At 67.0% G+C, this 56,128-nt stretch carries 55 protein-coding genes and 2 pseudogenes (2 of these 57 running past the window's edge); 24 read left to right on the top strand and 33 right to left on the bottom strand.

Annotated elements, in window-relative coordinates; all coding sequences use genetic code 11:
• The 6 genes from R4I43_RS21750 to R4I43_RS21775 form a co-directional block, all read right to left on the bottom strand.
• Positions 1 to 11 carry the start of a PDR/VanB family oxidoreductase gene (locus R4I43_RS21750; protein WP_324267524.1) on the bottom strand. The gene continues 952 nt to the left of window position 1, outside the view, so the window shows 11 of its 963 coding nt (coding positions 1–11); it begins with the start codon at positions 9 to 11; its stop codon lies off the left edge, out of view.
• 57 nt (positions 12 to 68) lie between these two features.
• Positions 69 to 1,418, bottom strand: a complete 1,350-nt coding sequence (locus tag R4I43_RS21755) for an SCP2 sterol-binding domain-containing protein (RefSeq protein ID WP_324267525.1) — start codon at positions 1,416 to 1,418, stop codon at positions 69 to 71.
• A 399-nt stretch (positions 1,419 to 1,817) separates the two neighbouring features.
• Positions 1,818 to 2,282 (bottom strand): winged helix-turn-helix transcriptional regulator, encoded by a 465-nt coding sequence (locus tag R4I43_RS21760; protein ID WP_324267526.1) that lies wholly within the window; start codon positions 2,280 to 2,282, stop codon positions 1,818 to 1,820.
• 221 nt (positions 2,283 to 2,503) lie between these two features.
• Positions 2,504 to 2,977 (bottom strand): winged helix-turn-helix transcriptional regulator, encoded by a 474-nt coding sequence (locus R4I43_RS21765; protein ID WP_324267527.1) that lies wholly within the window; start codon positions 2,975 to 2,977, stop codon positions 2,504 to 2,506.
• A 196-nt stretch (positions 2,978 to 3,173) separates the two neighbouring features.
• Positions 3,174 to 4,640, bottom strand: coding sequence for an MFS transporter (locus R4I43_RS21770; protein WP_324267528.1), 1,467 nt, complete (start codon positions 4,638 to 4,640; stop codon positions 3,174 to 3,176).
• Positions 4,641 to 4,885: 245 nt separating this feature from the next.
• Positions 4,886 to 5,458, bottom strand: a complete 573-nt coding sequence (locus tag R4I43_RS21775; protein WP_324267529.1) for a winged helix-turn-helix transcriptional regulator — start codon at positions 5,456 to 5,458, stop codon at positions 4,886 to 4,888.
• Positions 5,459 to 5,732: 274 nt separating this feature from the next.
• Between R4I43_RS21775 and R4I43_RS21780 the strand changes: the two genes are divergently transcribed.
• The 4 genes from R4I43_RS21780 to R4I43_RS21795 are packed head-to-tail and all read left to right on the top strand — an operon-like array spanning position 5,733 to position 12,174.
• A complete protein-coding gene (locus R4I43_RS21780; RefSeq protein ID WP_324267530.1) occupies positions 5,733 to 7,148 on the top strand; it encodes an MFS transporter in 1,416 nt (471 codons plus the stop codon).
• Entirely contained in the window at positions 7,148 to 8,179 is a 1,032-nt protein-coding gene (locus R4I43_RS21785) for a LacI family DNA-binding transcriptional regulator (RefSeq protein WP_324267531.1), read from the top strand. The genes R4I43_RS21780 and R4I43_RS21785 overlap by 1 nt, the downstream gene beginning before the upstream one ends.
• 34 nt (positions 8,180 to 8,213) lie before the next feature.
• Positions 8,214 to 9,722, top strand: coding sequence for a sulfatase family protein (locus tag R4I43_RS21790; protein WP_324267532.1), 1,509 nt, complete (start codon positions 8,214 to 8,216; stop codon positions 9,720 to 9,722).
• A gap of 25 nt (positions 9,723 to 9,747) precedes the next feature.
• Complete coding sequence (locus R4I43_RS21795; RefSeq protein WP_324267533.1) at positions 9,748 to 12,174, top strand: beta-glucosidase family protein; 2,427 nt, start codon at positions 9,748 to 9,750, stop codon at positions 12,172 to 12,174.
• 290 nt (positions 12,175 to 12,464) lie between these two features.
• Here R4I43_RS21795 and R4I43_RS21800 read toward each other — a convergent pair whose 3' ends face one another.
• From R4I43_RS21800 to R4I43_RS21830, 7 genes are all read right to left on the bottom strand, one after another.
• Positions 12,465 to 13,145: a GntR family transcriptional regulator gene (locus tag R4I43_RS21800; protein ID WP_324267534.1), complete on the bottom strand. Its 681-nt coding sequence runs from the start codon at positions 13,143 to 13,145 to the stop codon at positions 12,465 to 12,467.
• 70 nt (positions 13,146 to 13,215) lie between these two features.
• A complete protein-coding gene (locus tag R4I43_RS21805; RefSeq protein ID WP_324267535.1) occupies positions 13,216 to 14,709 on the bottom strand; it encodes an FAD-dependent oxidoreductase in 1,494 nt (497 codons plus the stop codon).
• Complete coding sequence (locus R4I43_RS21810; protein WP_324267536.1) at positions 14,702 to 15,040, bottom strand: (2Fe-2S)-binding protein; 339 nt, start codon at positions 15,038 to 15,040, stop codon at positions 14,702 to 14,704. The genes R4I43_RS21805 and R4I43_RS21810 overlap by 8 nt, the downstream gene beginning before the upstream one ends.
• Positions 15,037 to 16,191, bottom strand: a complete 1,155-nt coding sequence (locus tag R4I43_RS21815) for an NAD(P)/FAD-dependent oxidoreductase (protein ID WP_324267537.1) — start codon at positions 16,189 to 16,191, stop codon at positions 15,037 to 15,039. The genes R4I43_RS21810 and R4I43_RS21815 overlap by 4 nt, the downstream gene beginning before the upstream one ends.
• Positions 16,192 to 16,245: 54 nt before the next feature.
• Positions 16,246 to 17,247, bottom strand: coding sequence for a proline racemase family protein (locus R4I43_RS21820; protein WP_324267538.1), 1,002 nt, complete (start codon positions 17,245 to 17,247; stop codon positions 16,246 to 16,248).
• 48 nt (positions 17,248 to 17,295) lie between these two features.
• A complete protein-coding gene (locus R4I43_RS21825) occupies positions 17,296 to 18,795 on the bottom strand; it encodes an aldehyde dehydrogenase (NADP(+)) (protein WP_407691288.1) in 1,500 nt (499 codons plus the stop codon).
• 132 nt (positions 18,796 to 18,927) lie between these two features.
• Positions 18,928 to 19,833 carry a dihydrodipicolinate synthase family protein gene (locus R4I43_RS21830; RefSeq protein WP_324267539.1) on the bottom strand — a complete coding sequence of 302 codons (906 nt, stop codon included), beginning with the start codon at positions 19,831 to 19,833 and terminating at the stop codon, positions 18,928 to 18,930.
• 304 nt (positions 19,834 to 20,137) lie between these two features.
• On the opposite strand from R4I43_RS21830, the gene R4I43_RS21835 reads away from it, so the two are divergent.
• A complete protein-coding gene (locus R4I43_RS21835; protein WP_324267540.1) occupies positions 20,138 to 21,604 on the top strand; it encodes an alanine/glycine:cation symporter family protein in 1,467 nt (488 codons plus the stop codon).
• Positions 21,605 to 21,848: 244 nt separating this feature from the next.
• On the opposite strand, the gene R4I43_RS21840 is transcribed toward R4I43_RS21835, so the two are convergent.
• The 6 genes from R4I43_RS21840 to R4I43_RS21865 form a co-directional block, all read right to left on the bottom strand.
• Positions 21,849 to 22,742, bottom strand: a complete 894-nt coding sequence (locus R4I43_RS21840) for a dihydrodipicolinate synthase family protein (RefSeq protein WP_324267541.1) — start codon at positions 22,740 to 22,742, stop codon at positions 21,849 to 21,851.
• Between the two features lie 104 nt (positions 22,743 to 22,846).
• Positions 22,847 to 24,364: a tripartite tricarboxylate transporter permease gene (locus R4I43_RS21845; RefSeq protein WP_324267542.1), complete on the bottom strand. Its 1,518-nt coding sequence runs from the start codon at positions 24,362 to 24,364 to the stop codon at positions 22,847 to 22,849.
• On the bottom strand, positions 24,361 to 24,867 hold the full coding sequence (locus R4I43_RS21850; RefSeq protein WP_324267543.1) for a tripartite tricarboxylate transporter TctB family protein: 507 nt from the start codon (positions 24,865 to 24,867) through the stop codon (positions 24,361 to 24,363). Before R4I43_RS21850 ends, R4I43_RS21845 begins: the two co-directional genes overlap by 4 nt.
• Positions 24,867 to 25,820, bottom strand: coding sequence for a tripartite tricarboxylate transporter substrate binding protein (locus R4I43_RS21855; RefSeq protein ID WP_324267544.1), 954 nt, complete (start codon positions 25,818 to 25,820; stop codon positions 24,867 to 24,869). Before R4I43_RS21855 ends, R4I43_RS21850 begins: the two co-directional genes overlap by 1 nt.
• A 52-nt stretch (positions 25,821 to 25,872) precedes the next feature.
• On the bottom strand, positions 25,873 to 26,574 hold the full coding sequence (locus R4I43_RS21860) for a GntR family transcriptional regulator (RefSeq protein ID WP_324267545.1): 702 nt from the start codon (positions 26,572 to 26,574) through the stop codon (positions 25,873 to 25,875).
• A gap of 611 nt (positions 26,575 to 27,185) precedes the next feature.
• Complete coding sequence (locus R4I43_RS21865) at positions 27,186 to 28,058, bottom strand: helix-turn-helix domain-containing protein (RefSeq protein ID WP_324267546.1); 873 nt, start codon at positions 28,056 to 28,058, stop codon at positions 27,186 to 27,188.
• Between the two features lie 939 nt (positions 28,059 to 28,997).
• On the opposite strand from R4I43_RS21865, the gene R4I43_RS21870 reads away from it, so the two are divergent.
• Positions 28,998 to 29,792 (top strand): SAM-dependent methyltransferase, encoded by a 795-nt coding sequence (locus R4I43_RS21870; protein WP_324267547.1) that lies wholly within the window; start codon positions 28,998 to 29,000, stop codon positions 29,790 to 29,792.
• A gap of 263 nt (positions 29,793 to 30,055) precedes the next feature.
• Here the strand turns inward: R4I43_RS21870 and R4I43_RS21875 are convergent, their stop codons facing one another.
• Positions 30,056 to 30,676, bottom strand: a complete 621-nt coding sequence (locus tag R4I43_RS21875) for a histone-like nucleoid-structuring protein Lsr2 (protein ID WP_324267548.1) — start codon at positions 30,674 to 30,676, stop codon at positions 30,056 to 30,058.
• 33 nt (positions 30,677 to 30,709) lie between these two features.
• Positions 30,710 to 31,516 carry a LysR family transcriptional regulator gene (locus R4I43_RS21880; protein WP_407691289.1) on the bottom strand — a complete coding sequence of 269 codons (807 nt, stop codon included), beginning with the start codon at positions 31,514 to 31,516 and terminating at the stop codon, positions 30,710 to 30,712.
• Between R4I43_RS21880 and R4I43_RS21885 the strand changes: the two genes are divergently transcribed.
• The 3 genes and pseudogenes from R4I43_RS21885 (at position 31,428) to R4I43_RS21895 (ending at position 34,913) form a co-directional block, all read left to right on the top strand.
• Entirely contained in the window at positions 31,428 to 32,723 is a 1,296-nt protein-coding gene (locus R4I43_RS21885) for an MBL fold metallo-hydrolase (RefSeq protein WP_324267550.1), read from the top strand. The two genes, R4I43_RS21880 and R4I43_RS21885, sit on opposite strands and share 89 nt — an antisense overlap.
• A complete protein-coding gene (locus R4I43_RS21890; RefSeq protein ID WP_324267551.1) occupies positions 32,723 to 34,051 on the top strand; it encodes an MFS transporter in 1,329 nt (442 codons plus the stop codon). The genes R4I43_RS21885 and R4I43_RS21890 overlap by 1 nt, the downstream gene beginning before the upstream one ends.
• Before the next feature lie 255 nt (positions 34,052 to 34,306).
• Positions 34,307 to 34,913: pseudogene (locus R4I43_RS21895) on the top strand (IS5 family transposase).
• A gap of 684 nt (positions 34,914 to 35,597) precedes the next feature.
• On the opposite strand, the gene R4I43_RS21900 reads toward R4I43_RS21895, so the two are convergent.
• Complete coding sequence (locus R4I43_RS21900; RefSeq protein WP_324267552.1) at positions 35,598 to 36,068, bottom strand: hypothetical protein; 471 nt, start codon at positions 36,066 to 36,068, stop codon at positions 35,598 to 35,600.
• A 725-nt stretch (positions 36,069 to 36,793) separates the two neighbouring features.
• Here R4I43_RS21900 and R4I43_RS21905 point away from each other — a divergent pair.
• Positions 36,794 to 37,978, top strand: coding sequence for a PAS domain S-box protein (locus R4I43_RS21905; RefSeq protein WP_324267553.1), 1,185 nt, complete (start codon positions 36,794 to 36,796; stop codon positions 37,976 to 37,978).
• A 163-nt stretch (positions 37,979 to 38,141) separates the two neighbouring features.
• Here the strand turns inward: R4I43_RS21905 and R4I43_RS21910 are convergent, their stop codons facing one another.
• From R4I43_RS21910 to R4I43_RS21925, 4 genes are all read right to left on the bottom strand, one after another.
• A complete protein-coding gene (locus R4I43_RS21910) occupies positions 38,142 to 38,384 on the bottom strand; it encodes a diguanylate cyclase domain-containing protein (RefSeq protein ID WP_324267554.1) in 243 nt (80 codons plus the stop codon).
• The gene (locus R4I43_RS21915; protein ID WP_324267555.1) at positions 38,371 to 38,553 is read right to left on the bottom strand and encodes a diguanylate cyclase domain-containing protein; all 183 of its coding nucleotides are present in this window, start codon (positions 38,551 to 38,553) and stop codon (positions 38,371 to 38,373) included. Before R4I43_RS21915 ends, R4I43_RS21910 begins: the two co-directional genes overlap by 14 nt.
• 80 nt (positions 38,554 to 38,633) lie before the next feature.
• Complete coding sequence (locus R4I43_RS21920; protein WP_324267556.1) at positions 38,634 to 38,828, bottom strand: hypothetical protein; 195 nt, start codon at positions 38,826 to 38,828, stop codon at positions 38,634 to 38,636.
• Between the two features lie 170 nt (positions 38,829 to 38,998).
• Positions 38,999 to 41,782 (bottom strand): sensor domain-containing protein, encoded by a 2,784-nt coding sequence (locus R4I43_RS21925; protein ID WP_324267557.1) that lies wholly within the window; start codon positions 41,780 to 41,782, stop codon positions 38,999 to 39,001.
• Positions 41,783 to 42,282: 500 nt separating this feature from the next.
• Here R4I43_RS21925 and R4I43_RS21930 point away from each other — a divergent pair, with 500 nt between their 5' ends.
• The 4 genes from R4I43_RS21930 to R4I43_RS21945 all read left to right on the top strand — a co-directional run bounded on the left by R4I43_RS21930 (position 42,283) and on the right by R4I43_RS21945 (position 45,404).
• Complete coding sequence (locus R4I43_RS21930; protein WP_324267558.1) at positions 42,283 to 43,443, top strand: beta-ketoacyl synthase N-terminal-like domain-containing protein; 1,161 nt, start codon at positions 42,283 to 42,285, stop codon at positions 43,441 to 43,443.
• Between the two features lie 298 nt (positions 43,444 to 43,741).
• Entirely contained in the window at positions 43,742 to 44,470 is a 729-nt protein-coding gene (locus tag R4I43_RS21935) for a dienelactone hydrolase family protein (RefSeq protein WP_324267559.1), read from the top strand.
• A gap of 181 nt (positions 44,471 to 44,651) precedes the next feature.
• Positions 44,652 to 44,852 carry a helix-turn-helix domain-containing protein gene (locus R4I43_RS21940; RefSeq protein ID WP_324267560.1) on the top strand — a complete coding sequence of 67 codons (201 nt, stop codon included), beginning with the start codon at positions 44,652 to 44,654 and terminating at the stop codon, positions 44,850 to 44,852.
• A gap of 210 nt (positions 44,853 to 45,062) precedes the next feature.
• Complete coding sequence (locus R4I43_RS21945; protein WP_324267561.1) at positions 45,063 to 45,404, top strand: hypothetical protein; 342 nt, start codon at positions 45,063 to 45,065, stop codon at positions 45,402 to 45,404.
• 104 nt (positions 45,405 to 45,508) lie between these two features.
• Here the strand turns inward: R4I43_RS21945 and R4I43_RS21950 are convergent, their stop codons facing one another.
• On the bottom strand, positions 45,509 to 45,691 hold the full coding sequence (locus tag R4I43_RS21950; protein WP_324267562.1) for a hypothetical protein: 183 nt from the start codon (positions 45,689 to 45,691) through the stop codon (positions 45,509 to 45,511).
• Positions 45,692 to 45,918: 227 nt separating this feature from the next.
• On the opposite strand from R4I43_RS21950, the gene R4I43_RS21955 reads away from it, so the two are divergent.
• The gene (locus tag R4I43_RS21955; RefSeq protein ID WP_324267563.1) at positions 45,919 to 46,224 is read left to right on the top strand and encodes a hypothetical protein; all 306 of its coding nucleotides are present in this window, start codon (positions 45,919 to 45,921) and stop codon (positions 46,222 to 46,224) included.
• A 364-nt stretch (positions 46,225 to 46,588) separates the two neighbouring features.
• Positions 46,589 to 47,104, top strand: a complete 516-nt coding sequence (locus R4I43_RS21960) for an Asp23/Gls24 family envelope stress response protein (RefSeq protein ID WP_324267564.1) — start codon at positions 46,589 to 46,591, stop codon at positions 47,102 to 47,104.
• 634 nt (positions 47,105 to 47,738) lie between these two features.
• On the opposite strand, the gene R4I43_RS21965 is transcribed toward R4I43_RS21960, so the two are convergent.
• The 3 genes and pseudogenes from R4I43_RS21965 to R4I43_RS21975 all read right to left on the bottom strand — a co-directional run bounded on the left by R4I43_RS21965 (position 47,739) and on the right by R4I43_RS21975 (position 49,516).
• Complete coding sequence (locus tag R4I43_RS21965; protein WP_324267565.1) at positions 47,739 to 48,146, bottom strand: hypothetical protein; 408 nt, start codon at positions 48,144 to 48,146, stop codon at positions 47,739 to 47,741.
• A gap of 74 nt (positions 48,147 to 48,220) precedes the next feature.
• Positions 48,221 to 48,601, bottom strand: a pseudogene (locus R4I43_RS21970) (IS110 family transposase); the annotation flags it as partial.
• Positions 48,602 to 48,631: 30 nt separating this feature from the next.
• The gene (locus tag R4I43_RS21975) at positions 48,632 to 49,516 is read right to left on the bottom strand and encodes a LysR family transcriptional regulator (RefSeq protein WP_324267566.1); all 885 of its coding nucleotides are present in this window, start codon (positions 49,514 to 49,516) and stop codon (positions 48,632 to 48,634) included.
• A 160-nt stretch (positions 49,517 to 49,676) separates the two neighbouring features.
• On the opposite strand from R4I43_RS21975, the gene R4I43_RS21980 reads away from it, so the two are divergent.
• Entirely contained in the window at positions 49,677 to 50,021 is a 345-nt protein-coding gene (locus tag R4I43_RS21980; RefSeq protein WP_324267567.1) for an ACT domain-containing protein, read from the top strand.
• Here R4I43_RS21980 and R4I43_RS21985 read toward each other — a convergent pair.
• Positions 50,013 to 50,612: a TetR/AcrR family transcriptional regulator gene (locus tag R4I43_RS21985; protein WP_324267568.1), complete on the bottom strand. Its 600-nt coding sequence runs from the start codon at positions 50,610 to 50,612 to the stop codon at positions 50,013 to 50,015. The two genes, R4I43_RS21980 and R4I43_RS21985, sit on opposite strands and share 9 nt — an antisense overlap.
• 153 nt (positions 50,613 to 50,765) lie before the next feature.
• On the opposite strand from R4I43_RS21985, the gene R4I43_RS21990 reads away from it, so the two are divergent.
• Together R4I43_RS21990 and R4I43_RS21995 are read left to right on the top strand one after the other, a co-directional pair.
• Complete coding sequence (locus R4I43_RS21990; RefSeq protein ID WP_324267569.1) at positions 50,766 to 51,218, top strand: iron chaperone; 453 nt, start codon at positions 50,766 to 50,768, stop codon at positions 51,216 to 51,218.
• 203 nt (positions 51,219 to 51,421) lie between these two features.
• Positions 51,422 to 52,147 (top strand): dihydrofolate reductase family protein, encoded by a 726-nt coding sequence (locus tag R4I43_RS21995; protein ID WP_324267570.1) that lies wholly within the window; start codon positions 51,422 to 51,424, stop codon positions 52,145 to 52,147.
• A 159-nt stretch (positions 52,148 to 52,306) separates the two neighbouring features.
• Here the strand turns inward: R4I43_RS21995 and R4I43_RS22000 are convergent, their stop codons facing one another.
• Positions 52,307 to 52,459: a hypothetical protein gene (locus tag R4I43_RS22000; protein WP_324267571.1), complete on the bottom strand. Its 153-nt coding sequence runs from the start codon at positions 52,457 to 52,459 to the stop codon at positions 52,307 to 52,309.
• 18 nt (positions 52,460 to 52,477) lie between these two features.
• Between R4I43_RS22000 and R4I43_RS22005 the strand changes: the two genes are divergently transcribed.
• Both R4I43_RS22005 and R4I43_RS22010 read left to right on the top strand, forming a co-directional pair.
• Entirely contained in the window at positions 52,478 to 53,050 is a 573-nt protein-coding gene (locus tag R4I43_RS22005; protein ID WP_324267572.1) for a dihydrofolate reductase family protein, read from the top strand.
• A gap of 197 nt (positions 53,051 to 53,247) precedes the next feature.
• Positions 53,248 to 53,580, top strand: a complete 333-nt coding sequence (locus R4I43_RS22010; RefSeq protein ID WP_324267573.1) for a YciI family protein — start codon at positions 53,248 to 53,250, stop codon at positions 53,578 to 53,580.
• 45 nt (positions 53,581 to 53,625) lie between these two features.
• On the opposite strand, the gene R4I43_RS22015 is transcribed toward R4I43_RS22010, so the two are convergent.
• Positions 53,626 to 54,111, bottom strand: coding sequence for a MarR family winged helix-turn-helix transcriptional regulator (locus tag R4I43_RS22015; protein WP_324267574.1), 486 nt, complete (start codon positions 54,109 to 54,111; stop codon positions 53,626 to 53,628).
• A gap of 63 nt (positions 54,112 to 54,174) precedes the next feature.
• Between R4I43_RS22015 and R4I43_RS22020 the strand changes: the two genes are divergently transcribed.
• The 3 genes from R4I43_RS22020 to R4I43_RS22035 all read left to right on the top strand — a co-directional run.
• Positions 54,175 to 54,912 (top strand): hypothetical protein, encoded by a 738-nt coding sequence (locus R4I43_RS22020; protein ID WP_324267575.1) that lies wholly within the window; start codon positions 54,175 to 54,177, stop codon positions 54,910 to 54,912.
• Between the two features lie 238 nt (positions 54,913 to 55,150).
• Positions 55,151 to 55,663 (top strand): L-serine ammonia-lyase, iron-sulfur-dependent, subunit alpha, encoded by a 513-nt coding sequence (locus R4I43_RS34575; RefSeq protein WP_456115134.1) that lies wholly within the window; start codon positions 55,151 to 55,153, stop codon positions 55,661 to 55,663.
• A 425-nt stretch (positions 55,664 to 56,088) separates the two neighbouring features.
• On the top strand, positions 56,089 to 56,128 hold the start of the coding sequence (locus R4I43_RS22035; protein ID WP_324267576.1) for a MurR/RpiR family transcriptional regulator. 839 nt of this gene lie beyond the right edge of the window; the window shows 40 of its 879 coding nt (coding positions 1–40); the start codon lies at positions 56,089 to 56,091; its stop codon lies beyond the right edge, outside the window.

Genomic DNA, 56,128 nt, shown 5'->3' on the forward strand with positions numbered 1-56,128 from the left:
CGAGTGCTCATGATTGCCCTTCCATTTCGCAGTGATTCGTTCGAGAGGTTCGTGCCGTGCGGACCGGCCTAGGACGGGAAGCAGCGACCGAACGCGCGAAGCAGCCGCGGCGAGCCGTGCAACTTGATACGTCCACGCAGTAGTGCCCACGGCAAGACCGATTGCTTGGTCAGAAAGCGCAGCCAGGTACGCGAGTCGGCGGTGATCTTGAGATCTGGCTTACCCTGGTGTCCCTCGGCGATGTCGAGTTGATGGTCGTGGATCGTCACCGTGATCTCGCGAGACTCGTCGCCGGTGAAGGTGAAGTGGTAGGTCGCCGAGAGCCCTTCGGCCTGCTCGCGCTGAAAGACCACCGGCATGCCTTCCACCAAGCCCTCGATGCTGCTTGCTCGCAGGCTTTGTCCTACTTGCTTGGTGCGCTTGTGCGGGTAGCGGCGAGCCACGTACTGCTCGGCGTCGGATCCCGCAACGACGTAGACGGTCTCTTCCTTGTTCTGCAGCGGACGGACTACCTGGTCGAGGTGCGACTTGCGATCACCCAGCCAGGGCCCGATGACGTCCTCGCCGGCCGGGCAGACGGCCATGCAATTAGCCGCCTTGTAGTTGGCACCGAAAGAGAGACTTTGCCACATGGATGCGGTCTCGCTGTCATCGACTCGCGAGCGGTAGTCGGCGGCGTCGCGGCTGTCAGCGACGTTCTCGACCCAGTCACCGAAGCCGCCCATGAATTCGCGGTAGTTGTGCGTGTAGCAGGCGGAGAAGTCGAAGTGACCGTCGGAGGCGATGGCCCCGGTCGGGCAGGCCGTCACGCACAGCTTGCATTCCAGGCAGGGATTGAACTCGATGGGCTGGGATTGGTCGCTGACCTCAGCCTCGACCAGAATGGTGCCCAGCAGGATGAAGTTCCCGAATTTCGGGTGGATGACGTTGCGGTGGATGCCCATCTTGCCGAGCCCGGCAGCGACGGCGACCGGCTTGTGCCCGACAATCCAGGTTTTCCTGGGGAACTTCTCCATTTCCATGGGAAAGCCCATGGCCGGGTTGATGGCGCGCACCCCCTTCGCTTCCAGTTTGGCCACCACCTGTCTGGCCACTTCGTTGGTGTGGTCACCGGTGTGATGAAACTCCAGGTTGGCCACCGAGCGCGCCGGCGTGCGGATGTTCTCCCGATTCATCCGGCACACGAAGCTGATCAACGTTCGGACACCCGGCAGCGCGGCGTCCAGGTCCTCTCGCTGGTCGGCAACCTCCGGCCGGTCGATCTCAACAAAGCCGACGTCGTCCGCACCCGCTTCGAAACAGAGCTCGCGCAGCCATGACGCATCGAGAGGCTTGGCGGGCACGGTGCTGCGGTCGCGCTGCTGTTGGCGAACCTCGACGACGGTCGGGTGATCGTCGAGTTTGTTCCTAGTGGTCATCGGGCGTCACCTCGCGGGGGGCAGTGAATTTCATGAAGCAACTCGCGCCCTACCTGCCTAGGTTGCGTGAAGCAACGGAGCAGCTTGTTGGTGTGAGCCCGTTGAGCCGGCACGACGCGTTCATCGCGGTGTCCCCATGGGGGAGGTTTCTGCGAGGTGTTGTGCTAATGCTGAACGACGACGTCCGGATGCGTGCGGCCGCGTTGGTGGCTCAAGGGTCGAGCGGGATGGTTGCCGAGCGGTTACGAGTTGGCGCGGTCAGTGCAGCGAAGGTGCTGTGCATGGGAGCGGGGCGAATGCGGACATTCCGACCAAATGGTGGCCTCGAAGTCCAAGGCGAACGAGCCAATGTGCTGGAGGAGCAGGATGTAGCGCGTCGATCCAGGAAGACTGCGCTGGTTAAGAAGGGGAGTCGGCGAGTGCTGGGCCGGGAAGCATGAGAATAGCGTCTTGTCCCACCGCTTTTCCGCATTCTGTGCACACGAGCTGTTCCCGAACGTCACCCCCGCATCCCGCGTGGCTGACGATCCGCGGCGGGCCGGCAGGGTTCTCGGCGTGCTCGTCGCCCCAGTGCATCAGGGAAACCACAGCGGTGAGCAAGTCTTTGCCCTTTCCCGTCAGTTGGTACTCATAGCGGGCGGGTCGCTCCTGGTAGCAAACGCGCACCAGCAGGCCATCGTCGACGAGCTTGGAAAGGCGGTTGGTGAGCACGTTGCGGGCGATGCCGAGGCTCTCCTGAAATTCCTCGAACCGGCGCAAACCAAGCTGCACGTCGCGAATGATCAGCAAGGTCCAGCGCTCGCCGACGATCTCGAGGGTGCGGGCTATGGAGCACAGCTGGTTGTCGTAGGTTCGGCCCAACATGCTACTAAGCTAGCACGTTGCGCCAAGCAACTGACTGCATTGAGGCGTGCGCTGGGAAAGGAGACGCCGTGCATCCCCGCCTTCGTCTTGAGGGTGCGGGCTTGTCCTGTGTGAGGCGAAAGCGGGCCCTTGGCGCAACGGGGCGGCAGCTCGCCAACGGTGGCGTGCGGGCTAGCTCTGAACCGCGTGTGGCGGGTCTTGGATCAATCGTTGCTGCGGCGTCAAGGCCGAGTCGGGAGGACGCACAAGTCCTCGGGCGGGATCTCTGATCCGTCCGGTCCGCACACCTGGACGCGCACGGGGGCGCCGGTGCTCGCCTCGACCACTCGCAGTGGGCCTCCGCCGTCCTGCAGGTAGGCGTCTCCCCACTGCATCAGAGCCAGCAGGGTGGGCAGCAGCGCCCGGCCCATGTCGGTGAGGACGTACTCGTAGCGAGTTCGCTGGCCTTCTTCGCGGTAGGGGCGCTTGTCGAACACGCCGATCTCGGCCAGCTCCTTGAGCCTGGTGGCCGCCGCCGCCTCGGTGATGCCGATTCGGCTGGCGAAGTCGTGGAACCGCGTTGTGCCGTAGAACGCCTCGCGGAGCAGCAACATGGCTGTTCGCGTGCCAACCACGGAGAGGGCGAGGTCGACTGAACAGTGCGTGGCACGCCACTCGTCGCGGTCCGCGAGCGGCCCGCCCAACTTCATCGCCATGCCTCCAGGTTACCGCTGGCTCGTCAACGGTAGAGCCAGCCGAGGCGAGTCCGATCGCATTCGAAGATCGAGGAGCGCGCAGCAGAACCATGGCCAAGATGGACGGGGAATGAAGCGCACGACATCGTGGATGCCCCACCGTGTTGTCTTTCAGATCGGGCAGTGAGTGCGTCGCCCGCTTCCGCGTCGAACATGGTCATTGCTGCGTTGGTGAGCGGAGTGTTGTCGAGCTGGTGGAGGTGGACGGCACGTGTTCCTCCTGTCGGGGCTGGTGAGTGTCGTTGGAGTTCCGGCGGGCTGCGATCGCGCACCCTGCCAGAGCGCTGGTCAGTGCAGCGGCGATGAGGAAGAGCCACCCGCGGCGGAAGGCGTCGAGGTCGGGGTGCCCGTCGTAGAGGACGACGAGCGCCGCGGTGCCGAGCACCGCGCCGATCTGCCGCGCGGTGTTGATCATCGAGGAGCCGGAGCCCCATCGTTCCGGCGGCAGCACCTGGCTCACCACGCCGGAGAGGCTGGGCATGACCAGCCCGACTCCCGCTCCGGTGAACATCTGCCCGGGCAGCAATCCACCCCCGTAGTCCGGTGATGGGCCGAGCCGCCACAGCCAGATCGCGGCGCCGATGGCGAACAGGACGCCCCCGAGCGCTGCCGTCGGTCCGGGCCCCAGCCGACTGGTCAGTCGACCGCCGAGGGTCAGCGAAACCAGCACCATCATCAAGGGGCCGGGGGAGAGCCAGAGCCCGGCGACGATGGCCGGTTCGCGCCACAGGCCCGTCAGGAACAGCACGTTGCCGAACAGCATGCTGGCGAACGCCGCGGTGAAGAGCAGCATCGCCATGCATGCCAGCCACAGGTTCGGCGCGCGCAGCGAGGGCAGGTCCAGAACCGGGACAGGATGACGATGCGACCGCTGCACCACCCACAGTAGGCTGAGCACGGCCGCCGCGAAACCGGTGATCACGCCGGGGTTGTTCCAGCCGTGGTCCGTGCCCGAGACCAGGGCCCAGGTCAGCGCGCCGACGCCGACCGCCAGGCCGACCGCGCCGAGCAGATCGGGCACCCCGGAGTTGGTGTCGCGGCTTTCCCGGAGCACGCGGGGGCCGAAGATCAGGGCGAGCAGCCCGACCGGGATGTTGACCAGGAACACCCAGCGCCAGGAGAGCTGCAGGAGCAGGCCACCGAGCGGTGGTCCCAGCGCTGCGGCAACGCCGCCGACCGCGGCCCAGATGCTCACCGCGGTCGCCCGACGTGCTGGCGGGAACGCGGTGAGCAGCAGGGCCAGCGAGGTCGGCATCACCAGCGCCGCACCCACGGCCTGCAGCACCCGGAAGGCCACGAGCAACGGGATCGAGGGAGCGAAGGCGCAGGCGGCGGAGCCGGCGGTGAACACGGCGACGCCGAGGAGGAAGACGAGCCGGCGGCCGTACCGGTCGGCCAGGCGCCCGGCCGGGGCCAGCAGGGCGGCGAACGCGACGGTGTAGCCGTTGAGGACCCACGACAGGGTGGCCAGGCTGGTGCCGGGAAAGGCCAGCTGGATGTCCGGGAAGGCGATGTTGACGATGAACAGGTCCAGGCTCGCCAGGAACGCCGCCGCCGACACGAGCAGCAGAACCACTCCTGGTCGCGCCACGACTCGCGACGACGTGCCGGTGCTGGCGGTCATGACGCCTTGCCTCACAGCGCTCGGGAATGTTGAACGAGGCTGACTATAGCCGACCATAGGCAGAGTGAGGTTCGCTGCGGAACTTCGAAATATCCGGTGCTGTTCTCCGCGCCGTGTGATCTGGGGCCCAGGCGGGCGCGACGATCTCGGCGAGTTCGGGGGTGACCGCATCACGTCTCGGAAGGGTGTGCAGGCCGCCCACGCCGCGTCCTTGGGCGCGGGGAGGTCGGGCGAATAGGAGGTGATCAGTCGCGTCGGTGCATGGCGGGGTTCAGCCGAATCTCGATGTCGTCGGACGTCACCTCTGGCACGGGGTCTGCTGTGGCGCGGACTTTCACGGCTCGGGCGGTGCCGGCCTCGACGAACGACAGCGGGCCGCAACCCTGCTGCAGGTGCTTGTCGCCCCACTGCATCAGCGACAGGAGCACGGGCAACAGGTCCTCGCCGGCCTCGGTCAGCCGATACTCACCGCGAACCCGACTGCCTGGTTCCTGGTAAGGAACGCGGGTGATGACCTGTGCGGACTCCAGCTGTTTGAGCGCCCGCGACACCGCGGGCGCGGAAGTCCCGATCCGCGACACGAAGTCTTCGAACCTGGTTGTGCCGTAGAAGCACTCGCGGACCACCAGGAACACCGTCTTCGTGCTCAACAGCTCAAGTACCCGCGCCGCCGAGCACCGGTCACCGATCGACCACCTGTCCCGGTCGCGCAGTCGCTCCTCGAACCCCATCGCCATTCCCGACGCAGCAGCCTTGGCGCTCCATATTCTTGGAAGGCTGAAGTGCGCTGGCCGACACCCGGCCTGCGCGGTCGCCATGGCTGATCCCGATCCCAGTGACCGCGCCTGTCTGGATTGGCTCGGTGCGAGTCGTGTGCACTGACAACTGCCGCAACCCCAGGGGAGCCCGGTCGCTTGAGTGGGCACTCCTTGACGCCTTGGTCCGGCGAGGCTGCCTTCCGCGGCGTTGCGCGATGGCCGCCGAAGTCCCTGCGGGTCCCCCTCGCATGCTGGTTTCAAACGATTGAGCGTTGTGCTCAAACGTTTGAGTACTTAGCTTCAGTGGAGCTGACTCAACGGAGAGGCTCCGCAGATGACCAATGTGCACGCCGCACGACAGCGCCAGGCGGTGCGCGCCTTCGGATGGCGCGACCGGGTCGGCTACCTGTTCGGCGACCTCGGCAACGACTTCACCTTCATCTTCGCCTCGGCGTACCTGACCGTGTACTACACCAACGTCGCCGGGCTCAACGCGGCGCACGTGGGCACCGTGTTCCTGATCGCCAGGCTGATCGACGCGTTCACCGACGTGGGCTGGGGCCGGTTCCTCGACCGGCACAGTCCTGGCCGAGGTGGTCGTTTCCGGCCCTGGATCGCTCGGATGGCGATCCCCGTGGCGGTGGCGAGCACGTTGATGTACGCGCCGTTCACCGCCGACTGGGACTACCCGGTCAAACTCGGCTACGCGGCGGCGACCTACCTCGTGTGGGGGTCGATCTTCTACACGACCACGAACATCTCCTACGGCTCGATGGTCTCGGTCATCAGCGAGGACCCGCGCCACCGCGCATCGCTGTCGGTGTTTCGCGGGCTCGGGGCCAACAGTGCCGGGTTGATCGTGTCCCTGGTGCCGCCGCTGCTCATCTACGGGATGGTCGACGGCAGGTCGCAGATCGTGCCGTTCCGGTTCTTCGCCACCGCGCTCGTGTTCTCGGCGTGCGCGGCGTTGTTCTACTTCCTGTGCCACGCCGGAGTGCGCGAGCGAGTTGAAGCGCCGGAGCCGACCGAGCGACGTGGCTTCGGCCGCCTGCTGCGGGTGCTCGCCGGTAGTCGACCGCTGCTCGTGGTGATCGCGTCGAACATCGTCATCATGCTGGCGAGCCTGTTCCTGTCGACGATGGCCGCGTACCTGTGGCTCTATCACTTCAACAACGGGGCGATGTCCGGACCGTCGCAGCTGGCGATGTACGTGCCCGGTCTCCTCCTCGCACCCATCGCCGCGCGCATCGCTTCGCGGTTCGGCAAGAAGGAAGTGCTCATCGCCGCACTGCTCGGCGCGGCGGCCGTCTACCTCCTGCTCTACGCGCTGCGGGTCAGCGACCCGTGGGTCTTCGTCGCGCTGAACCTGCTGGCGGGCTTCGGGATCGGGTTCTACAACCTGCTCGTCTGGGCAGTCATCGCCGACGTCATTGACTCCGAGGAACTGCGCAGCGGCGAGCGCGACGACGGATCGATCTACTCGATCAACACCTGGGCTCGCAAGGTGGGCCAGGCCGTTTCCGGCGGTATCGGTGGCTACGCCCTGGCGTTCGTCGGATTCCAGAGCGGCAATCCCGTCCAGAGCCGCTCCACCGTCGAGGGGATCTACGCGCTGGCGACACTGGTGCCCGGGGTGCTGTTCGCCGTTGCTGCCGCCGTGCTGATGCTGTTCCCGCTCAACAGAGCCCGAGTCGCCGCCCAGACGGCGGAGCTCGACGCCGCGCATGCCGCGCGGAACCGGGAGGCATGATGCGTCCGACCCTGAAGGACGTCGCCGAGCGCGCCGGCGTGTCGGTCTCGACGGTGTCCTACGCCCTCAACGACTCCTCGAAGGTGGTGCTGTCGGCCGAAACCCGGGCGCGCGTGCGGCGCATCGCCAAGGAGCTCGGCTACATCCCCAACAGCGTCGCCCGGTCGCTGCGCTCCCGATCCAGCCACACGGTCGGGATGCTGGTGACCAAACCTCTCACCAATCCGCGCTTCGCGGCGATCGTGCAGGGAGCAAGCGTCGCGCTCGCCGAGGAGCGGATGCACCTCACCATCCTCTCCGATCCCTCCAGCGACGCCTACCTCGAGGACTACCGCAGCGGCAGGCTCGACGGCATCGTGTTCGTCGGGCACGACGACGAAGCGGTACCGCACGCCTTCGCCGAAGCCTCGCGACTGGAGGGTCTGCCGTTCGTCGCGCTCGACTGCGGCCCAGCCGCGGACAACGCTTCCTACTCCACAGTGGACTTCGATTACGCTCTTGGTGCGCGGCAGATGATCGAACACGTCGCCGGACGCGGTTGCCGCGTCGTGCTGCACGTCCAGCCCGAGGTCCCCTCGCGCGCCAACCGGCAACGGGAACAGGCGGTGCTGCGCGCGCTCGCCGAGCACCCCTCGCTGTCCCTCGGGGTCGTCTCGACCGGCCTGACCAGCGAGCGGCTGCGGGAGTTCGAAACATCCCCGACGAACGCCGACGACTACGCGCGCGAGGTCGCCCAGCGGGTCGGCACCGCCCTCGCGGCGACGCACGAGGAGCCGGACGCGGTCGCCGTGGTGTGCTCGTGGGGTGCGGACGTGGAAGCGGTGATGTCGACGGCCCGGGTGCGCGCCGATGGAATCTTCGTCGGCGCGATGGCAGGCGGAACGCCCTCGCCGCGGATCTGGCCCAACCTCGCCTACGCGCGCCTCCCGCTGGAACGAGCCGGAGCGCAGAGCGCGCGACTGCTGATGCAGGAAGTCCTCGGCGGTCCGCACGAACACCTCGTGCTCGAACCCGAGCTGGACGCCTCCTGACAGCGCGATGACCAACCAGAGAGAGCAGGAACCGGTGACACGCACGAACATCGTCTTCATCATGTCCGACGACCACGCGGCGCACGCGATCTCGGCCTACGGCAGTCGCGTCAACAAGACCCCGCACCTGGACCGGATCGCCGATGAAGGCATGCGGATGGACGCGACGTACTGCACCAACGCGATCTGCAGTCCCTCCCGCGCGACGATCCTCACCGGGACTTACAGCCACATCAACGGAGTCTCGTCCATCTGGACCGAAATGGACTACCGGGTACCCACCTTCGTCGAATCCTTGCGGGAGCACGGTTACGCCACAGCGCTGTTCGGCAAGTGGCACCTCGGCGAACACGGGACCTCGCTGCCGCGCGGGTTCGACGACTGGAAGATCTTCCCCGGGCAAGGCGACTACGTCGACCCCGAGATGATCGACGCCGATGGCACCTCGACGATGCCGGGCTACGCCACCGACATCGTCACTGACCAGGCGATCGACTGGATCGACAACCGCGACCAGGACAAGCCCTTCTGCCTGATGGTGCACCACAAAGCACCGCACCGGCCATGGGTCCCGGATGAGAAGCACCGGCACCTCTACGCCGACGGCGCCATCCCGGAGCCCGAGACGTTCTTCGACGATCACGCCACCCGCAGCAAGGCCGTGCGCGGCGTGCACATGACCATCGCCGACGACCTGGGCGCCGACGACCTCAAGTCCGACGTTCCCGAACACCTTCGCGGTCCGGAGAACCGTGAGGCGCGGATGCGCTGGAAGTACCAGATCTACATGCGCGACTATCTGCAGTGCATCCAGTCCATCGACGACAACGTCGGACGTCTGCTCAACCACCTCGACGACGCCGGGCTCGCCGCGAACACGCTCGTCGTCTACACCTCCGACCAGGGCTTCTTCCTGGGTGACCACGGCTGGTTCGACAAACGGCTGATGTTCGATCAGTCGCTCCAGATGCCCATGCTCCTCCGCTGGCCCGAGCAGATCGCCGCAGGAAGCCGGCGCGAGGAGATCATCACCAACGCCGACTTCGCGCCGACATTCCTGGACGCCTGCGGCCTAGACGTCGCAGACGTGCTGCCGGCCGCGCAGGGACGCAGCTTCCTCCCGCTGCTGCGCGGCGAACAGGTCACCGACTGGCCGGACGCCGCCTACTACCGGTACTGGGAGCACGACGATCCCATCCACAACGCACCCGCCCACTACGGCATCCGCACCGCCGACCACAAGCTCATCCACTACTACGGTGCCGGGCTGGGCGTGCCCGGCGCCTCGGAACGGATCTTCGAACCCGAGTGGGAACTCTACGACCTCCGCAACGATCCAGCCGAGCTGAACAACCTCGCCGACGATCCCGCGCATGCCGAGATCCGCCGCGATCTGGAGGCGAAACTGGCCGAATACCAGCGGCACTACGCCGACGAGCCCTACACCGGGCCAGGCACGCCGCAGCCGCAGTGGGGCCCGCACGACGCCGACATGCTGGCCAGAGTCGAGAAGTACGTCGCAGGCATCCGCGCGACGAGCTGACGTTCAACAGAGGGGATACCAACGCATGACTGCCACCGATGACCACCTCGATGACCTCGTCGGCAAGCTCGGGCTGGAGGACAAGGTCCGATTGTTGACCGGGCGGGATTTCTGGACGACGTGGCCAATCGAGGAGATCGGATTGCGGCGGATGATCGTCTCGGACGGTCCGAGCGGGGTGCGTGGCGAGGTGTGGGACGAGCGGTCACCGTCCCTGAACCTGCCGTCGGCGACCTCGTTGTCCTCGACTTGGGACACCAGCATCGCTGCGCGTTACGGCGCGATCGCCGCCGTCGAAGCTCGCCGTAAGGGAGTGGACGTGGTGCTGGGACCGACGATCAACCTGCACCGCTCCCCCCTGGGCGGCAGGCATTTCGAGGCGTTCAGCGAGGACCCCCTGCTGACCGCCCGGCTCGCTGCCTCCTACGTGCGGGGGTTGCAGGACAACGGCGTAGGGGCCACGCCGAAGCACTACGTGGCCAACGACTTCGAGACCGACCGGTTCACCGTCGACGTGCGGTTGAGCGAACGCGCTCTGCGCGAGGTCTACCTGCGGGCGTTCGAGGACGCGGTGGTGCAGGAGCGGGCGTGGTTGGTGATGAGCGCCTACAACTCGATCAACGGTGCCACGGCAACCGAGAACGAGCTGCTGGAGACACCGCTGAACAGCGAGTGGGGCTTCGACGGTGTGGTGATCAGCGACTGGACGGCTGTGCGCAGCCTTCGGAGCGCGGAGCACTCCCAGGACCTGGTGATGCCGGGCCCGGAAGGGCCGTGGGGTGAGGCGCTGGTCGAGGCGGTCCGCGGCGGCGTCATCGTCGAAGCCGTCGTGGATCGCAAGGTGCGCCGCATCCTGCGCCTGGCGGCTCGAGTCGGCGCGCTGGAGGGCTTCGAACCGGTCCGGCCGGTACGTTCGGAGGACGGGGTCGCCTTCGCCCGGGAGGCCGCTGCGGAGGGCTCCGTCCTGCTGGCCAACGACGGGGTCCTGCCGCTGTCCGACCCCGCTCGCATCGCGGTGATCGGCCACAACGCGCTTCACGCCCGAACCCAGGGCGGCGGGAGCGCCACCGTGCTCCCCGAACGCGTCGTGTCCCCGCTGGAAGGCGTGCGGGCGGCGTTCCCGGGCGCCGAGGTGTCCTACTCACTGGGCGCGATCGTGCAGGAAGGGCTGGCTGAGCTCGACCGTGACGCGATGCGCAACCCCGTCACCGGCGAGCCCGGGGCGCGAGTCGAGATGCTCGACGCCGAGGGCGCACTGCTGTTCACCGAGGACCGGCTGGCCAGCGGCCTGGTCTACTTCGGCGGAGACGCGCCCATCGGCGAGCTGGCGACCTTGGTATTCGAAACCGACTACACACCAACCAATCCCGGCCCGCAGCGCATCGGCTTCGCGTCGGTAGGCACCGGGCGCGTCCTCGTCGACGGCGAGCTGCTCGCCGAGCACACCACCGAAGCCGTCGGGACCGACCTCGGCGCAGCCTTCCTGTCGCCTCCAGCGGTGTCGGCACCGGTGCATTTCCGCTCCGGGCGCAGCGTGCGGCTGCGCGTGGAGTTCAGCCCGCAGCGGATGGGCGGTGGCCTGAGCAACGCCTTGAGCATCACCATCGGCACCGAACCGGCGGACGTGGACGCCGACGAGCTCATCGCCGAGGCCTCCCGCGCCGCAGCCGAGGCCGATGCCGCGGTGGTCGTGGTGGGCACGAACTCCCGCGTCGAATCGGAAGGCTACGACCGCACTGATCTGAGCCTCCCCGGGCGTCAGGACGACCTCGTGCGCGCGGTGCTGACGGCGAATCCGCGCACCATCGTGCTCGTCAACGCGGGGGCTCCAGTGCTGCTGCCGTGGCGGGAGCACGCCGCGGCGATTGTGCTCAACTACTTCGCAGGCCAGGCCTACGGCTCGGCCGTAGGCGACATCCTCACAGGCGCTCGCGAGCCCGGCGGCAGGCTGCCCACCACGTGGCCAGCCGCGATCGACGACGTCCCGGTGCTGAACGTGACTCCCATGAACGGGGCGCTCGCCTACGACGAGGACGTCCACATCGGCTACCGCGCCTGGCTGCGCGCCGGGACGACACCGGCCTACCCGTTCGGCCACGGGCTCGGATACACGACCTGGGATCTCACCGACGTCACCACGACCGATTTCACCGACGGCATCGCCACGGTTGGCCTGACCGCGCACAACACCGGCAACCGAGCGGGCAAGCACGTCGTGCAGGTGTACGCGTCGCGTCCCGATTCCGCGGTCGATCGCCCCGTCCGCTGGCTCGTTGGCTTCGCCACCGTCCGCGCCCAAGCCGGGGAAGCGGTGAAGACGCGCGTCCCAGTGCACGAGCGCGACCTGGCCCACTGGGACGACGGTTGGAAGCACGAGCCGGGCGAGTACACCCTGCACATCGGGTCAAGCGCCCTCGACATCTCTACGACCACCTCGCTGCGGGCCTTCTAAGCGGAATCACGAACCGACTTGCTGGACACACGTTGATCGAGGACTTCGTCACCGCCGCTGATCACGGTCCGGTAGGAGCCCTTGAGCTCGTCGGCGGTGAGGGCGTTCCGTCGTGGGTTGGTGAAGCCTCGCCCCCTTGACGGTTACGTGTTGCGGTGGCGAGCGGTTTTGTGGGTGTACATGTCGAGATCAGCGGCGTGGAGTAGGTCGGATGCCGGCAAGGTGGCGTTAGTGGTGGTCGCGAGTCCCGCCCTGGTAGTCCGTTCTAGATGTGGCGATCGGGTTACACGTCAGCTGGTGGTGGAGTCTGGGTTGGCCCAGCGTCCCCGGACTTGGCTGATGTGGGCCCGCATCACTGATTCAACTGCGTTCTGATCACGTGATTCGATGGCGTCGACGATGGCGTGGTGTTCGTTCGCGACGTCGACGAGTTCTCCGCGTTCGCGGAGCGCTGTCAGTCCGAACAGGCGCGTGTGGGCGCGGAGGTCTGACACGAGGTTGGTCATGCGCGGGTTGTTGGCGTAGGAGAGCAGACGCAGGTGGAAGACGCGGTCGGCTTCTGTGTAGTCGACCAGGTCACCGGCCTCGGCATGGGTGACGATGTTCTGGGCGAGTTCCCGCAGCTCGGCGAAGTCACCTTGCGGGATGATGGGAGTGACTTTGCTGACTGCGGGTGGTTCGATCAGCAGTCGGATCTCGGTGATCTGGTCGAGGTCGGCTTCGCTGATTTCGGTAACTCGGAAGCCCTTGTTGGGCACGATCTCGACGAGGTCCTCGCGCACCAGGTCGAGCATGGCCTCACGGACAGGCGTGGCCGAGACCCCGAATCGTGCGGCGAGCGAAGGTGCCGAATACACGACGCCTGGCTCCATCTCACCGGAGATGATCGCAGCCCGCAGCGCCCGCCCCACGCGGTCACGCATGCTGACCTTTTCCATCTGAACCAGCTTCGGAGCCACCTTCACCTCCACGATTTGTCACCACATGGTATGTGACGTGGTACTGCTGGCGCTGAGCCCTCTCCCACGCGCCACACCCGGTTCACTTGTGCTGAGGCGTCTCGGCGAGTTGTTCGAGTGGAATGGGGGCGGTGAAGGACTGTTTGGCGGTGGGTCGCAGGTCATCGCCAGTGAGCTCGCGGCCTTCCTGGGCGGCGGCGAGCTTGGCTGAGGCGAAACCGCAGACTCGGCCTTGGCACCAGCCCATTCCTGGACGTGCCATCAGCTTGACTGTGCGGGCGTCGCCCGCCCCGAGCTCGTCGCGGACAGCAGATACCTGCTGGTAGGTGACTTCCTCGCAGCGGCAGACCGTTGTCTCGGCGCGCAGCCATTCGTGCCAGTGGCGCGGAACGGGGTGTGCGGTGTGCATGGCCGTGGCGAAGCGTCGGTAGCGGGTGATGCGTCTCTGCAGCGTTTGGACGTTTTTCTGCGAGACCTGCATCTGCTGGTCTCGCGCGGCTACCAGGCCGGCCAATTCGCCTTCGGCGACCGCCAACAATGCTCCGCCGACGCCGGTGGCCTCGCCGGCGACGTAGACCCCGGGCACGGTCGCCCGCTGCTCTGCGTCGACGACCGCCACGAGTGAGTCGTCGATGTCCTTGCGGGTTGCGGCGCCGGTTGCGGTGATGAGTTCCAGGGATGGCGTGAAGCCCCACCCGAGCGCGACGAGGTCGACGTTGGCGGTGTCCACCTTCTCGCAGACTCGTCCGTGGCGATCCAGCCGTGACAGTTCGACGGACTGGACGGCTTCGGAGCCGTGGATCGCGGTGATCGCGGTTCGCTGCCGGTACGGGATGCGGTGGCGGATCAGTCCGGCGGTGTACTCGATGGCCTCGCGTGCTTTGGAGGGGACCGCTGCGGCGGCTAGCGGATTGCGTGACCACCCTGTGATCGATCCGGCTTCGCAGACGGCGACGACGTCCGCACCTGCCTGGGCCAGGCCGGTGGCCACGGGTAGCAGGAAGGGGCCTGTTCCGGCGACGATCGCGCGACGGCCAGCCAAGGTGCGGTGGGCCTTGAGCAGGGCTTGGACGCCGCCGGCCGCCATAACTCCGGGAAGATCCCACCCGTGGATCGGCAGCTGGCGGTCGTAGCCGCCTGGGCAGAGGATCAACGCGTCGGTGGTGACAGAGTGCGGGGCCTCGACGCCGGTGTGGGTGGCTTCAGCGTAGGCGGTGGTCAGGTGCAAGGTGTGGGTTGGCCTGTCGTTTTCGCTGGTGGGGCGTTCGACGAACCAGACCTGGCGGCGTGGCAAGTGGGTGATCTGCTGCCGTGCGCTGAGCTGGTGAAGCCGTGCACGCAGGTCGGTGAAGGTGGACCAGTCGTGGTGGCCGAGCGATTCGTCGTCGCGTGGCGCGGCCTCGTCGGGATGGCGCCAGTACTGGCCGCCAGGCTGTTCCCCGGCGTCGACGAGCACGACCCGGCGCCCAGCCTCGGCCGCAGCGACAGCGGCGGCGAGCCCGGCTGGGCCCGCTCCGACCACGGCGACGTCGTAGCGGGGCCTCGCGGATGCGGTGTTGGGGTCGTGCTCAGTCATCGGTGTCGTCTCCAGTCTCGAATGGCCCGTGACCGAGCACGGTGCTCGACAGCGCCATGCCGGGCCGCGCCGGGACCAGGCAGGCGCGCTGGTTCGGTACGCCGTCGACGGTGATCAGGCAGTCGTAGCAAATACCGATCCCGCAGAACAGACCACGAGGCCGGTGGTGGACGCGTGTCGTGCGCCAGGACCGGATCCCGGCGTTGGCCAGAACCGAACCGACGCTCTGACCCGCGATCGCCGGAAGCGGGCGGCCGTCGAAGAGGACCTCGAAACGCTTCGGGTCGGTCGTGCTCGTGGCGGGGTCGTGCTGGTGGTGGGTAGGACTCATGATGCCTCCACGAGGTCGAAGCGTTCGGGTGCGAACGGCGCAAGGTCGAGATCGGGTTCTTTGCCGGTCATCTGCTGGACCAGCAGTTTCGCCGAGCCGACAGCAAGCCCGATGCCGGCGCCTTCGTGCCCCGAGGCGTGCCACAAACCGGGCGCGCGCGGATCGTGGCCGATCACGGGCAGGTGGTCGGCGCAGTACGGGCGGAATCCGTGGTAATTGCGCATGATCTTGGTGCTGGCCAGCGCGGGATACAGGCTCATGGCCTTGCCCGCGATCTGGCGCAGCGCGGGCAGCGAGACGGTGGAGTCGAATCCGACCCGCTCGCGTGAGGACCCGATGAGGATGGTGCCTGCCCGGGTGCCCTCGATGACCGTGGAGGTCTGCAGCCCTTCATCTGAGGAGGTGGTGCTGGCGACGTAGTCGCCGGAGTAGACCTTGTGGAATACCGTCCGCGGAAGTGGCTCGGTGATCAGCACGAACCCGCGCCGAGGGAGGATCGGCACCCGCACACCAGCAAGTTGGGCGATGTTTCCGGCCCAGGTTCCGGCGGCGTTGATGACGTGGCCAGACTGGATCGCGCCCCGGCTGGTGACGACACCGATCACCGCGTCGCCGTCGCGGAGCATGTCGGTGACCTCGGCGCGCGTCCAGATCTGGGCGCCGCGCTTTCGGGCGAGACGGATCAGGTGCGCCGCCATGAGCATGGGCTGGACCTGGCAGTCTTGTGGGTAGAACGCGGCTGCGGTCAGATCTTTGGTGATGTGCGGTTCGTAGGCGTGAACCTCATCAGCGGCGACGTTGGTTACTTCGATCCCGGCGTCGCGCTGACGCTGGGAGAGTTCGGCGAGATTCTGGGCCCCATCCTCGGTGGCGGCGACGATCAAGCCACCTTTGTTCTCGAACTCCCACAGGTGGTTGTGCGGGTCGAGATCAGAGCGCCAAACCTGGTTCGAATATAGGGCCAGATCGAGTTCGTGCCCGGCTTCCTTGTCCGAGACCAGTAGGTTGCCCTCGCAGGCGCTGGTGGTCCCGCTGGAAATCTCGCCGCGCTCGACGACGTGGACGCGCAGGCCTTGCTCGGTGGCGAAGTAGGCGCACGCGGCGCCGAGCGCGCCTGCGCCGATGATGACGACATCAGCGGTGTGGGCCATCGCTGCCTCCGTTGGTCGGTTCCGGACGATGGGGGAGTTTCGCGGAGCTGCAATTCAGAGCTCGAAACCCGCCGGGAAGGGGTCGGAGGGATCGAGCATGTACTGAGCGGTTCCGGTGACCCAGGCACGTCCGGTGATCGTTGGAACCACCGCGGTGCGACCACCAACTTCGGTTTGCTCGACGAGTCTGCCGACGAAGGTCGTGCCGATGAAGGATTCGTTGGTGAAGTCGGTGTCGAGAGCGAGTTCGCCGCGGGCGTGCAGCTGCGCCATCCGAGCGCTGGTGCCAGTGCCGCACGGCGAGCGGTCGAACCAGCCCGGGTGGATGGCCATCGCGTGTCGTGAGCGTTGAGCGGTCGAGCCGGGCGCTTTGAGATAGACGTGGTGACAGCCGGAGATGTCGGGCCGTTCGGGGTGCACTAGCGGAGTCTGCTCGTTGATCGCCGACATGATGGCCAGGCCGGCGTCGAGGAGCTGTCGTTTGGCCGCGCGCTCGAACGGCAGTCCTAGCGTCTCCAAGTCAACGATGGCGTAGAAGTTGCCACCGAAGGCGATGTCGCAGACGACCGGGCCGAAACCCGGAACGTCGATCTTCTGATCGAGCACATGGCTGAACGATGGCACGTTCTTGATCGTCACCGACTCGGCGTGCCCGTCGCGGACCGCGACGTCGGCAACCACCAGGCCCGCGGGAGTATCGAGACGGACCTGGGTGACGGGTTCGATCACCGGCACCATCCCGGTTTCGACCAGAACGGTGGCGGTGCCGATGGTGCCGTGACCGCACATCGGCAGCAGCCCGGAGACCTCGATGAACAACACACCCCAGTCGGCATCAGGGAGGGTCGGTGGCTGCAGGATCGATCCGGACATCGACGCGTGACCTCGGGGCTCGCACATCAGCAGGGTGCGCAGGTCATCGCTGTTCTCGATGAACCACTGCCTCCGCTCGGCCATCGTCGCCCCGGGAATGACCCCGACGCCCCCGGTGATGACTCGGGTGGGCATGCCCTCGGTGTGTGAATCGACGGCGTGCAGGACGCGACTGGTCCTCATCGACCGCTCCTTTCGACTGCGAACACGGCCCAGGCCGGTTCGGGTAGCTCATTTCTGCAGGATGCCGTTGACGCGGCGGGGCACCAGCGTGGTGGGGGAGTCGGCCAGCTCGTCGGGTAGCAGGTGCTGCGGGTAGTTCTGGAACGCCACGGCGCGCAGGAAGCGGGCGATCCCGGCGGTGCCGACCGAGGTGGTCGCAGGGGCGGTCGTTGCCGGGTACGGGCCGCCGTGCTGCTGCGCGTAGGTCACCGACACGCCAGTGGGCCACTGGTTCCACAGCAGGCGGCCGGCCTTGTTGACCAGGACCCGGGTGAGGTCGGCGGCAACAGCGTCGGTCTCCTCGGCGATCAGCGTTGCCGTGAGCTGGCCGTCAATGGCCTCAGCGACATCGACGAGTTCCTGCTCGTCGTCGTAGGTCACCACCAGTGCGGTCGGACCGAAGCACTCGGTGAACAGCTCGTCAAGGTGGGCCAGCAGAGTGGCGACGTCCGTGGCGAGCAAGGTCGGCGTCGGGGCGTTGCCCTCGGGACTCGGGCCGCGGCGAAGGACCCCAATGCCGGGCTTGGAGCTCAGTCGCTCGAGGGTTTCGTGGAAGCCCATCACGATGCGTTCGTTGAGCAGCGGCGCCGACTGCGACAGCTCGGTGCCGCGCAATGCTTCGGTGACCGTTGCTCCAGAGGGGACCAGCAGCAGGCCGGGCTTGGTGCAGAACTGTCCTGAGCCGAGGGTGAAGGAGCCAGTGAACTCCGAGGCGATCTCAGCTCCCCGGGCCGCATCGGCTGCGCGGGTGACGAAGACGGGGTTGACGCTGCCCAGCTCGCCGAAGAACGGAATGGGTTCAGGGCGAGAGCTGGCGATGTCGAACAGGGCACGACCACCGGCAATGGACCCCGTGAACGCCCCAGCCTTGACGTGTGGGTTTGAGAGGGCGGTCCGACCGGCTTCGGCACCCCAGACCAACTCGAACAGCCCAGACGGGGCGCCCGCACTCTGCAGTGCCGTGCGCACGACGGCTCCAGTGGTCGCCGACAGGTCCGGGTGCCCGGAATGCGCCTTGAGGATCACCGGGCACCCCGCGGCAAGTGCGGAGGCGGTGTCACCACCGGCGACGCTGAAGGCGAACGGGAAGTTGCTGGCCGCGAAGACCACGACCGGTCCGAGCGGCACCTGGGAGCGGCGCAGCTCCGGGCGCGGCGCGCCCATCGGCCACTCAGGGTCCGCATGGTCGATCCGAGCGTCGAGATAGCCACCCTCGCGGACCGTTTCGGCGAAGAGCCGAAGTTGGAAGCTCGTGCGCTTGAGCTCGCCGTTCAGCCGGCCCTCAGGGAGGTGGGTTTCGCGTTGCGCGATGGGGATGAGCACCGACGCGGCATCCTCGAGAGCATCGGCGATCGCCTCGAGCACCCGGCTGCGTTCGGCGCGGTCGGTGTTCGCCCAGATGCGGCTCGCTTCGGCGGAAGCTGCGACGATCCGATCGACTTCCTCATCGGTGGTCGGTTCTGCCGGAGCCATGAGCGCGCGAGCCAGGCCTGTCTCGGTGGTCGTCATCGGGGTGCCTTCCCATGGGGTTGCGCGTGGTCGTGAGGAGGGGGCGTCAGCCGGGATGGCTCGTGAACGGCGCGGCCCGTGCAGGGTCGGAGTAGGGGGTGGGACGGTAACGACCGTCCCACCCCCTACTGCTTACTTGTAGCCCTTGGCCAGGGCGTTCTTGGTGTCGGCGGTGACCTGCTCGGCGATCTCCGGAGCCAGCGGCGAACGCGGCGGGCGGCACTTGCCACCCTTGCGGCCGATCACGTCCATCGACAGCTTGATCGCTTGCACGAACTCGGTCTTGGAGTCCCACCGCAGCAGCGAGTGCAGGTCGCGGTACATCGGCAGTGCCTTGGCAATATCGGCCGGATCGCCGGAAGTGGCCAGGTTGTACAGCTCGAGGCTGGCTTCGGGCAGTGCGTTGGGATAACCCGCAACCCAGCCCACCGCGCCGGCCAGGCCCAGCTCCAGGAGAACGTCGTCGGTGCCAACCAGCAGGTCGAGACCGGGGGCGAGCTCCTTGATCTCGTAGGCCCGTCGCACGTCGCCGGTGAACTCTTTGACTCCGACGATGTAACCCTCCGAGTGCAACTCGGCCAAGAGCGCAGGGGAGAGGTCGATCTTGGTGTCGAAGGGGTTGTTGTAGGCCACGATCGGAATCCCGACCTCTGCGGCAATCCGGTAGTGCTTCACGATCGCTGCGCGGTCGGCGCGGTAGACGTTCGGCGGCAGCATCAACACCGAGTGCGCGCCCGCCTCGGCGGCGTGCTCCACCCAGCGGCGGGTTTCGAGGGCGCCGTAGGCGGCGACACCGGGCATCACGTGGAAGCCCTCCGGCGCAGCCTCGACCGCGGTGGTCACGACGCGAGCGCGTTCCTCGGCGGCCAGGGTCTGGTACTCGCCCAGCGAGCCATTCGGCGTGATGCCGTGCAGGCCGTTCGCGGCGAGCCATTGGACGTGCTCGGCGAAGCCGTCGTAGTCGACCGAAAGGTCGTCGTTGAACTGCAGGGCCGAGGCGACATGGATGCCGTGCCAGGGCTTGAGCTGCTCGGTCATCGAGCCTCCGCTTCTTTTAAGAACGAGATGCGAACAGGAGTAGTATGTGACATTGCACTCTGGTCCGCAAGAGGTTATTGTCATGTGACATGGCACACCGAGGCGGCCTCTCGAGCCTGGGGCAACATCGACTGCCCCTTCGTTCGGAGGTGGGTCCCCCAGGTCCCCGTTGACGCCGGTGAGGTTCCCCTCGGTCCCGCCAAGCGTTGTTGCGCATGTTTTGCAGATGAGGCTAGACACCCAGGCTGGTGCAATGTTACATGTCACACCTCGCATTCGCTGACTCGATGAGGAGGACTCGCGGATGGAACTGTTGACACAGGTCAACGATTGGCTCTGGACGCCACTGGTCGCCCTGGTGCTGGGCTTCGGGCTGCTGCTGACGTTCCAGACCCGATGCATGCAGATCCGTCTGCTTCCGACGATGTTTCGACAGCTGGTGCGGGGGGAGAAGTCCGAGGAAGGCATTTCCCCGTTCCAAGCGCTGTCGCTGACGTTGTCGAGTCGGGTCGGCGTCGGCAATATCGCCGGTGTTGCGACCGCGATCGCCGCGGGCGGACCGGGGGCCCTGTTTTGGATGGCCGTGATGGCCTTCCTCGGTGGTGCGACGGCGTTCGTGGAATCCACCCTCGCCCAGATTTACAAGCGCCGGATCGACGGGCAGTTCCGTGGCGGCATGCCGTACTACATCGAAAAGGGTCTCGGACTGCGCAAGGTCGCCGTCGTCGCGGCCGTCGTGGCGGCGCTGCTGTACGCGATGCTGGCGCCCGGCGTTCAATCCAACGCCATCTCCGGCAGCTTCGAGTCGGCTCTGGGCGTTGACCCGCTGATCAGCGGGCTTGTCATCACGGCCGCCCTGGCGTTCATCATCGTCGGCGGACGGCAGCGCATCGTGAAGTTCGTCGAGGTCATCGTGCCGTTCATGGCAGGCGGCTACATCCTCGCAGCCGTGATCGTGCTCGCCTCCAACGTGACCGCGCTGCCCGGCGCCGTGGGACTCGTGCTCTCGAGCGCATTTGGTGCCCACTCGATCTATGGGGGCATCCTGGGTTCGGCGATCGCATGGGGGGTGCGTCGCGCGTTGTTCTCCAACGTTGCTGGCGTCGGCGAAGGCACTTACGGTTCGGCCGCCGCCCAGGTTTCGCACCCGGCCAAGCAGGGCCTGGTGCAGTGTTTCTCGATCTACATCGACACCTTGTTCATCTGCATGGCAACGGGACTGATGATCATCGTGACCGGCGCCTACAACGTTGAGCCAGCGGGCGACCCCGCCCTGGCGTCGAACCTGCCCGGTGTGGAGGCGGGCCCGGCCTACACCCAGGCTGCGATGGACTCCGTATTCGCAGGCACCGGTGGTTCCTTCGTCGCGGTGGCAATCGCCCTGTTCGCATTCTCCACGCTGGTGGCCTTCTACTACATCAGCGAAACGAACGTGGCCTACGTGCTCGGCCGGACCCCGACCGCAGCCACCGCCATCCTCAAGGTTGTCCTGCTCGGGATGACCTTCTGGGGCTCCGTGCAGTCCGCCGACCTGATCTGGGCAGTTGGAGACATCGGCTACGCATCCCTGGCCTGGGTCAACATGCTGTGCTTGCTGTTTTTGGCCAAGCCAGCGCTGCGGGCCCTGCGTGACTTCGATGCCCAGCGGCGGCGCGGCCTGGATCCGACCTTTGATCCTGCCTCGATCGGCATGTCCGACCTCGACTGCTGGAACACCGGCGTCGGAACGAACTCGGCAGCTGGAGCCTCGGCCGAAGATCGGAGTCGTTGATGAGCGGTAAGCGAGACCCGCACGTCCGTTCGGGAGCGTCCCACAGATGTGGGTTGCGCTGGGCATGCTGCTGTCGACCCTGTCGATGGCTGGTCTGGCTTCAGCTCACACCCGAGCAGTTCCAGGGCGGGCGGTGGTCGTGGCAGCCGGGGCAAAGTTCGCCGAAACGGGCCTCGCAGCGTCGAACGGAGCGGAGCTGGCCAGCATTGGGCGGGCTCTTGCCTGCGGAGGCGTCCGACGATGGTCAGGTGCGAGCTGCTGCGGCGAGTTCTGCGATCAGCGTGCGGGCTGCGGGCAGTACTTCCGGGTGGGGCATGCGCATGTCCGGTGATCCGATGCCGAGGTGGTGCAACGCCAGTTTGATCCCCTGCGGTGTGCCGGCCAGTGCCCGCAGGACCTCGTCGGCGCGGGTCTGGGCAGCAGATTCGGCGTTGGCGTCGTCGGCGGCGACGGCATCGGCCAGGGCCATGAACGGTTCGGGGAATGCCGAGGACAGGCCCGAGACCACCCCTGCGCCTCCGGCGTGGACGACGTTCGCGAGGTCGGTGTCGGCGCCTGACCAGAGTTCTGCGGCCGGGGGAAGCGCGTGGCGGTACCGGGCGAAGTTGTTCGCGGCGGTGCCGCTCAGCTTGGCGCCCGCGACTCCGGTCTGGGCCGCGATCGCGGCGAAGTCATCCGGTCCGATCTCGACGCCGGACCTCTCTTCGAACAGGTAGCCGTAGAGGGCTGAACCGGTTTCGCGCGCGGCGTCGGCGATCGCCGCGAAGTGCCTGTGAACGGCGGCCGCGTCCGAGGGCAGGTAGTAGGGCGTGAGGGCTGCGAATCGCCGAGCGCCCAGTGCTGCCGCGTCGCGCAGGATCGCCACGGCCTCGCGGGTGCTCGCCGCCCCGGCGTGCACGACGACCCGGTCCGGTCCGAACGCAGCCACCGCGGCCTCGGCGAGCGTGCGGCGTTCCGCGCGCGAGAGGGCGGGGAACTCTCCCGTGGTTCCCGCGATGAACACGCCGTCCACCCGCCCCGCGAGGTGCGCCAGCAGCTTGCCCGTCGCAGCGTTGTCCAGTTCGCCGTCGCGGTCGAACAGCGTTGGTGTCGCGGCCAGTACTTCGGCGCGACGGCGGGGTGCGGGTGCGGCGGGCATGTTGCTCCCTCGTGTTGTCAGGTGAACCGGGTCCAGCGCCGGACGAGCCGGGCGGACGTTGCCGCCGGTCGGCGGACCCGAATCGGCGGGGGATGCTCGGAGTGTCAGGAACGGACGCGACCGGGCTCGTCCATCGCGTTCGCCGAACGCGTCCGGCGGGTCTTGCGGGCACGGGCGAGCAGCGGTGTCACCAGGCCGATCGCCGCCAGCGCCAGCAGCGCCGCTGAGACCGGCTGCGTCACCAGGATGGACGGGCCGTCGATGATGAGCGCTCGGCGGAGGTTCGCCTCGGCCAACGGTCCCAGCAGCAGCCCCAGGACCACCGGCCCGGCGGGGAATCCGGTGCGCTTCATGATGAGGCCGACGACGCCGGAGGCGAGCATGACCCACACGGTGTAGGTGCTGTTCGTCGTGGCGTAGGTGCCGATGGTGCAGAACAGCAGGACACCGGTCCACAGGTAGTGCGGGGGGAGGTCGAGCAGCCGGACCATGCCGCGCATGCGGACGAGTCCTACGACCAGCGACAGCAGGGTGGCGATGATCATGATGGCCGCGATCGTGACGATGAGGTCCGGGCTGTCCGCGAAGAGAGACGGCCCCGGTTGCAGGCCCCAGATCACCATGGAGCCGAGCATCACGGCCATCACCGAATCGCCGGGAATCCCCAGCGCCATCGTCGTGGTCAGCGAGCCGCCCAGGGTGGCGCCGGACGCGGTGTCGGCTGCGGTGAGGCCTTCCAGCGAGCCCTCGCCGAATTTCTCAGGCTTCCTGGACATCCGCTTGGCGCGGTCCCAGCCCACCAATCCGGCGATGTCGCCACCGGCTGCGGGCAACGCGCCCACCACCGTTCCGATCGCGCTGCTGACGGCGAACGGGCGGGCGAGCTGCTTGTACTCGGTTCGCTTCGGCCACCACCGGCCGAGGCTGGAGATCGGTTTGGCGTTGCCCGGCCGGTAGGTGAGCAGCTGGTCGAAGAGCTCGGCGACGCCGAAGAGACCGATGATGACGGCGATGAACGGCAGCCCGGAGTTGAGGTCGTCGATGCCGAAGACGAACCGCTTGTCGCCGGTGATCGGGTCGCGGCCGATCGTGGCGATCGCCAGCCCGGCAACGCCGGCGAGCAGTCCTTTGAGCAGCGATCGGGAGGAGACCGACACCATCACCGTCAGTCCGAAGACGACGAGCGAGAACATCTCGGCCGGGCCGAATTCGAGCGCGAACCGGGCGATCGGTTGGGCAGCCAGGACGAAGACCACCATGGACACGAGGATGCCGCCGGTGGTGGCCAGGGTGGAGATGACCAGCGCGAGACCGGCTTTGCCCTGCTTGGCGAGGGGGTAGCCGTCGAAGGTCGTCGCGATCGAGGCCGGCGTGCCGGGGGTGTTGACGAGGATCGAGGGGATCCGGTCGCCGAAGTTGGCGCCCACGTAGATCGCCAGCAGCACGGCCAATCCCGACACCGGGTCGAGGGTCAGGGTGAATCCCGAGGCCAAGGCGACCGCCATCGTGCCGGTGATGCCCGGCAGCGCGCCCACGAGCGTGCCGACCAGGAGTCCGGCGAGCAGGCAGAGCGCCGCGGTCGGGTCGAGAAGGGCGTCGAGGCCCTCGACGATCGCGTTCACAGCGGCACCTTCAGCAGCGTGTGGAAGGGCAGGTACACGAGTGCGGTGACCACGGCCGGGTAGATCAGCAGCGTCCGCCAGCCCCGGCCGCCGACCAGGTAGGTCATCGCGCTGAGGAACACGGGCGCGGCGACCGCGAAGCCCACCAGCGGCCAGAGCGCAACGAACGCGGCGGTGAGCGACACGGTCGCCACCAGCAGCGGCCAGCCCCGACGGGTGGCCGCTTCGAGGTCGGTTCGCGGGAAGGGAGGACGCACGACGGCGACCACTAGGTAGGCCGCTGCCAGCGCCAGACCGATCATGCCGAGCAGCTCCGGCCACCAGCGCGGGTCGATGCCGTCGGTTTCCCGGCGGACCTCGATGCCCTTCGCGAGCAGCACCAGCGCGCCGGTGGCGGCGAGGGCGGTCGCTGCGCAGCAGATCTCCAGCGACCGGGATGGGCGAGCGGCGCTGCTCTCGGGCGGGTCTTGCGCGACGGCCTGCGGGTGCGCCGTTGTGCCCATCAGCTGCCTCCGAGGAGCTTCCCGAACCGCGCGTGCTCGGAGTTAACGAAGCTGGTGAACTCCGCGGCGCTGCGGTACACGGGCAGGTTTCCGGGGGTGGAGATCGCCTTGATGAACGTGTCGGTTTGCGCGGCCCTCTTGATCGCGGATTCCAGGGTTTCGCGCACGTCGTCGGGCAGTCCGGCGGGGGCGTAGATCCCGCCCCAGCCGCCGAATTCGAGGTCGTGACCGGCTTCGGCGGCGGTGGGGACGTCGGGCATCTGCGGGTGGCGCTCGTGGTGGAAGATCGCGAGGGGGCGCAGTTGGCCTTCTCGGTACGCGCTCATGGTTTCGCCTGCGCCGGCCACTGCGGCATCGACCTGGCGGCCGACAGCGGCTGCGACCGCGGGGCTGCCGCCGTCGAAGGGGACCGGCGCCAGCTTCGCGCCCGCGCGCTGCGCGAGGCCCAGCGTGGTCGCCTCCCAGATCGAGCCGGCTCCGGCGTTGGACACCGAGAGCTCCCGGTTCTTGGCGGCGTCGAGGAATTCTTGCAACGTCCGGTACGGGCTGTCTGAGGGCACCGACAGCACCCCGGGCGCGTGCATGACCTGGCCGAGGAAGTCGTAGTCGGCGGGGTCGACGTCGAAGTCCTGGTGTCCGAGCATCGAGACCTCCACGGGGGAGAACCCGATGGTGTAGCCGTCGGGCCGCTGGTCGGCGACGTACTGCATCGCGGTCGATCCGGAGGCGCCTGGGCGGTTCTCGACCACGATGGAGGTGCCGAGGATGGGTTCGAGCTCGGCGGCCAGCGCGCGCGAAGTGAGGTCGGAGCCGCCACCTGCGGCGGCCTGGACGATGAATGTGATGTCGTCGTCGGGATAGGCGCCGTCGCTGTTCGGCGTGCCGGCGCAGGCCGATAACGCGACGGCGAGGCTGGCTGCGAGGCCGGTCAACACCATTCTGGTTCTGGGCATGGCTGGCAACTCCTTTGTTGTGACATGCCGATGCTGTGGTACGGGTGTCGGATCAGGTCTTTTCCTGTTCCAGGAAGCGGGTGTAGGCGGTGAGCAACCTGGTGCGGGAGCCCGCGATGTGCTCTTGCAGCAGCTCCAGCGCCCGTTGCTGCTCGCCGGCGACGATCGCGTCGAGGAGTTCGACGTGGTCTCGGTAGGTGGGTGTCAGGTCTCGGTCTTCGGCGTTGGTGACGGTGAGCATGTCGGCGAAGGTCGGCCGGTACTGCTGCCAGACGTTGTCGATGCGGCGGTTTCCCGCGAGCTTGTAGAACCCCGTGTGGAAGTCCAGGTCCGCGTCGGCGAACGCGGCGGCGTCCTGTGCGGCCGCTGCTGCCGACATGCGTTCGAGAACTCCCTGGATCTCCGTGAAATCGGCGGAGTCCGCGGACATGCACTGCTGCACCGCATGGGATTCCAGTACTTCGCGCAGCTGGTAGAGCTCGTCGATGTCGGCCGGGCTGAGTCCGATGACGAACACGCCTCGTCGCCGCGATTCGACCAAGCCCTCCACCTCGAGCTGGCGCAGGGCGTCGCGAACCGGCCCGCGGCTGACGTCGAAGGTCTTCGACAGCTGCGATTCCACCAGGTGCGTGCCGGGGAGGAGCTTGCCGACGATGATCATCCGGCGGAGGTAGTCGACGACGTGGCGACCAAGTGCGGGTGCCGGTCGTGCGGTTGCTACGAGGCTCTGCCATTCGGCGTTTGCGCTGGTCACCGTTCTGCAATCCTTCCTGGGAGTCGATTGCCGGTCAGCGGTTAACCGTAAACTATGCGCTCGATCCGGTGAAAGCAAGAGCCGACGGGGTGCTTCGGCGCTGGCGTCTCGCGGCCTTCGAACGGTTGCTTGCGCTGGGCAGCGATTCCTGCAACGGTTCCTGACCGCCAATCTCTTCGGCGCTCATTCTCGAGTTTTTCCGTTCGGCCCGCGTGTTTCGCGTCAGCTCAGCCCTGCGCCCGCCATCGCCGGTGAAGTGCCGCAGTGCGACCGATATCCGCGCAAAGGAGTGGCATGTCGAGATCACGCTTAGCCGATCGATCGTCGCGTTTCGTCTCCGCCGTCTGCCTGGTCCTGACCGTGTACGGTGCCAAAACTCAGACACTGGGGCCTGACCTGGGATTTTATGATCGGTTTCAAGCGGCTCTGGTGTACTCGTTGATCAAGCCGCCGAGGACCTTACGTACGACGGAGGATGGGAGCTTCATCCGTAATCACCGCTGTGAGATCGTGCTCCGGCGGGTGTTGGTCGAGGCTCTGATGTGGACGATGGGTGTTGAAGTGGTCCGCGTATTCACACAGCACCCTCATAGCGTGCCGCTGATGGTAGATCAGGAGCCGGTCGGTGCATTCCTCGGGACGGTGCGGACGAATCGCTCCGCGTAGCAGTTCGCCCGTGGTGTCTGCGGTGGCGTCTTGATGACCGTCACATCCTCGGAAGTGAAGACCGCGTCGAATTCCGGTGTGTATTTGGTGTCGCGGTCACGGATGAGGAATCGGAATGATGCGGCCCGTTCGCCCAGGTCCATCAGAAGGCTGCGGGCTATTTGGGCGGTCCAGGCCCCAGTGGGGTGGGCGGTGACACCGAGAACGTGCACGGTGCGGGTACGAACCTCCATGACGAACAAGACGTACAGCCGACGAAGGTTGATCGTGTCGACGTGGAAGAAATCGACTGCCAACAGCCCGGATGCCTGAGCCCGGAGGAAACTCCGCCACGAGGTGTCCGCATCGCGCGGCGCGGGGCCGATGCGGGAGTTCCGGAGGATGCGGCGGATGGTGCCCGCGCCCACGTGATGCCCGAGGCCGACCAGCTCGCCTTGGATGCGCCGATGGCCCCATCTGGGATTTTCACGGGCCAGGCGGACGATCAGGTCGCGGAGTTCGGTGTTGATCGGTGGCCGACCAGGCCGTGAGGGATAGGTCCACTTCTTGGCGATCAGACGCCGGTGCCAGGCCAGGAGCGTGCCGGGTGTGACGATCCGGCTGGGTCGCAGGGTGCGGGGCAGTATGAGGGCCAGCGCGGACAGGGTTGCTCGATCCGGCCCTGACAAGCGAGGCCGCGGCCCCACCTGGCGGCGTAACACCGCCACTTCGTGGCGCAGCACGAGGATCTCGACGTCCTTGGCCGCGGTACGCCGGGCGAGCAGCCTCAGCCAGGCGAATACCGTTACCGACGCCATGTACACCAGTCGAAACACCATGATCCGTGATCATTGCCTGATCACAGAGATCAACGAAACCCCTGGTCAAGGACTGCGGACAAGTTGTGGCACGGTACAGGCTGCGAACCCGCTCCTGGCGGACCTGCACGAACAAGCGGGACTCTCGCTGCGCGTTGACCAGCGAATACGGGAGATGTCCACCCTGCTGGCCATGGTCCGAGAGGGATTGGGCGTCACCATCGTTCCCGCACTCTCAACGCCGAAGCGCAGGGCCTTGCCACCATCTAACCGCTTCTGGTCCCACTGTCGGTGACGCCAGCACCAGCAAGGGCCAGCTATGGGCGCGGGCGTCACGCTGACGTAAACCCGCTCGGAATGGGAGGCCTTCGTCGCCGGCGCAGCGGACGGTCAAAGGAAGCCAGCCAATGCTGCCGGAACCCTCTCGTCTCCAGTGCTCCAGAATCGCGCCAACATCGTGAAAACGTACAAGCCACCTTCGAAAATGCTCGGTTAGGAAGTGTGCTCCCTACGCACGTGGGGGTGATCGGGCACAGAGCAACTTCGACCAGTTCGAGGCCCGGTTCGCCACACACGTCGCCAGCCGTGCCGCCGTGGAGAAGTCCAGCCGGATCCGCTTGGGGACTGCCGAGGCGGTGCCAGCAGGCAACTCACTCGACTTCGCGTGGTGCGCTGCAGGTTGCGAAGCGATCTTCGCCAGCCCCGAAGGGCTGGCGCCACAAGGACACTGACGAGCAGACCATCGACGCGCTGCCGAAGTTGCGATCCTCGCCAGCCCCGCTGGGCTGGCGCCCGTACTCGGGTTGCTCATTGTCCTGGTGTGTCCAGAACGTGCCAGGTCATCGACGGCGGTGACGGACAGTGGTTCGACCGCTACGATTGCGTCGGTATTTTTCGCGCGAAGGGGTTTGGCTAGTGTGCTCTGACTACAAGCGATGGGCCGACCGCGAGGGTCGACTCATGCCGTCGGTAGGACTGGACGACGGCGTGCCGACGGCGGCCCGCGTCTACGACGTCATGCTCGATGGCAAGGACAACTATGCCGTTGATCAGGAAGTGGCGGCCGCAAGTCTGGCCGTGATGCCAGAGCTCAAACAGATCGCCATCTACAACCGAGAGATGCTGCACCGCGTCGTGCGGTACGTCGCCGCAGAACAAGGAGTCACCCAGTTCCTTGACCTTGGGTCGGGTTTGCCGACTGCGAGGAACACCCACGAGGTAGCCCAGGAAACGTGCTCCGACGCACGTGTTGTCTACGTCGACATCGATCCCATCGTGCTTGCCCACGGACGCGCGATCCTCGCCAACGACGACAACACGCGCGTGGCCACCGCTGATATTCGTCAACCGCAGCAGGTGCTTGAACATTTCGAAACACTCGAGCTGATCGACTTCACCCAGCCAGTGTGCGTGATGCTGTGTGGCATCCTGCACCACATCCTCGACGAAGAAGACCCCCACGGCATCGTCGCCACGCTGCGCGAAGCGGTTGCGCCCGGTTCCTTCTTCTTCATTACCAACTTTACCAGGCTCGGTGATGCGCCGGAATCGGTTGAGCTCGAGCAGGTTCTGCTCTCCCAACTGGGCACCGGCCGCGTCCGCACACCAGACGAGCTCGCACGCTTCTTCACCGGCCTGGAGCTCTTGACCCCGGGAATTGTCCCGCTTCCGTTGTGGCGTCCGGACGCACCCGTCACCGATGCCACCTCCATTGCAGCGCGCTTCATGACGGGAGGGCTTGCGCGGAAGCCCTAGTGGACGCGGCCTGCAATCCACTGCCAAGGGTCGCGGGGTGGCGTGACCGTCCGGTGCTGTGTCTTGCCACCCCAGGGCGCCCTGCCGCTTCACAGGAAGCCGCGCTCGCGTATGCCCGCGATCATCGCCTTGTCGGGGGCTGTGCTCGGCGTGCTGTTGATCGTGGCGTTCGCCAGGTAGTCCTCGTCTGGACGCAGCGAATCGCGATGGTGGTTGCGACTGGCGCGTGGCTGGTTGGACGTTGGGCACGAGACCACTGCAGCTCAGAGGCGCGGCGTGGTTGAGGTTTCGGTGTCCGCCGCAGTAATGGTGGCTGCGGCGGACACTGATTGAGCAGTGGGCTGTTCGTACCGCTCGACGATCTCGGAGGGGACCCGCCCACGGTCGGAAACTTGCAAACCCCGCTGGCGGACCCATTCGCGAATCGCCTGGTTGTGTTCCCGGACTGCCTGGGTTGGCGCACCGGAGGGCTCGCCAGGCCTGAGGACACGCCGCTTCCGGCCGCCGGTATTACGTGCATTGGCCACGAAAGATGCCCATGAATCCCGAAGTTGTTGCGCTGCGTTGTCGGCGGGCAAGTCGATTTGGTAGTTCACCCCGTCCAGGGCGAACTCGACGATGGGGCCTCGGTACGGGAGGCCGCGCGAGCGGTGGACGGTGTCGCCTCGGAGGACACCTGGCGTGGTACTCCTCCAGGGCCGCGTGGCCGTCTGGTGAGGCCGGTGCGGGGCATCATGTTGAGCACCTCCCGGCTGGACCGCAGGCGTAAGCGGTGGTGATCTCGAGCTGGCCGAGCGGGACCAAGGTGGCCGACCGGCTGCCCGACGAGGTGTACTGGCCACACCAGTGCGCGGCCTGGGCGACCCGGTCGCCACCGGCGACATGTCAGCTATCCACGGCGACCCCGTGCACGCAAGTCACGCCGGCAAGACCCGGCGGCAGTGTGCGATCACCTCGTCGACAACGGCAGTGGCCCGGATGCCCCGGGGAAGGGCAGCGACCAGCGAGTTCGTCCCCACCTGCTCGGCGATCTGCAGGAACTTCAAGGGACGGCCGTCGTGGCTGGCCTGCACCTCGGTCATGAGCAATGACCAGGCCAGCCCTCGGCCGACGATCGCCCGAATCGTCTGGATGTCGGAGCTGCGATACGAGATTTGCGGCGTGACGCCGAACCGGCGCAACAGCGTCTCGTTGAGATAGCTGGCCGGCTCGATGTTCAGCAGGGCCCCGGGGTGGTCGGCGAGGTCGGCGACGTGCACCACTGGCCGGTCGGCCAGCGGGTGATCCGCGGCCACAGCGACTTTGAACCAGCGCTCGCGCAGGACGATCGGCTCGATCTCCTTCAACAGCTGCACCTCGTAGAGGAAGCACAAGTCGATCTGCCCGCGCAGCATGCGGTCCTGCAGCTCCGCAGCGGGTGCCTCGACGATGTCGACGTGCACCTTCGGCCGTCTGCGGGCGAGCAGCTCCACGATCTCGGGAATGACCTGAGCGGACACTGACGGGAAGCAGCCCACGGTGAAGGTGCCGACCTCGCCCTCGTCGTGGCCGGTGAGCCGGCCGACCTCCTGCAGTACGTTTCGGGCCTGGGTCGCGGCCGCCCGGCCCGCCGCCGTGAGGTGGACGCCCTTCGACGTGCGCCGCACGGCGAGCTGCACACCCAAGGCGGTCTCCAGTTCGCGCATCGCCTGGCTGATCGCCGCCTGGGTGACCTGGCACCGCACGGCGGCCCGCGTGATCGACCCGTCCCGGGCGACCGCCACCAGGTACTCGAGCTGCCTCAGCGTCACGTCTTTCATAAGCGCAGTTTATGACTTGGCCAAGCAGATTCAGCTATGCCTGGGCATCGGGCCGCGCGACAGTGGTTCGAAGGCAGGAGAACACGCACAAAGGAGTGCCATGCCCAGTCCGCACGTTGTGACCCTCGGAACGGCTGGCGGCCCCCGCTGGTGGGACCGCCCGGGCGCTGCAGCGGCACGCAGCGGCATCAGTACCGCTGTTGTCGTAGGCGACGCCATCTATCTCGTCGACGCTGGCCAAGGCGCCGGCCGTCAGCTGGCCCGCGCCGGGCTTCGGATGGACCAGGTTCGCGCCCTGTTCCTCACCCACCTCCACTCGGACCACGTCGCCGACCTCACCGGGCTGCTTCTCTTCGGGCTCTTCGAGCGGAGGGAACCGGACGTGGTGCCGCTCGCAGTGCACGGGCCCGGCGCGCGCGGCAACCTTCCCCCGCTGTCGTCACACGCGAACCTGCGACCGGAACCTGTGGCCCCGGCCAACCCCACCCCGGGTACGGCCGAGATGATCGAACTGCTCTGCGCGGCGCACGCGACCGACCTCAATGACCGGATCTTCGACTCGCTGACCAGTTCTCCGGCCGACCAGCTCGCGGTGCACGACATCGAGCTGCCTGCGGGGACCGGCTTCGATCCGGACCACACCGTCGCCCCGCCGATGGAGCCGATCGAGATCCTCCGAGACGACCGCGTCCTCGTCACCGCGACGCTGGTCGACCACCCACCGACCGCACCGGCGTACGCGTTCCGGTTCGACACGGCCGACGGTTCGGTCACGATCTCAGGAGATACGGCGCCGTGCGACAACCTGGTTCGGCTGGGGCGCGACACCGACCTGCTGCTGCACGAGGCGATCGACCTCGACGCGATCAGCGTCCGCTACACGGACGAGGCAATGCGCCGGGCGACGATGGAGCACCACCGTCGTGCGCACACCACCCCCCGGCAGGCCGGCGAGATCGCCACCGCGGCCACCGCCCGCGCGCTGGCGCTGCACCACCTCGTCCCCGGCGATTCCCCCGCCTCGTCATTCCTGACGGCGTCGGAGACCTTCGATGGCCCGCTGCTGATCCCGGACGACCTCGACGTCATCGAGTTCGCGGCCGGCGCCCGGCTCCGGACGGAGGTGGCCTGATGCACGCGCCCGAGAGCGCTCCGCCCGTGCCACCGGCGACCGAGGCATCGCCGCAGGAGATGCGTCGCATCCTCGCCTCCAGCTTCATCGGCACGGCGATCGAGTACTACGACTTCCTCCTGTATGCCACGGCCGCCAGCATTGTCTTCGACACCGTCTTCTTCACCGGCGTGAGCTCGGGGATTGGCCAGATCCTGGCGTTCGGGACCCTCGCCGCCGGCTACTTCGCCCGCCCGCTCGGCGGGATCATCTTCGGTCACCTCGGTGACCGGCTCGGCCGCAAGTCCATGCTGGTCGTGACCCTGGTCTTGATGGGTGTGATGAGCACGCTGATCGGGCTGCTCCCCACGACCGAGCAGATCGGCATCGCGGCACCGCTGATTCTGGTGTTCCTGCGGATCCTGCAAGGCATCGCGGTCGGCGGCGAGTGGGGTGGAGCGATGCTGCTCGGTTTCGAGCGCGCCAAGAAGGGGTCTCGCGGATTCGCGGCTTCCTTCGCCTACATGGGAGCACCGGCCGGCACCATCCTCGCGACGCTGGTCTTCAGCCTCTTCGCCATGCTGCCCCGGGAGGACTTCTTGAGCTGGGGCTGGCGCATCCCGTTCCTGTTCAGTGCGGTGCTGGCCGTTGTCGGCCTGGTGATCCGGCTCAAGACGGCCGAGTCCGCGGTGTTCCTGCAGGCGGCCGAGTCTGCGAAGGACAAGCAGGTCCCGCTGCGCGAGATCGTCACCCGCTACCCTCGCCAGCTCCTGCTCGCGATCGGCGTCGGCGTGTCCGGCCAGGCCGCTCAGGGCCTGATGGGCGTATGGGCGCTGTCATACGCTGTCAAGGAGCTGCAGCTGTCCTCGACGGGGGTGCTCAATGTGAAAGCGGTGGCCGGGGTCTGCGTCATCGCCATGATCGTCGTCGCAGCCCGGATGTCGGACCGGCTCGGCCGCCGCGGAGTTCTGCTCGGCGGGAATGTCACCGCGATCGCACTCGCCTTCCCGATCATGTTCCTGCTCGACTCGGGCAGCGTGTTCACGGTGTTCCTGGCCCTGTTCCTCGGCCTGGCCGTAATCCAGGCATTCGTCGCAGGTCCCTACGGTGCTTACGCCGCCGAACTGTTCCCCACCCGCATCCGCTACACCGGCGCGTCACTGGGCTACCAGATCGCCGCAGCGATCGGGGCTGGCCTCATGCCCATCACCGCGACGTCGTTGGTCCTGCTGGCCGGCGGCGGACTGTGGATGGTCGCGCTGGCATGGATGGGTGTGACGTCGATCAGCCTCGTCGCGCTGTTGCTGTCCACCGAGGGCAAGGACCGCGAGTTGCACGACATCGCATGACCGGCCATATCCGTGCTGCCAAGCGCCCGTCTTTTGCCGCTCGTGCACGGGCAGGCGATCCTGCCCGTGCACGAGTTCGGATGCTCCCCGCAGAGAGTCCAGGGCGGGATTGTTACCTGTTCGCGCTGCGACCTGCCTGATCTCGTGCAATCGGGTATCCGGGAAAGCACGGGCCGCGTGAGCAGCAATCGCGTGGCTTCCTTTAGAGCGTGTCTCGTTTGGATCTCGACCCGCTGTCCGGGGTGATCGTCCATGGTGGTTGATGCGTTGTCGCGCCGGTTGGTTCCTGACGAGCTGTGGGAGCTGGTCGAGCCGTTGATTCCCGAGGTCAAGGACCGCCCGCAGGGTGGTGGTCGGGCGCCGGCGAACCCTCGGATGGTGTTCACGGCGATCGTGTACGTGCTCACCAGCGGGTGCGCGTGGCGGTGGCTGCCGCCGTCGTTCGGCGTCAAGGTCCCGACCGCACACCGTTGGTTCGTGCGCTGGACCGAAGCGGGCTTGTGGGCACGGATCCATCATGCGGTGCTGGACGAGTTAGGCGGTCAGGGCTTGATCGACTGGTCCCGCGCGGTGGTTGACGCCGCCCACGTGCGGGCCAAAAGGGGGGACCTATGACCGGTCCGAGCCCGGTCGACCGCGGCAAACCCGGTTCGAGACTCCACGTGCTCTCCGACTCCACCGGATTGCCGATAGCTGCATGGCGACAAGGCCTACAACAGCCGCGAACGTCGCAGATGGTTGAGGGGCAAGGGAATCCGACCTCGACTGGCGCGCAAGGACGTCGAGTCCAAGCAACGCCTCGGCCTTCCTCGCCCTGGCTGCCGCCCTCGTCTGCTTCAAACGACTCCAACACGCCAAGTGAGACATGCTCTAAGTGCGCGAATGGCGGTCAAGGCGAGAAGGTCATCTCATTTTGTTCATTTTAACCTAGAACGGGCGAATCTTGAGCGCCCACAAGGAAATCAGCATAGTCGCAATTATGCCTATGTAGATCGCTATCCTCCAGAGTTTCGGCAAGTCAATAGACATTAATATGAGGGCTGCAGCTGGTCCGGCAAATGCGAAAGCAAAATTCCCGACCTTTTGCTTTCTTGGGCTGTTTCTGTTGTCGGTCTCTTCGGCGGGCATGATCGTCCCGTCGCCTAGCGGGTTAGTAAGTCTGCGCCAGCCTACCCAATACCAGCAAACCCCAACAGAACCGCCACCGGAAACGAGGACGCTAGCGACGCCCAGCGCTGTAGCTCCAACGTAGTTTGCGACGGAGCAAGTGTTCGGGGCTAGCCCGCCTCAGATCGCTGTTGTTGATTGGGTCGCCGAATGTGTAGGTGTAGGGGTTGGGTTCTTGTCCGCTGGGGTCGGGTGGGGGTGAAGCGGGCGTGGTGTGGGCGGATCCGCTTGGAGTAGTGCAATGTCGGCTACCTGTTCCGCCGCTGAACTCGCTGAGCATCGCCCTCGTTTTGTCGTACGGCGCCGAAGCGGGGCGTCCAGCAAAGCGGGTTGTGGGCCGCCACTGCAGACTCCCCGGGAACAATTGGGTTTCCGGGGTTCAGAGCCCCGTGCCTGAGTGGAAGCCGCTGCCTTGGTCGAGCTCATCGTCGTCGTAGTCGTAGCGCTCGTAGTAGTCCTTGCTCTCGCGGTGGGCCGCGTCCTCGTCGCGGTAATCGTTTTTGCGCTCGACGTAGTCGTCGCGATGGTCCTCGCGGGTTTCCAGGACTTCCTCGCGTAGGGCCTGGACGGGCCTAGGGCAGAGGCCCAGGCGGGTGGGTCGGCGGTGGCTTGTGCGGGTTTCGGCGTGGCGGGTCTGGATCGCAGCCTCGAGTCGTTGCAGGTAGTCGCCCAGCTCGGGGCTGAGCGTGCGGTGTTCGGGTCGGGCCATCCACGGCAATGCCGGGTGCCACCCGTGGCCGTTGGAGCGTTGCTTGGCCAACGCGGCGGTGACCGTGTCGGCGGTGTAGCGGTGCCCGTCCATCGGATCGACTGTCGGCCGGTCGGCGGGTTGTTGCGCGGCGGTGGTCACGGAGGCATCGGCGTCGAGGCCTTCGTCCGCGCCGGCTGCGGCGAGCTGCCAGACGTGACTCCACGCGGGTTCGTCGACATCGGCGCTGCGATGGTGCTTTTCGATGATGCTGCGCCAGCGGGTGATCCGGTCGTGGGTGGGAGCGGTGAGGTGTGGTGGTGGCGTGTCGTAGATCAGGCGACGGCAAGGGCCCGACGATCAGGCCGGCCCGCGGGCGGGAAACTTTCTGCCGATCGGCGGGCAGGACTTGGGGAATTTGGACCCTGCGTCGCATGGGAGCCGGGTCGTAGGTTCCGGGGTCATGTCGCAGACTGAAGTCACCACGGACGCTGGAACCTTTGTGGATCGCCAAGTCCCGTCCGTCGCTGCCTCACCGAGCAGCGGGCGCGCCAGGTGTATCAAGAGTTAGTGGATGAGTTGGTCGCGACTCAACACGGCAGGGCGGAGATCAAGTCGTATCCACAAGATCAGTAACGATCTTGAATCGGCACACAGTCACGTGGCGACTCCCCATGGTGGCAGCGCAGCCCATCACGGGCCCGGCGGCCCTTTGTTGGTGATCGCATGGCATTGCACCAGGTCGTGCACATGGCACAGCCTGTCGCTCCGTTAGTCACTTCTGGCAATTCACTCACAGGTGTGAACTGACTCGACATGCGGACGAGGCCGTCTACGGTCGACCTATGCCCTTATCGGGTGACCAGGATCGGATTCCGTGGAGGGTCGTGTGCGACCAGGCCGCGTCCGCGATGACGGTGCTCGACCTCGAGGGGCGCTTCCTCTACGTCAACCGGGCCCTGTGCAGGTTACTCGGCTACGAGCGAGACGAGATCGTCGAGCGCCACCGCCACCACTACATCCACCCCGACGACGCGGTTGGGCTCGACATGATCGGCGACGTGCTCGCGGAGCCGTCGGGCGAGGTCTCCCACGAGTTCCGATGCGTGTGCGCCGACGGGCGGGTCATCTGGTTGCTCCTCTCCGCCTCGGTCATCCGGGACGACGAAGACCGTCCGCTCTGCATCGTGACCCACGCGCAGGACGTCACAGACCAGCACGAATCCAACTACCGATGGCAACGGACGTTCGCCAACGCTCCCATCGGGATGGCTCTGCTGGACGCGCGCGGGGTTTGGACAGAGGTCAACGCCGCCTTGTGCGAGTTGGTCGGTTACAGCCACGACGAGCTGGTGGACCTGGATCCCACCGACCTCACGTACCCGGACGAAGAGGCGAGCGCAGCGTTCGCTGATGTCTTCGAGGGGCGCATAGACCGGGTGAGCGTCGAAACCCGCTACCGGCACAAGGACGGGCACCCGGTCTGGCTTCTTATCCGGGTCAGCGCGGTACCAGGCCCAGAGGGCGCGCCTGTGTGCGCAGTCGGCCAGTATGAGGAGATCGGCGATCGCCGCATGTCAGACGAGCACCTCGCACACTTGGCCCTGCACGATCCGCTGACTGGGCTGGCCAACCGCGCCCTGTTGGCCGATCGGCTGGAGCATGCTCTAGCGGAACTACCACGCGACGGAGGCGTGCTGGCCGTGATGCTGGTCGACCTCGACAAGCTGAAGGAGACCAACGACCGCTACGGGCATGCCGTCGGCGACCAGCTCCTGATCTCGGCGGGTGACGCGCTTCTGCACGCCGCGCGGACCGGTGACACCGTGGCCCGTGTCGGGGGAGACGAGTTCGTGGTGGTCAGCCGCGTTCCTGATCTCGCGGCGGCGGAGGCGCTTCGCGACCGCGTGGAGAAATGTCTCAAGAGCGACGTCGTCGCGTCGGGCTGCCGGGTTTCCCTGCAGGCGAGCGTCGGGCTTGCCGCCACGACCTTCCCGACGGTCTCCCGCGTGGAGCTGCTGGACGCGGCCGACCGCGACATGTATGTCCGCAAAGGTCGGAGCCGAGGCTAGACTGCGGCTCGATGCTTGCCCGGCGAGCACCTGCTCGCCCCCACGGCCACCGGAGATCAACGCTGGAGGACCGCCGACTTCACAATTGGGTCGGCCTCCTCCAGCCCGGATTCGAGCCGCAGTCACCTGCTCAGCTCGGGCGGTCCGCCACGAAGGGCAAACATCACGCTTGCGCACCGAGGTGACAGGCGAGTAGCAGGTCCCGGGAGTCGCTCGAGGGGTCGCGGGTGGTGGCCAGGCCCGCGCTGGCGCCCAGTCTGATGCGCTGGCCGGACGCGGTGGTGGCCGTGTCCAGCCGGTGGATGAGCCGGGTGCGTAGGGCCTCGGCCTGGGCTTTGTCGGGGAGGTGGGCGAGCACGACAAACTCGTCGCCGCCGACCCGGGCCACGGTGTCAGCCGGGCGCACGCCCTCCAGCCCCGGCATCGTGCCCGTAGCGGTCGTTGACCGTCTTGAGCTCCTCGAGGTCGATCAGGAGCACGGCGAGCTCGCCGCTCCGCGAGCCCGACCCTCTCCGTCCTGTTGGCCTGCCCGTCCGGCGATACTGGCGGCTCCTGGCAGCTTCCTCACCAACCATCCGACATGGATGTTCAAAACCCCAGGTCGCTCTCCTGTCGACCGTCTCCACGCAGCCGGGAGGCGATCTCCGCTGGAGATCTACTCATCGAGTAGCGTTGCCTCCTCGATTGCCTCTACGGCGTGGTCAACGATCTGTTCGCGTAGGTAGTCGAGGGCGGCTGAGGGAACGAAAAGGGTGTGCTCAGCCTCGCACGTCTCGAAGTACTCGACACGGGCGGCGCGGTAGCCCAGCACAGCATCGCGCCCATTGCTCAGGGCCTGGTCGGGTTCCATGCTCTACCATCGCCCAGTTGCCGGGATGGTTCTCGGTGTGAACTGTCGTGAGCGCACCCGCAGCCTTCTGAATCCCGCCCTGTTCCCGTAGCAAGGTGACCTGCGATAACACGGTGCCAGCGCGCCCCGGCCCAGCACCGCTCCCGGCGGATCCTGTATCCGGCTGCCTGCTACTCGGGTCCCGATTCCGCGGGGCGCGGCTCATCCTGCGGTGGGAGACAGGAAAAGGGGAAGAGTTCTTCGATCGGGGTGGGTTTGCCGAGGTAGTAGCCCTGGGCTTGGTCGCTGCCGAGGTCGCGGAGGAGGTCGAGTTGGTGGGCTGTTTCGATGCCTTCTGTCACGACGGTGAGCCCGAGGGTGTGGGACATGGCGATGATGCTGGTGACGAGGACGTCGGGCTCGTCGGAGTCCTGGAGGTCGGTGATGAACGACCGGTCGATCTTGAGGATGTCGAAGGGGAGTCGCCGTAGCTGGGCCAGCGAGGAGTGCCCGGTGCCGAAGTCGTCGATGGCCAGTGACACTCCCAGCTCGCGGAGGGCGTAGAGCACGGGTGTTGCTGCATCGGGGTCGCACATGATCGCGTTCTCGGTGAGCTCGAGGCACAGAGCGCGGGCCGGCAGGCCGGAATCCGCGAGCGCTTGCTGGACGGTGGCCTGCAGGCCGGGGTCTTCGAGTTGGCGTGGGGAGAGGTTCGCGTGCAGTCGGAGCTCGAGCCGGTGGCGCTCGCGCATGGCGGCCAGTTCGCGGACGGCCGTGCGCAGCATGTGCGCGCCGAGGGAGTTGATCAGGTCGCTTTCCTCGGCCAGCGGGATGAACTCCCCCGGCGAGACGGTGCCGTGCACCGGGTGCCGCCACCGCAGCAGGCCTTCTACGGCCACCGTGCGCTCGGTGCGCAGGTCGATGACGGGCTGGTAGGCCACCCAGAGCTGGTCTTGTGCCACGGCGTGGTGCAGGTCCTGCTCCAGGACCATGTGCCGCTGCACGTGCTGGCGGAGCTCGACGTCGAAGAACGCGTAGCGCCCGCCCCCTTCTGCCTTGGCCTTGTACATGGCCACGTCGGCATCGCGCAGGAGGTCCTGGCCGGCGCGGGTATCGGCTGGGTGCGAGACCACGATCCCGATGCTGGCGCGGAGGTGCAGTTGCCTGCCCTGCGCGTGGATCGGCTCGGTGAGGGCGGCGAGCAGGCGTTGGCTGAGTTCGCCGAGGGCGTCGCGAGTGTTCTCGTGTTGGGTGAGGACGACGAATTCGTCCCCGCCGAGGCGACCCACCAGCGCCTCGTCCCGGGTGGCCTGCACCAGGCGTTGCCCGACGGTGCGCAGCACATCGTCGCCGACGACGTGGCCGAGGGAATCGTTGATGCGCTTGAAGTTGTCCAGGTCGAGAAACAGCAGAGCCAGCGGGCGCGTGGGGTGCCGCAAGTGCCGGAGGCGGCGCAGCACCAGCGTGCGGTTGGCCAGCCCGGTCAGCGGGTCGTGGGTGGCCTCGTGCTCCAGGCGCTCCCGGGCGGCGCGCTTCTCGGTGACGTCGGTGAACGAGGTGACCACCGCATGGGGCGGCCGGTCCTGCGGGCCCAACAGACGGGTGGTGACTGACGTCCACACGCTGCGCCCGTCGGGCCGTTCGAGCCGGAGCACCCGTGCGGTCTGCGGCACTCCGCTGCGCTGGGTCGACACCGTAGGGTGCGTCCGCAGCGGCTGCCCGGCCTCGTCGAACATCGACCAGGTCTCGGGCGCCGAGCCGACGATGGCCGAGCGGGGCGCGCCCAGGATCTGCTCGGCGGCGGGGTTGGCCGAGACGATGAGGCCGGTGGGGGCGACGACGAGGATGCCCTCGTTGAGCGCGTCGACGACGGTGGCGAAGTCCTGTTCGGCCCGGCGGCGCGCGGTCTCGTCGGCACACACCAGCACGAACCCGGAGTCCATCTTCGCGACCGAGAGCCGGATCACCAGGGCGGTACCGTCGCTGCGCCGGTGCCGCGCCTCGGTGGCCCCACCCGCGGCCAGCAGCGCTTCGGGCTGCAGGGGGGCGCCGACCAGCTCGGTGACGGGCCGGCCCAGCGCCTGATCGGCGGGCACCCCGTAGACGGTTTCGGCGGCTGGGTTCACGCTGGTGACCACGCCCTTGCGGTCGAGCGCGATGATCGCGTTGTTGACGTGATCCACCAGGGCTGCTTGGTAGCGCAGGGTGGCCTCGGCCGCTTGTTCCCTCGTGACGTCGCGTCCGATGACCTGCACCGCCGGATGCCCCTCCCAGGTGATGCGCACCGCCACCAACTCCACCGGAACGGCGGTGCCGTCGAGGCGCTGGAGCTCGGCGCGCGCCCGCGGTGTGGCGGTGCCCGGGGTCGCCAGCGACTTGATTCGGTCGCGCATCGGGGGGATCGAGTCCGGAGCGACGAAGTCGGTCAGCGGGCGCCCGAGGAGCTGCGCGCTGGACTCGGCGCCGAGGATGGTGCTCATGGCGGGGTTGGCGTACTGGATGACCTCGCCCTGATGCACGCAGATCGCATCGGGACTGAGCTCGACGAGCAGCCGGTACCGGCCGGCGAGATCGGTCAACGCCTGCCGGTCCCGATGCAGGGCGGTCACCTCGCGGACCAGCCCGACCAGGGCGCTGGGGTGTGGGTCACCGACAGGGCGGGCGTGGAAGTGGAGCACCCGCGTCTGCCCCTCCGCGGTGACCACGGGCTGCTCCAGGTCGAGGCCCTGGCCCTTCACGGTCGTCCGCGCGGCGACCGTCCACGGCGCGAGGAGCTCCACCAAGCGAGCCCGTATCTCCTCCTCACCGGCGCCGGGCAGGCCGAGGAGCGTTTCCATCCCGGCTGTCCAGGTGAGCCGATCCTCAGTGAAGTCGAACGTCCAGCTGACCGCGCCCTGCGCGGACAACGCCACCTCGAGGAGCTCGCGGTCGAAACCAGAACCGCCTGGGAGCCCGCCGTTCGGGTCAATCTCCATGAGCCATCCAAGGAAGACTTCGCGCCTGCGCTCGCCACTTGGGCCGTTCGGCCCGTGGTAGCCCTAGAACCCCACGAACCGGCGCGAGCACTCCTAAGTGTTGTGCCGACGCCGCCCCTCTTCACCCCCGGGGTCCCCATCAGAGCTGGTCATCAACCGTTCGCGGAGGTAGCGACGACCACCGGGACCGAGCGCGGGAATGACCGATCTTGAACGTGAAGCCAAAAATGGGCACGTAATGTAGCGGAGTAGAGCCGATGCTCCGATTGATCTTCATTCAAAGTGTGAAATCGGGGAGAGTGCAAACACAGGCGGTAGCCAATCGGGTTCCTGTTCTTCACTCTGACGTGAGAGACCGGGGTTCTCCCGCAGGAACCACAGCGCTTCGATCCCAGCAACACCACGGCAATGTCGATCGAGCTCAGCGAGCTGCGGCGACCCCGGGCGTTGTCCGCCACCCGCAGGGTGCAGCGGTGATCGCAATCCGGGAGTGATGAGCAATGATCGACCAGCACTGCGGAATCAACGGCATCGGAGCGGTGACCGGTTACGGCTGGGGGCGCGAATCCCTATGGAACGGGTTGGCCACTGGTCAGGTGGCCGCTCACCTGGCCGAGGGGCACGGTCCCGACCGGGACCAAGCGGCGTGGGTGGCGACCGTTCCGGACGGCGGCGACGAGCTGGACGGGCCGAGTCGCTTCGCCAGGGCCATGCGAGCCGCCGGCCGCGAGGCGATCCTCGACGCCGAACGCCGGGGCTGGGAGCCCGGACGGCGGGTGGGGCTGCTGCACGCTGCCGTGCTGGGCGACGTGGAGCTGTGGCGGGACTTCTACGGCACGCGGGACGCGGACGTGTCGGTCCGCGACTACCTGGCGCTGATGCCCTCGACCCCGGTGTCGACGTTCATGCAGGAGTTCGGCTTCCACGGCCCGGCGATGAACATCTCGACGACGTGCGCCTCCGGCAATGCGGGCTTGATCACCGCGAAGGCCTGGCTGGACGCCGGCGTGGTGGACGACGTGATCCTCCTGGCCAGCGACCTGTCCTCCACGCCCGAGACCGTGCTGCACTTCAACCGGCTCGGGGTGGCGGTCACCGACACCGAGCCGCTGCAGGCGTGCAGACCGTTCCAGGAGGGCAGCCGGGGCTTCATCATGGGCGAGGCGTCGATCGGCATGGTGCTGTCGAACCGGTCGCCGAACCCGTACCTGCGGGTGCTCGGCGGCGCGATGTCGCACGACGCCCACCACGTCACCTCGGTGGATCCGGGTTTGGCCGAGCTGAGGCGGTGCTTCTCCGAAGCGCTGTCCAACGCCGGGGCAGAGCTATCGCAGGTGCGCTACCTCAACGCCCACGGGCCGGGGACCCAGCAGTGCGACCGCGCCGAAGCCGCCGTGGCCGACGAGCTACTGGCCCCCGAGGCCGAGCTCTACTCGGTCAAACCCCTCGTGGGCCACTGCATGGCCGCAGCCTCAGCGGTGGAGATTACCGCGACCGCCCTGGGCTACGACCGCGGGCTGATCCCGGCCCCACCGCAGGTCGCCCCCGCCCACCCGCGACTGCTGAACGGCCCCACCACCCCCGCCGACGGTCTCACCCTGAAGTCTTCGCTCGGCATGGGCGGCCACAACTCCGCGGTCGTGCTCGCACCCCCGGCCTGATCTGGTTTTGACGGTGTTGTCTGGCGTCAGTTGTTCGTGAACGTTGACGCCACCCGTGGTGGGGGCTGCTCTGGGTTTGGTCGACACCTGATGTGTGAGGCTTCGGCCTCGCTAGTGCCGCGTCAGGCAACGTTTGCCCCGATGGGGCGCGGAAGATGATCTATGATAGCTTCGCCGCCGTGCAGCACTGCGAATTCGAGGAGGTGAGACCGATCAACTCTGTGACAGGTCGGGGCTCCCTTCTTTGCATGGCCTAGGGAGCGCCCGCACAAGGCATCCCGAAAGGCTTGAAACGCTGATGCGCTTCACCTCCCGGACGTCGTCGGACGGCGTCACCGAACAGTTCTTCACTCTCGATGAAATCCCCGGCGTGCTGTGGACGCCGGAAGACGCCTGCGGTACTCGTCCGCTGATTCTGCTGGGCCATGGTGGCGGGCAGCACAAGATGGCCCCTGGCATCGTGTCCCGCGCGCGCCGTTACGCTGCCGAGGGTTTCGCGGTCGTCGCGATCGACACGCCCAACCACGGTGACCGGCCCAAGACCGAGGAGTTCAGTCGGATCGCGGCCGAGATGCGGGCCGGCATAGCCGCCGCTGAGAATCCGGGCGCGCGGGTCGCCGGAATGCACCGCTATCTGGCCGGTCAGGCCGTCGCGGACTGGAAGGCGGTCCTGACCGCGGTCCAGTGCCTCGACCAGGTCGGTGTCGGTCCGGTGGGCTACGCGGGTACGTCGATGGGCTGCGGGCTCGGCGTCCCGCTTATCGCCACGGAGCCCCGGATCCGCGCCGCGGTGCTGGGCCTTCTTGGTGTGCACGGACTGGCCGAGGACGCCGCGCGGATCACTGTGCCAGTGCAGTTTCTGGTCCAGTGGGACGATCAGATGGTGTCGCGGGACCAGAGCCTGGCGCTGTTCGACGCCCTGGCCTCGGCTGAAAAGACGTTGCATGCCAACCCCGGCAAGCACGGCGATGTGCCGTTGTTCGAAGTGGACAGCTCGCTGAGGTTCTTCACCCGGCATTTGAGCTGACACGACATCACCGTGCCTGCGCTGGCCGGAACCCGCTTCCGGTCAGCGCGGTCGGTCCAGACTGTCCGGCATGGCCGAGCGGGTACAGGTGCGGGAGATCGATGATGACGACGGCGCTCATCTGTTGCGGATCGTGCGACGCGGCACCGGGTCGGTGGTGACCTGGCGGCGGGCTTAGATCGTGCTGCTGTCCGCACAGGGCATGCCCGTGGCGAAGATCGCCGAGGTGACGTTCACCAGCGCGGACCGAGTCCGGGACGTGATCCACAACTTCAACGCCGACGGCTTCGATGCGCTCTACCCGAAGTACAAGGGTGGGCGGCCGAGGACGTTCACCTGCCCGAGCGGCGTGAGATCAAGAGGTCAGGTCGACGGCTCCTGACCTTGGGGCATGGGCCAGGTCAAGGGCACGAAGCCATGCAGACTGAGCGCTTGGCATCCAACGCGCCCCATCTGAGCGGACAGGTGGAGTGATTGCTGTGGCAACCAGTACGCTGCGCGGTCATGTCGGATAAAACACCCGCTGTAGCGGATTCGGGATTGCAAGCACAGTTTCGCGCGCGGTCGAGGCGGATCGTTTTGGTATCTGCCGGTGCAGGCATGGAACGCGGCCGGTGATGCCCTCGTGCCGTCCTACCTGGAAGGCACCCAGCAAGGCGGGCAGCTCACGCGCGCTATCGATGTGCCGGGATTCGTGCGGTTGCACACCGACCGCGCTGTACAGGGCAGCTACGTGCCTGCCGCGCCGGGTTGGCACGTCAGCATCGGGAACGGCCACACCCGTGCCCCGGTCGCACTGTGGCAGATCATGTCGCATGGCTCTGCTGTGCCGATGGTCGCTATCGACGGGGAAGAGTTCGCCACGCTGCGCGCGGTCTACGACTTGGACGAGGCCACCGAACTTGTCGAACCCTTCGACATCGACCTCGCCTGATCCACCCGATAGTAGTTTGTCCGGTCGTGGCGACACCAAGCCGCGACCTCATCCTCCGCTTTCGTGCCGTAGGTGGCGGCAGCAGTGACCGCCCCCGCTTGTGATCACCAATTGCGGGAGCGTTGGAAGCTTTCCGCCTGTTCATCGCGGTTCTCCGATGCCAATGCGAGTGTCGCGTGCGCCTGGGCGAACAAGAGGTTGCGCTGCACGGACTCGTCATCGCCCTCCGCGCCTTCGGCACTGTTCAGGTATTCCTCGGCCTTGCGGTAGTGCTCAGCTCTCGTCATGCCGCCCCCTCATTGCTGCCTGGCACGCAGTTCGCCCTTTGAGCGTGCGCCGCGCTGCTCGAAGCGGCCAGTTCAGGACATCGACCTTGTGTTGCAGGAGTTCGTCAGGGGTGGCTCCGGGGCGGATCAGTCGGCAAGGGTCGATGGTGTCGAGAACGATCCTTTGTTGTACAAGGCGCTGGATCGCGGGCATAGGATTGATTGCGGTAGTGATAGGGGGGCCGCTCATGGCCGAGTTCAATCACATCGCCTGGGATGACCTCAACCACCTCACTCGGGGTGAGCAGCTGAACCGACTCGAAGCCGAGCACGCGTACTGGGCACGCCAGGAAAAGGGTGGGTTCACCGACGCCAACCGGGCCAGGCGTGAGGAGTTCAGCCGGATCCTTCGCGCGGTGTGCGATCCAGCCGACTTGACCGACCCGGTGGGGCACACTGCGGCGTGGCTGGCGGGTGAATGCTCCACCGACACCTCGTACTGGGACCAGATACCACGTCACCGGGTCACTGCACGGCGCAGGCGCCGCCGGTGATCAGCACGTCGAGAACGGCCGGAACCCCGGAAATCGACCACACGGGTGCACCGTCAAAGCCCACCACAACGTCGTAGCCACGATCGTCCGCTCAGGAGCAAGCGAGTTCGGCAGGATCCCCGACGCAATAGACCGGTCAACGGCCACCGCGGCTTTAGCCCGAACAGGCGCCTTCCGCACATAAGCTTGCGACGAAACAGCTGTCCGAACCCGCGGTCGCGGGACAGGGCCTTTCGGCTCTAAACCGTTTCGTTATGCCGCCCCCGTGTGGGTATGACAGGGGTGTGGTGGCTGCGCCCGTGCATCTCACTGGGTGCCGAACGAACCCTCGCGCTTGCGGGGACGGTGAAAGGAAGTGGTGGCGATGGCCGAGAAGACCACCGGGACGCAGAGCACGGAAGCCGTCAGCTCGGAGTCGAGCTGGACCACGACGACGCCGCGGAGTGGCGCCGAGCCTGCCCGCCGCGTCGGCGAGACCACGCCTGCGGAGGAAGGCCAAAAAGGGCGGACGACGATCGCCGCGGCGGTGGTGCAGCAAATCGCCCGTATTGCCACTGAGGAAATCTCCGGGGTCTACGCCATGGGCGGAGGCATGGCTCGGGCATTCGGTGCGATCCGGGAACGGATTCCGGGAGCGAGTGCGTCGCAGACCTCCGGGGTGACCGTGGAGGTTGGCGAAAGGCAGGCCGCTATCGATCTGGAAATCGTGGTGGAGTATGGGGCGGCTCTGAAGGATCTCGCGCGGGGTGTGCGTCGGAACGTCATCACAGCGGTCGAGCGTATGACAGGGTTGGAGGTCGTCGAGGTCAACATCGCGGTCAACGACATCCACCTGGCCGGTGAGGACGAGCAGTCGGCCGCGCAAACGCGCGTCGAGTAAACCCCCGGTTGATCGGGAGATGGGACCTACGAGCTCGTCGAGGGCCAGCGGCGGCTTGTCGTAGTGGAGGGTGCCGAAGCCGCGCTGCACTACCTCGCCGTCGGGGAGACGAACAATTACGTCGTCCGGGCCTTGCAACATCACGCCATACCTGCCCGCCTCCGTGCTGGCGTCGGCCTAGCCGATTCGGGACTGCGGCAGTAAGAGCGCTGACCTCACACGGACGATGATCGGCAGGGCGAGTACGCGAACCTGCGTCCGACCCATGGTGGCCTTGCCTACTTCGGCTTCAACGAGCCTGCCGGGGCATACATCAGAGCTGAGCTGATCAGCTCCTGGCCTGTGAAAACGCGCCCGCGGATGGCCCAGTGACCTGACCCATCTCCTAACTCACCAATGTCCGGCGAAGTCGATCGGGGAGGTGGGTTCTACGCCGATTCTGCCTGCGGTAGTCGGTAAATCCGCAGTTCAAAGGTAGGCAGATCGACCCATCTGTTTGAGCAACATTCGTGCTCTTCTTGACCCTTTTGACCTATCTCCGGGTTGAACTTTGGTGCTCCGCGCCGGTATGCCAGCCCACACGACCTGATCCTGCTACGGCAGGATCTTCGCCTACGCCCCGCCCCACCCGATGTCACCTAGAGCAGTTGAGGTGAGATGGCCTCACTCCCTGCGCCACTTGCCCTTTCGCCGGTTGACCTTCAACCGCTGATCGCCGGTGTCCCGTGCTCGATTCGCTCTTCGCCATCAACAACGCCACCAGGCCGGTTTGGTGTCCGGCGGCTCGCGGTGCATCTTCGGGTTCCACTCGCCGGAAGCGGTGCGCTCCCGCGGTCTCGCCGAGGATCATCGCGGCGCTGAGCACGCCGCACTCGGCGACAGCCAGCAGCAACGGAGTAAGTCTGCGCACGAGCGGGCGCAGCTCAGCCTCCAAAGCGTTGATCTGCTCGGTCAGCTGTCGGGCGCGTTCGACGAGTTCGCGGGCCAGCCGGGCACCGACGCCGTCGAATTCGTCGAGCCTGGCGGTGAGTTCGGTGAGCACGCAGTACCGGCGCAGGCCACGGCTGGGAAACGTGCAGTGTCGGGTCAAGCTCGTGGAGATGCCAGCGCAGCCGGCTATGCGTGCGCGTGCTCGGCGACCAGGTCGCGGTGATGGTCGACGATCAGCTTCACCTCCCGGGTCGGGCCATCGAGTTCGGCGACGGGCAGGTCCGGATGACGAAGCGCAGCCAAAGCGACGGCCTCGGCGTCGATCGGGTCAGACTTACCAGGTTGTCGACCGCTACGACGGGCGCCGGCCATCAGCCGGGTCGGTACTCGCACCACCCGATGCCCGGCGACGAGTAGGTCACGCTCAAGACGCCGGGTTAGGTTTCGGCAGTCCTCGAGCGCGAACCAAACCTCTGACCACTGCGCGGCCCACTGCACCAGCGTTAGATGACCATCACCCGTCGCGGCGAGCGTCTTCTCGCCGATGTGCCGCCCGACATCGTCGAGGGCGACGACAGTCGCGCCCGCGGCTGGCCGCTACTGCTCCAGCGGCCCGAGCTGCTCGACGATCTTCGCGAGGGCCAGGATTGCGTCGGTCTCGGCGCTGGTGCGCCAGACCAGTGCCCACCGGGCCGGCGCGGCGTCGTGGATGGGGATGTAGGCGACGTCGGGCCGTGCGAAGTAGCGGGTGGCCTGCAGGTGCACCGGCGACACGGCCTCCCCGGTGGACAAGATCGGCAGCATCTCCAGGAAGTCGGAGGCGGTCGGCCCGACGGCGATGGGGCGGCCGCCGGGAGTGTGCGACGGAACCATCGCTTCGCGCCAGTACGCCGGTTCGGCGCCGCCGATGGTGACCAGGTCCCCGAGGTCCTCGAGGGAGAGCGTTTCGCGGCGCGCCAGCGGGTGCGCGGAGGAGAGGGCCAGCACCACCGGCTCGATGTGGATCACGGGTCCCGCGGTCAGATCCGGCTCCCGGACGGGCAGCCACACCATCACGACGTCGAGCTCCCCGGAGCGCAGGCCGGCGAAGGGATCGGCGAAGCCGATGGTGCGGATCTGCACCTCGACGCCCGGCCGCTCGGCGGCGAACGCGTCGAAGTAGGGCCGCAGGTCGTCCACGTTGGCGGCGATCATGCCGATGCGCAGCACCCCGACCGTCCCCCGGGCCGCTTGCTCGGCGCGCTGCAGGCTCTCCCGCAATTGGCGCTGGACCGCCCCCAGGTCGTCGACCAGCTGACGCCCGATCGGGGTGAGCACCACCTTGCGGCTGGTCCGCTCGAACAGCGCCGCGCCTACGCGGCGCTCCTGCGCCTTGACGCACTGGCTGACCCGGGACGGAGTGATGTGCAGCCGCTCCGCGGTCCTGCCGAAGTGCAGCTCCTCGGCGAGCACCAGCAGAATCTCGTCGTCCCGCAACTCCACGACGACCCCCGCGACTCGGCCTGCCTGAGAACGCGCCACACTACCCCGCCGCGGGCTGAGACGCGCTCGTGGCCGGTCGTGCCGCGGCGGGTCGGTACTGGGGGTTCGCACGGCCCGTACCCCCAGACCCTCGAACCCCGTTCCTGCCTTACACCTGCCCGTGCGTGCTCGGCTTGCGGACGGAGGAGTAGCCGTACATGTCTCAGCGATACGCGTATCTGCCGAGCCCGCCCAGTATGTCGCCGGGGCCGGGCTCGGCTCGTACCTGTTCTGGCTGGACTTCGAGGGCCACATCTCCGACGCCCGTGTAGGCGAGGCGCTGATGGGCCTGCGCCGGGTCTGCGCCGACGTGCGCTACCTCGGCTCCTACGCCCGCGCCGACCAGATCGGTCCCGAGGTCCGCCGCGGCACCCACGACGCCGACTTCACCGAGGCCGCCGCGTGGCTGGAGTCCACCCACCCGCACAGGCCAGCCCCACCCTTGACTGTTTCCCGCTTACCGTGACTTTCCGTTCGATCCGTACGCCGCCATGAACATTTCCAGCAGCCCGTCGATCGCGCTCTCGTCGATGGGACGGGTTGTCAGCAGGTGGCGGTAGTACAGAGTGCCGCACAGCACCTCGGCGGCGAATTCCAGGTTCGCGTCCGTGACCAGTTCACCGGTGCGCTGGGCGCGGGTGATCCGGTCGAGGGTGCTCTGCTCCACGGTGACCAGGAATCGTTCGTGCAGGATCGCCCGCAGCGTGGGATCGGCCTGCGCCTCGGCGATGACCGCACGGTAGACGGGGCCGATCGGCGGGCTGGTCAGGGCGAGGCTTGAGCGTAGGAACTGTTCGCGCAGATCCGCGCGGACGTCCCCGGTGTCGCGGTAGTTCAGGTCGCTGGCCCACACGAGGTTGAGCGCGTCGAGCAGCAGCGCCGCCATGGACGGCCAGCGCCGGTAGATCGTGTGCTTTCCGACCCCGGCCCGTCTGGCGACCGCCTCGATGTTCAGGCCCGCGTAACCGACCTCCGCAGCCAGCTCGAGGGTTACTCGCAGCAGCTCTTCGGTGCGCGCAGCGCCTCGGCGCCGTGGCGTGCCAGGGGTGCCGGTCATGTCGCCATCCTATCGGCACGTGGCGTGCCGTTGACAAGGGCCGAGGGCTGCGAGCAGTATGGACCTCGATCGGCACGATGCGTGCCGATGTCTGGTGGAGGCATGTCGCCACCCACGCCTGCGCCACATCGGATCCACAAGGGGAGACCTGCCATGAGCAGCACCGACACCAGCACCTACGAGGGGTTCACGGCCGAGGAGCGGGCTGCGATGAAGGACCACGCCCAAGAGCAGAAGAAGGCCGCGCGCCGCAACTCGCGAGGCGGCAAGGCGGCAGAGGCGGAGCGGGACGTACTCGCGAAGATCGCCGAGATGCAGGACTCGGACCGGATCATGGCCGAGCGCGTCCATGCCGTCATCACAGCCAACGCCCCGGTCCTCGCGCCGAGGCTCTGGTACGGGATGCCCGCCTACGCCCTGGACGGCAAGGTCGTCTGCTTCTTCCAGAGCGCGGAGAAGTTCAAGGCGCGCTACGCGACGCTCGGGTTCAGCGACCAGGCAAAGCTGGACGAGGGCCCGATGTGGCCGGCCGGTTTCGCCCTCACCGAGGTGACGGCCGAGGTGGAGGCGCGGATCAGTGCGCTGGTGAAGCAGGCGGTGAGCTGAGGCGCGCCACTGCCTTCGGTTTGCACACAGCGCGCACCTGCGGGCCTCCCAGGCGCCGACGACCGTCTTCCGCGGGGGTCGGCGAACCGCTGGTCGGCAGCAGCCGCGTCAGCCGCTCGGCGCCGTGGCCGGTGCGGCGAGTGCCGCGCTTCGGCGGACCGAATCGTTGAGCGCCGGGTTAACGCCGCTGCCTGATTGGAGCGTTGATCACCTCTCGTGCCGCGAGGCAGCCTGGGACGGCGAAAACCGACAGCTGCACCCACGTCGGCAAGCCGAACATCGGAAACATCGAAATCGACGCCGACGGCAAGGAAAACCCTGGGGACGCAAGACCACCAGGCTTCGACCGAACTGACCTCAAGGAGTGTCGAATGGGCAGGATTACCTACGTCGTGATGCAGTCGTTGGACGGCTACATCGAAGGACCGAACGGCGAGTTCGACTGGCCGGTCATGGATTCGGAACTGGCAAAGTACTCCCAGGAATTCGGTGACACGGCAGACGTTTTCCTCTACGGCCGGGTGGTCTGGGACGGGATGTCGAGCTATTGGCCGAGGGCGGAGGAGTACTCCGACCATCCGCACGACCTGGAGTTCGCCCCGGTCTGGCGCGCCAAGCCGAAAGTCGTCGTTTCGAGGACGCTGAAGACAGCTGACTGGAACACGACCGTCGTCAACGACATCACCGAGCTGGCCGAGATCAAGCAGGACAAGCACTTGGTCTTGTACGGCGGCGCGGAGCTCGCCGCCACGCTCACCGAGCACCGGCTGATCGACGAGTATCAGGTTTTCGTGCACCCAGTGTTGCTCGGCGGTGGCAAGCCCGTGCTGCCGTCCACCAAGGTGCGGTCCGGCCTGCGACTGGTCGAGTCACGGACGTTCGACTCCCAAGTGGTGATGCTGCGCCACGAACTCGCCGCCGACCGCTGACCTCCGGATGTGGGACTGGTGACTTCTACCGCGTGTCCAGCCGGGTCAGGTCACAGCGAGGCTGTTGCCACCGGTAGGAACGTCCATTGTGGATGTGTTGCGGGAGGAAGGCGGCGATCTCTCCTCCCGCCTCCACTGGGCGCACTGCTCCAGTCTGGATCAATGACCGTCATCGACCGCGCGGGCCATGGCGAGCTTGCTTTTGAAGTTCAGGCCCGCTTTCGTGCCGCCGTCACAGAGGATGTCGACGCGTGCACCGGGAACCGGGTCCGCGAGGTCGACACCGACGACAGCAACCGCACCAACCAGCAAGAAACCAGGAGACTCACGATGCGCACTCTGATCAGTTCCGCCTTTGTCTCGCTCGACGGCGTGGTGGAGGCGCCGGGCGGCGAGCCCGGCTACCGCAACTCCGGATGGACGTTCAAGGACATCGAGTTCGTCGAGGCCGCCTACGAGATCAAGGGCCGGGAGCAGCAGGAGGCCGCCGCGATGATCATGGGTCGGGTCAGCTACGAGGCGTTCAGCCCTGTCTGGCCGGACATGGCGGAGTTCGCCGACTACAAGGAGAAGCCGAAGTACGTCGTCTCCGCCACCCTCACCGAGGGCGACCTGGTGGACAACTGGGGCAAGACGACGATCCTGCGGTCGCTGGAGGAGGTCGCCGCGCTGAAGCAGACCGACGGCGGCCCGATCATCATGCACGGCAGCGCCACGCTGAACCGCAACCTCTCCGACGCCGGCCTGATCGACCGCTACCACCTGCTCGTCTTCCCGGTTCTGCTGGGCGCGGGCAAGCGCCTGTTCAGCGCCACCGACAAGGACGCGCAGCAGCTGAAGCTGGTCGAGCACGAGGCGTACGCCAACGGCATGCAGAAGAACGTCTTCGACGTCGTGCGCTGACACGTCGCGGCAGCGCCGCTGTTACGGCGGACCGGCACGGATCGCGCGGCGACAGGCCCCTCCGCTGAGGCGGGTGCTCAAGGGCCGGGCCCGGCTCCACAGGGCCGGGCATCCCGGCAGATCTTCAGGTGCTGCAACCGGGCAAAGCGGGCGACCGCGAGGCGGTCGCAGCGACATCTCGTGAAGGGACACAGTGGATGAAGTTCGCTCTGGTGTACGCCTACGACCCCGTCCAGGCGGGGCCCGGGCACGGTGAGATCGACGAATGGGTGGAATTGGATGCCGCGTTGAAGGCAGCCGGGAATTTCGTCCACGAGTCCGGGTTCCACCCGGCAGGCCAGGCACGGACCGTCACGGTTCGGGGCGGACAGGCCCAGGTGCGGGCCGGTGCTGTGATCGGAGCGGGGACCACGGTCGCCGGATACATCGAGGTCGAGGTGGCCGACGAGGACGCCGCGCTGTCCTGGGCAGAACGGGTGCCGACGGCTCGCTACGGGCAGGTCGAGGTCCGCCGGATCGTCGAATACTAGGCAGCTCAGATGGTCCAGCAGTTCTTGCGAGGCAACCAGGCAAGATCACGAAGTCCGGCTGGAGTGCTGAGCCTGCCGCCGGATCCGGTCGGCGTGCTCGGCCTGGAATCTCGTTCCCTCGCGGAGGAACTCGAGGATCGCCTCGAGCTCGGCCTTGCTCCGGCGCATCAGGAGCACCTGGGACTCCCTCCCGAGGGGACCCCACAGCTTCTCGATCAGGGCAGCCGCCTCCGGGGTGATCTCGATCGTGATCCGCCGCCGGTCGTGATCGTCGCGCACCCGCTCGACGTATCCCTTCCGCACCAGGCGGTCGATCGCGGTCGTGGTGGAGCCGGTGGTCAGCCCGACCTCGGTGGCCAGCTGGCCGGCCGTCATCGCCCCGCGCCTGCTGAGCAGGCCGAGGCACCGCAGGTCGGTGCGGTTGACGCCCAGAAGGCCCGCGCCCACGTGGTCGAACTCGTCGGTGGCGTCCTGGAACTCGCTGACCGCCTGGGTGACCTCGGCGGCCAGCTGCTCTCGGGTGGTGGCCATGGCGGGATCATACGCCAATCAAGTGTCTTGACAGACAAGTATTTTGATTGCCAAGATATCTGTATGACTGAGACCTTGACCGCCCGAGACCTGCTCACGTCCATCCAGGACCGGCGGGCGACGTACCTCCGCTTCGGGGCGGTGTGCGCGCTGGTCGGAACCCTCGGCTACGTTGTCGCGTTCGTGCTGCACGGCGACCTGCCCGATCAGAGCACCGAGTCGCTGCTGACCTTCATCGCCGACCGTCCGTGGGCCCTGCACCACCTGCTGATCGCCTTCTGCTTCCTGCTCTGGATCGGCGCCCTGTCGGGCCTGTCGCACTCGTTCACCGGCGGGAAGGCGTGGGTCCTCGGCCGGCTGGGGCAGACCACCTCCGTGCTGGGCATGGCGGTGCTGCTGTGGCACTACAACCTCGACGGCCCCGCGCTGGAGCACGTCGCCGACGCCTGGGTCGAAGCGGAGGGCGTGGAGAAGGCCGTGCTCCTGGAGCGCGGGACCATCCTCACCGAGGCGACCTCCGGGATGTTCCCGCTGTACGTCGCCCTGCTGCTCGGCCTGCCGTTCGTGCTGTTCGGCCTCGCCGTCGTCTGCAGCGACGATTACCCGTCCTGGCTGGGCTGGGTCGGTGCCGCGGCCGGCGGCCTGGCGTTCGCCGTCGGCTCCAGCAACTTCGCCGGATTCGAAGTACTCCCCAGGAACCTCTTCGTCCTCTCCGTGCTCCTCCTGGACTTCTGGATGATCGCCGTCGGGCTACTGATGTGGCGCCGCGGCGCGCGCCTGCGTTCGGCGCCGGTCGCGTAGCGACGAGGTCGGTTCGGGTCCCGGTCGCAGCCGGGCTGTGGGACGTGTGACGATCCCGCAACCCGGCTGCCGAAGGGCTCGTGTTGAGCGTCAGACCGCGTTCACGGCGGACAGGCTGGACGCGACGACGGAGTCATCGATCCCGACCGCCCACGCGGTGCTGTAGTGCCTCCACAAACGCTCGTACCCGCCTAGTAGTGCTTTGTTAGGTGTGGATTTTGGCGGGGATGATCTTGTTGTGAAGCAGGGTGATCTCGCTCGGGTACGTGGCCGGTTGGAGGAGTTCGCGGCGGAGGTGTTCGCGCTGCTGGCGCGGTCGGATCAGCGGGTCAAAGGCGAGACCTATGTGCGTGGGTTGCTGCTGGATGGTCGTCGGAAATCGATGCAGCCGATGGCCGAGCGGCTCGGAGTGGAACATCAGGGATTGCAGCAGTTCGTGTCGTCGTCGACGTGGGAGTTCGCCTCGGTGCGGGCGCGGTTGGCCAGGCTTGCGCAGCGCACGGTGGATCCCGTGGCGTGGTCGACCTGCGACCCCGGCGGCGGTCTGGTCCAGATCCCCTGCATCGAACGCAACGCCATGGCCGCGGTCAAAGCGGTCAATGCCGCCTCGCTGGCCATGCACGGCGACGGCGACCACCGGGTCAGTCTGGACCAGGCCATCGAGACGATGCGCCAGACCGGCATGGACATGCTCGACAAGTACAAGGAAACCTCCACCGGAGGCCTCGCCGTCAGCGTCGTCGAGTGCTGACCGGCTTCAAGCCGGAAGGACGGAATCCCCAGCAGGCCGCCCGAAGCGGGATTTCGGGCGCGCTCGGTCCGCGTAGGCGCTCGCTGCGGACGAACTGACTCGACAGCCCGAACAGCCACGACGACGTCTTCACCCCGCTCGATGAGGCCGGACCGTCGGTGCCGATGCTGCTGACGGCGTTGGAAACGTACGTGGAACTTGCGGACGACGTGCACGAGGTCGCCGCACGGCTTTCCCTGCACTGCAGCAGCCTCTACTTCCGCCTGCCCGCCTGCTGCAGGCCAATCTTTCCGGCGGGATGACCGGGTTGGAACCGCGTTGGGGATTGCCGCGGTGGGGCTTGTTGCAATCAGGATTGCGATGTACATTTCCGCAATCCAACTTGCATTGCGGTGCGCCTCACAACTTCGGGAGCAAGGGTCGTCGTGTCCTCAGCGCAGAATCAAGAGCCCCTCGGCAACGCCG

The sequence above is a fragment of the Saccharopolyspora mangrovi genome (genome assembly GCF_035320975.1).
Lineage (GTDB): Bacteria > Actinomycetota > Actinomycetes > Mycobacteriales > Pseudonocardiaceae > Saccharopolyspora > Saccharopolyspora mangrovi.

Bases quoted from the DNA above. Each gene is read 5' to 3' on its own strand.
- R4I43_RS21785 (WP_324267531.1), top strand. From the start codon at position 7,148: ATGCGTCCGACCCTGAAGGACGTCGCCGAGCGCGCCGGCGTGTCGGTC.
- R4I43_RS21815 (WP_324267537.1), bottom strand. From the start codon at position 16,191: ATGGCCCACACCGCTGATGTCGTCATCATCGGCGCAGGCGCGCTCGGC.
- R4I43_RS21755 (WP_324267525.1), bottom strand. From the start codon at position 1,418: ATGACCACTAGGAACAAACTCGACGATCACCCGACCGTCGTCGAGGTT.
- R4I43_RS22020 (WP_324267575.1), top strand. From the start codon at position 54,175: ATGACTGAGACCTTGACCGCCCGAGACCTGCTCACGTCCATCCAGGAC.
- R4I43_RS22015 (WP_324267574.1), bottom strand. From the start codon at position 54,111: ATGGCCACCACCCGAGAGCAGCTGGCCGCCGAGGTCACCCAGGCGGTC.
- R4I43_RS21915 (WP_324267555.1), bottom strand. From the start codon at position 38,553: ATGGTTGGTGAGGAAGCTGCCAGGAGCCGCCAGTATCGCCGGACGGGC.
- R4I43_RS21770 (WP_324267528.1), bottom strand. From the start codon at position 4,640: ATGACCGCCAGCACCGGCACGTCGTCGCGAGTCGTGGCGCGACCAGGA.
- R4I43_RS21765 (WP_324267527.1), bottom strand. From the start codon at position 2,977: ATGGCGATGAAGTTGGGCGGGCCGCTCGCGGACCGCGACGAGTGGCGT.
- R4I43_RS21760 (WP_324267526.1), bottom strand. From the start codon at position 2,282: ATGTTGGGCCGAACCTACGACAACCAGCTGTGCTCCATAGCCCGCACC.
- R4I43_RS21795 (WP_324267533.1), top strand. From the start codon at position 9,748: ATGACTGCCACCGATGACCACCTCGATGACCTCGTCGGCAAGCTCGGG.
- R4I43_RS21820 (WP_324267538.1), bottom strand. From the start codon at position 17,247: ATGAGGACCAGTCGCGTCCTGCACGCCGTCGATTCACACACCGAGGGC.
- R4I43_RS21930 (WP_324267558.1), top strand. From the start codon at position 42,283: ATGATCGACCAGCACTGCGGAATCAACGGCATCGGAGCGGTGACCGGT.
- R4I43_RS21775 (WP_324267529.1), bottom strand. From the start codon at position 5,458: ATGGCGACCGCGCAGGCCGGGTGTCGGCCAGCGCACTTCAGCCTTCCA.
- R4I43_RS21960 (WP_324267564.1), top strand. From the start codon at position 46,589: ATGGCCGAGAAGACCACCGGGACGCAGAGCACGGAAGCCGTCAGCTCG.
- R4I43_RS21955 (WP_324267563.1), top strand. From the start codon at position 45,919: ATGGCCGAGTTCAATCACATCGCCTGGGATGACCTCAACCACCTCACT.
- R4I43_RS21890 (WP_324267551.1), top strand. From the start codon at position 32,723: ATGCACGCGCCCGAGAGCGCTCCGCCCGTGCCACCGGCGACCGAGGCA.
- R4I43_RS21850 (WP_324267543.1), bottom strand. From the start codon at position 24,867: ATGGGCACAACGGCGCACCCGCAGGCCGTCGCGCAAGACCCGCCCGAG.
- R4I43_RS21825 (WP_407691288.1), bottom strand. From the start codon at position 18,795: ATGACGACCACCGAGACAGGCCTGGCTCGCGCGCTCATGGCTCCGGCA.
- R4I43_RS21950 (WP_324267562.1), bottom strand. From the start codon at position 45,691: ATGACGAGAGCTGAGCACTACCGCAAGGCCGAGGAATACCTGAACAGT.
- R4I43_RS21935 (WP_324267559.1), top strand. From the start codon at position 43,742: ATGCGCTTCACCTCCCGGACGTCGTCGGACGGCGTCACCGAACAGTTC.
- R4I43_RS21780 (WP_324267530.1), top strand. From the start codon at position 5,733: ATGACCAATGTGCACGCCGCACGACAGCGCCAGGCGGTGCGCGCCTTC.
- R4I43_RS21985 (WP_324267568.1), bottom strand. From the start codon at position 50,612: ATGACCGGCACCCCTGGCACGCCACGGCGCCGAGGCGCTGCGCGCACC.
- R4I43_RS21875 (WP_324267548.1), bottom strand. From the start codon at position 30,676: ATGTCGCCGGTGGCGACCGGGTCGCCCAGGCCGCGCACTGGTGTGGCC.
- R4I43_RS21870 (WP_324267547.1), top strand. From the start codon at position 28,998: ATGCCGTCGGTAGGACTGGACGACGGCGTGCCGACGGCGGCCCGCGTC.
- R4I43_RS21855 (WP_324267544.1), bottom strand. From the start codon at position 25,820: ATGCCCAGAACCAGAATGGTGTTGACCGGCCTCGCAGCCAGCCTCGCC.
- R4I43_RS22010 (WP_324267573.1), top strand. From the start codon at position 53,248: ATGAAGTTCGCTCTGGTGTACGCCTACGACCCCGTCCAGGCGGGGCCC.
- R4I43_RS21865 (WP_324267546.1), bottom strand. From the start codon at position 28,058: ATGGTGTTTCGACTGGTGTACATGGCGTCGGTAACGGTATTCGCCTGG.
- R4I43_RS21835 (WP_324267540.1), top strand. From the start codon at position 20,138: ATGGAACTGTTGACACAGGTCAACGATTGGCTCTGGACGCCACTGGTC.
- R4I43_RS21840 (WP_324267541.1), bottom strand. From the start codon at position 22,742: ATGCCCGCCGCACCCGCACCCCGCCGTCGCGCCGAAGTACTGGCCGCG.
- R4I43_RS22005 (WP_324267572.1), top strand. From the start codon at position 52,478: ATGCGCACTCTGATCAGTTCCGCCTTTGTCTCGCTCGACGGCGTGGTG.
- R4I43_RS21925 (WP_324267557.1), bottom strand. From the start codon at position 41,782: ATGGAGATTGACCCGAACGGCGGGCTCCCAGGCGGTTCTGGTTTCGAC.
- R4I43_RS21830 (WP_324267539.1), bottom strand. From the start codon at position 19,833: ATGACCGAGCAGCTCAAGCCCTGGCACGGCATCCATGTCGCCTCGGCC.
- R4I43_RS21810 (WP_324267536.1), bottom strand. From the start codon at position 15,040: ATGAGTCCTACCCACCACCAGCACGACCCCGCCACGAGCACGACCGAC.
- R4I43_RS21990 (WP_324267569.1), top strand. From the start codon at position 50,766: ATGAGCAGCACCGACACCAGCACCTACGAGGGGTTCACGGCCGAGGAG.
- R4I43_RS21805 (WP_324267535.1), bottom strand. From the start codon at position 14,709: ATGACTGAGCACGACCCCAACACCGCATCCGCGAGGCCCCGCTACGAC.
- R4I43_RS21920 (WP_324267556.1), bottom strand. From the start codon at position 38,828: ATGGAACCCGACCAGGCCCTGAGCAATGGGCGCGATGCTGTGCTGGGC.